Consider the following 57,671-nt stretch of genomic DNA (forward strand, 5'->3'; position numbering starts at 1 on the left):
GCTTCTCCATCAACGAATCCTTCGAAATCAAGAACAACTGTATCGCCGTTTTCGATTGCGCCTTCTTCTTTGACAACAAGCTCAGCTTGACGGTTTTGCATGCCTTTAAGCTCTTCTTGTACATCTTCATCAGTAACAGCTGTGTCGTCTTTTTCTACGTTAAGACCTTTGTAGTCACCAAGTTTCACTTCAGGCTTCACTGTTACTTTTGCAGTGAAGATTAAGCTTTCGCCTTTTTCGATTTTCTCAACATCGATTTCAGGGCGGTCAACTGGTTCGATACCAGCTTCGTCGATTGCTTTTGGATATTCAACTGGAAGAAGAATATCTAATGCATCTTGATAAAGAGATTCTACACCAAAACGCTGCTCGAAAAGACCACGTGGTACTTTCCCTTTACGGAATCCAGGGATTGATACTTGCTTAACCACTTTCTTAAATGCATCATCAAGTGCTTTGTTAAATGTTTCAGCGTCAACTTCTACAGTTAGAACGCCTTCGTTACCTTCTTGTTTTTCCCATTTTACTGACATGTGTGTTTCCCTCCAAAAATCTATTCAGATTGTGCGTTGCTCCATTCTAAAGCATCATAAAGACTTCGTCCAATCAAAAACCACGCACTCCGCTAAGAAGCTTGCATTATGTATACAACATTTGACTTGATTATACATATCGTCTTTCAACCGTTGGAATCTGACAACTGCACTATATATGCACAAATACAACCATTATATTATAACATAACAAGTCCGTCTTTCAACTAAATCGACAAATTACAAATAAGAAATTTCTTCAATATCTTTCAGCATTGTGCAAGCTTCTCTCAGCTCTCGTTCGTTAAATTCATACAATAGATGCAATTCTTCGAGTTCAATCTCGATCCCATGCATTTCATAGCCGACTTTATGAAGTGCCGCTGCCCAAAGACTCGGATCTGTGTACTTAGGAAGAAATGGATACAGCACAAATAAGTGCCGGCGCCATAGCTCTTCCACGCCTTGGTAAAGGGTTGGGTTCTCATTGCCGAGCGTGTCATCGAGCATACGAAGGACTTGCTGAAGAAGCGGCATCTGCTCTGGCTTTACAGCCTCAGAAGGAATAAGTGTTAAAGAATCACCGAATTTTGTCACATGAACCGGCTTTGCCACATCATGATCTGCCAGAAGCTGCAGGATCATTGATTTGACCAAAGGGTTCCCATCGGGATTTTGTAAGATTGTATTTAATAGACCCATGTGCGGTGTAATATTCCGGTCTTTCAATGAATGGATGAACTGGACCTGTTCTTCCGGCCGCTTCAGCATGTCATCTATATTGACCTCACTTCCGGCTTCCTCATCTTCATCTAAAATCTCTTCAGGTGATTCAATCATTTTTCTGCTAAATTCGAGCAGCTTGTAAAAATGCTCCGCGCTTTCTGCCGGAAGATGGTTTTCCTCGAGCACAGCCTCAATCGTCTGTTTGACTTCTTCATATTCTTTCAGCTGAATTAAGATCGTCATATACACTTGGAGCACAGTGAAATAGTGGCCATATCCTTCATGCAGCATTTTTTCACAAACACGCTTTGCATCCTGCAGCTCACCCAGCTCCAGAAAACAAATTGCCATTCCGAGGTGAATATCGGATTCTTCATCGTCATCATACGATTTTGCTTCTGAAAACAAGTGAAGCGCCTCTTGATACTGTTTATCTTTTAATGCTGCCATTCCTTTTTCAATCAGTCTTTCTTTCAGACCAGGAAACAAAATGACATTATCTTTCTTCTTGTCATGCTTCATGCTTACGTTCCTTTCGGGCGCATATTTTTTATCAGTTTACCAACGAAGATTAGTAAACACAAGTAACGAGAGGTTTTCATGCAAAAAAGAAGCCGTCACACCTCGGGCGGACAGCTTCTCGTTGCTTAAGCGCGCAGCCAGTTGCTACGCTTTTCTTCAAATGCTTGAATGTCATCTTCTAGTAGTAATGTTAATGAAATCTCATCATAACCATTTAGGAGCATTTCTCTCCAGTGAGGGTCGACTTGAAAAGGGGTGATATTCCCTTCGTGATCTTCTATCTGCTGTTTTTCAAGATCAACCGTCATCTCATACCCTTTGTTCTCATATGATGCTGCGAAGGTTTTCCACACATCATAATCAAGGCGAATCGGAAGCATCCCATTTTTAAAGCAGTTTTGATGAAATATATCTGCGAATGATGGTGCGATGACAATTTTAAAGCCATAATCATCAAGCGCCCAAGGAGCATGTTCCCTAGATGATCCGCAGCCAAAGTTTTCTCCTGCGATCAAAATCGATGCTCCTTCATAGATCGGCTGATTCAGTTCGAAATCTGGATTTGGGCTGCCATCGGCTAAATAACGCCAGTCGAAAAAGGCAAAGCGGCCATATCCTGTTCGTTCGATTCTTTTTAAAAATTGCTTCGGAATAATTTGATCTGTATCTACATTGATACGGTTAAGCACAGCGGCTTTCCCTTTATGAGTGACTAAAGGCTCCATCTATGACAACTCCTTACACGACTGTTTTCTCTTGATTAAACTTCCTGACATCGACAAATCGGCCATGTATCGCAGCCATTGCAGCCATTGCCGGGCTGACAAGATGCGTTCTCGCACCCTTCCCTTGACGCCCTTCAAAGTTACGGTTTGATGTGGACGCGCAGCGTTCGCCCTCCGGTACCACATCGTTATTCATACTAAGGCACATACTGCAGCCTGATTCTCTCCATTCAAATCCTGCTTCAAGGAAGATTTCATGAAGACCTTCTTTTTCTGCTTGCAATTTGACACTTTGAGAGCCAGGCACCACAATCGCTCTGACATGATCTGCTACTTTTTGTCCTTCAATCATAGAAGCGGCTTGGCGTAAATCAGTCATTCTTGAGTTCGTACATGAGCCGATAAAGACATGCTCAATCGTAATATCTTCTATACGCTGATGCGGATGGACTCCCATGTATTCGTAAGCACGAATCGCTTCTTTTTGATCATCTTCTTGTGCAAAGTCCTCAGGTCCTGGAATTGATGCATCCACAGGCAGTACCATTCCTGGGTTAATTCCCCACGTAACCATTGGTGAAATCTTATTTCCATCTAACACAATGGTTTTATCGTAGGTTGCACCTGGATCTGTTCTAAGTTCTTCCCATTCTTTAATAGCTGCTTCGAAATCCTCGCCCTGCGGTGCATATTTGCGGCCGCGGCAATATTCGAAGGTGACTTCATCAGGTGCAATCAATCCTGCTCTCGCACCTGCTTCAATCGACATATTACAAACAGTCATCCGCTCATCCATCGTCATGTTTCTGAATACTTCCCCAGTGTATTCAATGACATAACCTGAACCGAACTTCACGCCGTGTGCACCAATGACGGCTAAAATGACATCTTTGGCGGTTACCCCTTTTTGAAGCTTTCCGTCTACTCTAATTTCTAGCGTTTTCGGACGCTGCTGCCAAAGTGTTTGTGTAGAAAGTACATGTTCAACCTCACTTGTACCGATCCCAAAGGCAAGTGCGCCAAACGCGCCGTGAGTTGATGTATGACTATCTCCACAAACGATTGTTTTCCCCGGAAGTGTCAATCCAAGCTCCGGTCCAACGACATGGACGATTCCCTGGTCAACACTGTGGAGATCAGCAAGACGAACGCCAAATTCCGCACAGTTGCGCTCTAAGGCACTCACTTGCTTTTTAGCAATCTCATCTTTAATCACAAATCGATTCACAGTTGGGATGTTGTGATCCATCGTCGCAAACGTGTTTTGAGGTCTTCTCACCTTACGCCCTTTTTGTCTTAATCCTTCAAATGCTTGAGGTGATGTCACTTCATGCACCAAGTGCAGATCAATATATAAAAGGTCTGGTTTCCCCTCGCCGCTTTTGACTATATGCTGATCCCATATTTTTTCGATGATTGTTCGAGGCATAACCCTTTTCCTCCCTCTATCTAATTCCACAAGATTCTATTTATACAATGGTTTGCACGCGCTGCTTGAGTGCGTCTACAACCGCATTAGTGATTTCTTCAGTCGTTTGATATGTTCCCTCTTTTGCTGCTAAATCTTTTGTTCGTTTGCCAGAGGCAAGAACAGCTTCCACAGCGTCTTCTATTGCAGCCGCTTCTTCTTCTAATGCAAAGGATGTTCTAAGCAAGCTTGCTGCTGATAAAATGGTTGCCAGAGGGTTTGCAACGTTTTGCCCCGCAATATCGGGTGCTGAACCATGAATTGGCTCATATAAATGAAGGCCTGTGCTTGATAAACTAGCAGATGGCAGCATGCCGAGTGATCCAGTAATCATCGAAGCTTCGTCACTTAAAATGTCGCCGAACATATTCTCAGTCACAATGACATCAAATTGAGCGGGCTTGTAAATCAGCTGCATGGCTGCATTGTCGACTAGCATATGCTCAAATTCAACTTCTGGATATTGAGAAGCAACTTCCTCTACTGCTTCACGCCATAGTTTACTAGAAGCAAGAACATTCGCTTTATCCACAGACGTCACTTTTTTCCGTCTCGTTAAGGCCATATCGAACGCTTCTTTTAATACGCGGACAATTTCTTCCTTTGTATAAAGGAGCGTATCAACGGCAGCTTCTTTTCCTTCATCATCTGTATAGCGTTCGCTTGGTTCACCAAAATAGAGGCCGCCTGTTAATTCACGAACGATGACGAAATCGACTCCGTTAATGTGATCCTGTTTTAACGGAGATGCCTCGCTTAAGCTATCGAACACCTTTACAGGGCGGATGTTAGCAAATAAGTCCAGCTGTTTACGAATGGCGAGCAAGCCTTTTTCCGGACGAAGCTCTGGCGGGTTTTGATCCCACTTTGGTCCGCCGACTGCTCCTAATAAAATCGCATCAGCGCTTTTGCATACATCTACTGTTTCCTTTGGAAGCGGGTTGTTTTTTTCATCTATTGCGATACCGCCAATGAGCGCAGTTTCAAATTCGAATTCGTGCTGAAATTGAGCCGCTGTCTCTTGAAGGACAGCGACTGCAGATGTCACGACTTCCGGTCCGATTCCATCGCCGGGCAAAAGTGCAATTTTCTTTTTCATGAGAACCTTCCTCCTTTCCTATGAGATTGCGTGATGTTTCTCAATTTCAATTAGATTTGATTTGAAGATTAAATGTCTGTTCACTGCATTGACGTAAGCTTTCGCCGATGCTTCAAGCACATCTTGCGCTACACCACGTCCTGCTGTTTCTTTTCCTTCTATTGAAACAGTGACATATACTTCTGCTAGTGCATCTCTGCCTTTTCCATTTGATTGAATGCGGTAGTCCAGCAAATGAATTCTTTCTTCCATACAGCGCTCAAGCGTGTTGTACACAGCTTCTACACTGCCTGCACCTGTAGCTGCTTCTTGAATGACTGCCTGTGTTTCTTGGTTTTTCAGAGAAACTGTTGCTGTTGGCATTTGTTCTGTTCCATAATGCACTTGCAGACTTTCAAATTCGTAGCCAATTTTTCGATCTGCTACTTTTTCTTCTAATATAATAGAGATCAAATCATCATCTGTAATTTCTTTCTTCTTCTCTGTCAAGTTCTTGAAAGTCTCAAAGAATTTATTGATTTCGTCTTCCGTTAGTTTAAAGCCTAGTGTTTTCATGCGGTCTTTAAACGCGTGTCTTCCGGAGTGTTTTCCAAGGACAAGCACATCTGTTGTCACACCGACAAGCTCTGGAGAAATAATTTCATAGGTTGTTTTTTCTTTGAGGAAACCATCTTGGTGAATACCTGATTCATGTGCAAAAGCGTTGTTTCCAACGACTGCTTTATTACGCGGCACAATCATTCCTGAGTATTTGCTCACTACATCACTTGTACGCTTAATTTCATTCAATTGAATCGTTGATTCGACCTGGTAAAAGTCTTTTCGAATATGAAGAGCTACTGCAATTTCTTCTAACGCGGCATTTCCAGCGCGCTCGCCAATTCCGTTGACAGCCGTTTCAATTTGATCTGCTCCATTTTCAATGGCAGCAAGTGAGTTTGCCACAGCCATTCCTAGATCATCGTGACAGTGAGCGGACAAGTTAACGCGGTCGATATTCGGAACGTGTTCCTTCATATATTTAAAGATATTCCCGTACTCTTTTGGCGCTAGGTATCCAACTGTATCTGGCAAGTTAATGACACTCGCCCCAGCGTCAATGACCTTTTCTACAATTTCTGCCAAGAAAGCAAGATCTGTACGGCACGCATCTTCTGCTGACCATTGGACAACTGGAAAACGTTCTTTCGCATATTTCACCATTGCGACAGCCTGTTCTACGACTTCTTCACGTGTTTTCTTTAGTTTATGCTTCAGGTGAATGTCAGAAGTAGCAATAAAGACATGAAGCCTTGGCTCCACTCCATCTTTTAATGCTTCCCATGCAGCATCAATGTCACCTTTCACACATCGTGCAAGACCAGCAACAGAACAGTTTTTAATCGTTCTTGCTATTTCTTGTACGCCTAAGAAATCCCCTCGGGATGAAGCGGGAAAACCCGCTTCAATGATATTAACCCCAAGGCGCTCAAGCTGCTTTGCAATAATTAGCTTTTCTTGTGCATTTAAGTTCACTCCTGGTGATTGCTCTCCATCTCGAAGTGTTGTGTCAAAAAAATTAATTTTCCGCACCGACGCTCACCGCTTCCTTTTTCTTTCCTTGTTTAACGAAAGGCATCATTTCACGAAGCTTTCTACCAACGATTTCAATTTGGTGCTCATTTTCATTTGCATTGATTGCATTGAAACGTGGACGATTCACTTGGTTTTCAACGATCCATTCTTTTGCAAAAGTTCCGTTTTGGATATCAGTCAAAACAGCTTTCATCGATTCTTTTACTTTTGCATCCACAACGCGTGGTCCTGATACGAAGTCACCCCATTGTGCTGTATCAGAGATTGAATATCTCATGCCTTCTAATCCTTCTTCATACATAAGGTCAACGATTAATTTCAGTTCATGCAGACACTCGAAGTATGCAAGCTCTGGCTGATAACCAGCTTCTGTTAACGTTTCGAAACCTGCTTTCACTAGTGAAGTAAGACCTCCACAAAGAACTGCCTGCTCACCGAAAAGATCCGTTTCTGTTTCTTCTTTAAATGTTGTTTCAAGAACGCCCGCTCTTGCTCCGCCAATCGCTTTTGCATAAGCAAGTGCTTTGTCTTTCGCTTGACCAGATACATCTTGATAGATAGCAAATAGGGCAGGTACACCAGCGCCTTGCTCATACGTTCTTCTCACAAGATGTCCTGGACCTTTTGGAGCTACAAGATACACATCTACGTCACTTGGAGGAACAATTTGATGGAAGTGAACGTTAAATCCGTGTGCGAATACAAGTGAGTTTCCAGCTTCTAATTGATCTTTGATTTCTTCATCATATACTTTCTTTTGCTGCTCATCTGGAAGTAGTACCATGACGACGTCTGCTTGTGCTGCTGCTTCTTTTACTGTGAATACTTGATGACCGTCTTCTTGTGCTTTTGTATAAGATCCGCCTTTTCTCACGCCGACGATGACATCTACGCCGCTTTCTTTTAAGTTCAATGCATGTGCATGACCTTGTGATCCGTAACCAATGATAGCTACCTTTTGACCATTTAATACGTTTTCTTGAATATCACCGTTATAATATACTTTTACCATTTGACTCTCTCCTTTTGTTTAGACAATTGAAATTGTTTTATTTGTTTGCGGCTTTTGCTGATTATCTCTCGCAAAGGCCGTGGTGCCAGTTCTGGCGACTTCTTTAATGCCGTATGGCTTAAGTAATTCAATGAGTGCTTCAATTTTTGAAGACTCACCTGTCACCTGAATGACGACACTCTCTCTGCTCACATCTACAATAGAAGCTCTAAAAGGTTCAATGACCCCCGTGATCTCCATTCTAGATGCTGGTGCAGATACGACTTTTATCAAAGCCAGCTCTCGCTGAACGATTGATTGGTTTGTAATGTCTGTTACTTTCAGAACATCGATTTGTTTGTTCAACTGTTTTGTCAGCTGTTCGATGTCTTTCTCTTGGTCTACATGGACGACGAACGTGATGCGTGATACATCTTGAATCTCAGAATGGCCGACCGTAATGCTTTCAATGTTGTAGTGTCTTTTAGTAAAGAGGCCTGTGATTCTGTTCAGTACGCCTGATCGATTTAATACAGTCAACACAATAATTCTTTTCAAGGTTTCACCCCCACCATCTCATGAAGTCCTTTCCCCGGTGCTACCATCGGGAATACTTTTTCATCTCTCGCTACATTGACATCGATGAAAACAGGCTCTCTAGAGGTTAAGGCTTCTTCGAGTTTTTCTTTCGCCTCTTCGTCTGATGAGATTCTGATCCCTTTAATGCCATAAGCTTCAGATAATTTTACGAAGTCTGGCTGCTCTGAAAATTTAGAATGTGAGTAGCGTTCTTCGTAGAAAATTTCTTGCCATTGTCTTACCATTCCAAGGCTGTGATTATTGAGTACAATCACTTTGACTGGAAGGTTCAGCTCACGGATAACGGCAAGTTCTTGCAGGGTCATTTGGAAACCTCCGTCTCCTAAAATTGCTACAACGGTTGCCTCTTGATCAGCTAGCTGAGCGCCAATGGCTGCTGGTAATCCGAAGCCCATTGTGCCAAGTCCTCCAGATGTGACCCACTTATCTGCATTTTCAAATGGATAGAACTGTGCCGCCCACATTTGATGCTGTCCGACATCAGTTGCGACAATGGCTTCACCTTTTGTGAATTGATGAATGTATTCAATCAGCTTTTGAGGTTTAAAACCTTCAGCTTCGTTTTCAACGTACCAGAGTGGATATTCTTCCTTCCACTGATCTAATTGATTTTTCCATTCGTCTGATTCCCCTTGCTTCCCGTCTTGCTTGATCAGCTCTTCAAGAACGAGCTTACTGTCTCCAACAACCGGGATATGGGTATGAATGTTCTTGCCAATTTCCGCTGGGTCGATGTCAATATGAGCGACCTTCGCATGTTTTGCAAAATGATTGAGGTTGCCTGTTACCCTGTCATCAAATCTTGCTCCGATTGAAATGAGCAGGTCACATTGATGAAGAGCCATGTTCGCTGCATATGTGCCATGCATACCTGCCATCCCTAGGAAAAGAGGGTGCTTTGCCGGGAATCCGCCAAGTCCAAGCAATGTATGAGCGACTGGGATTTGCTGCTGCTCTACATACTGTCTTAATTCTTCAGATGCTTTGCCATGAAGAACGCCGGCTCCTGCTAGAATGACTGGTTTTTTCGCTCTGCTGACAGCTTCTACTAATTTGCGAATTTGCAAATAGTTCGGCTCTACTTTTGGCTGATAACCAGGTAAATCAATTGGCTGGTCATATTCAAAGGTTCCTTCAATGCCTGCGACATCTTTTGGAATATCAATCAAGACTGGGCCAGGTCTGCCTGTTGTTGCGATATGGAATGCCTCTTTAATAACACCAGGTAACTCCTCTGGATTTCTTACCTGGTAGCTGTGCTTTGTAATTGGCATTGTGATGCCGAGCACATCTGCTTCTTGGAAAGCATCCGATCCAATGACTGACGTTGCCACCTGCCCTGTGAATACAACTAAGGGAAGTGAATCAATCATCGCATCTGCAATTCCTGTCACAAGATTTGTCGCTCCAGGCCCTGATGTTGCAATGACAACACCTGGTTTACCAGATACTCTTGCGTATCCTTCTGCTGCGTGAATCGCTCCCTGCTCATGTCTTGGCAGGACATGAAATAAACCAGAATCGTAAATTTTATCGTAGATTGGCAAAACTGCTCCGCCTGGATAGCCGAAAATGACTTCTACTTTTTCTCTTTTGAGTGCTTCAATTAACATGAGTGCACCGTTCATCGTTTGTGGCGCTTTTGATTTTTCCGTCTCCATTTGTACATTTGTCCCCATTTGATTTCCTCCTCTTTGTCTTGCTTCAGTCAAGTCCTTTCACCCTTTTCCATTCAAGATAGAGATATGAGACCATATAAAAAAGCCTTCTCACCCCACAATGACACTACTTTTCACTAGGTCAAAGGGGCGAAAAAGCTTTGTTTTTCGCGGTACCACCCTTGTTCACGGCAAACCTTGCTGCCGTCTCATGGACATCTTTCGTCCATTTTGGTAACGAGTGAGCAATGTCACTCGGCCTGCCCTACTATCATTTCAAGCAGACACTCAGAGGTGAGTTCACTTTAGAAAGTAACACCGGTTTCCAGCTAGCACCGGCTCTCTGTAGATACTGACTCTAAAGCTACTAGTCCTCTTCAACGTTTATCGATATCTATTTAACTTGCATGAATGTTTTCATCTGTAAAAACAACTTTTTCTCCTTCTTCAACTACCCGCTTACGGAATTGTTCAAGAAGTTTGTTTGTGTGGAACCCAGGTTTCCCTTCACCGATTGTACGGCCGTCAACTTTGACAACGGCGATGACTTCGGCTGCGGTTCCTGTTAGAAATACTTCTTCTGCTGTATACACATCATGTCTTGTGAAAGGTTCTTCTTTCACTTCGTAGCCTAAGTCTTCCGCAATTTCCATGATGGCATTTCTTGTGATGCCTTCAAGTGCGCCGATATAACCTGGCGGTGTATAAAGCTTGCCTTTTTTATAAATAAACACGTTGTCTGCAGAACCTTCCGCCACGTACCCTTGATCGTTCAGCATCAGCGCTTCACTCACACCGGCCATATGGGCTTCGATTCGGACAAGAATGTTATTCAAATAATTTAATGATTTCACTTTTGGGCTAAGGACATCTGGACGATTTCGTCTTGTTGGAACCGTCACAATGTCAATACCCGTTTCATATAGGTGCTTTGGAAAAATGGCCAGCGGCTCTACAATGATCACTGTGTTGGCTCTCCCGCAGTTGTTAGGATCTAATCCAAGATCACCCGCTCCTCTTGAGACGACAAGGCGGATATAGGCATCCTTTAGGCCGTTCCTTTCAACTGTATGAATCATTTTTTCCGTGAGTTCCTCAAGTGAATATGGAATGTTCAGCATAATGGATCTGGCGGAATCATACAGGCGGTCTAAATGTTCTTTCATTCGAAAGATATTTCCGTTATACACGCGAATCCCTTCGAAAACACCGTCGCCATATAAAAAGCCATGATCGTAAACTGAAATTTTCGCATCCTCTTTTTTCACGAGTTCATCGTTTAAAAAGATCCATTGTTCCTTTTGGTCTTCCATTTTCAGTGAGCACCCTCTCTTTCAAACAAAAAGTAGTTGAATTTTCAGACACTTTATTTTGAAGTGTCAATCGCTTGCACTGCGTGTTTGTTTAGCTTTTGTTGAACCCATCTTACGCCGCTTTCCATACAGTGTCAACAGCATTTTTAAAATTATTAGACAATTTAGACTAATCAAAATTAAATGTATACGCTTACACCTTTGCTAGACAAGGAATGAAAAAACTTAAAATTTTTTGTATTTTTTCTTCAATTTATTTACTTTACATGAACGCTTTTCTTTTGAGAAAACTTTTGTGATATTTTTTCACATAATTTTTGATGAATATTGTGAGATTTCAATGACTTTGTTTTTTCTTTTGGTATGCCTTTCTAAAGCGTTTTCCTATGAATTTATGATAGAATGAGAGCATCTAATAGAAGGAGGGCAATACATGGCTAACATCAGAGGTTATATCGGTACGTATACAAAGGGAGACAGTAAAGGCGTTTATACGTTTACATTAAATACGGACAAGCAGCAGATTGAGCAAGTAGAAGTCGCTGCTGAGCTTGAAAATCCTACATATTTAACCGTGTCAGAGGATCAAAAGTTTGTTTATGCTGTTGTGAAAAAAGGATCACAGGGCGGCCTTGCTGCGTATCAAATTGATTCAACAACAGGCAGACTTCACTTCATCAACCAAGAGCTTGCCGATGGAGCTTCTCCTTGTCACGTCAGCGTGGACAGTCAAACGAAAACGGCGTATACAGCAAACTATCATAAAGGGACAGCAGAGATGTATGAGATCGATGCTGAAAATGGCTCAGTGATCCGCACGCTCTCACAGGCGCAGCATGAAGGAACTGGCCCTAACGAAGATCGTCAGGAAAAGCCACACACCCACTTTATGGGTCTCACGCCAGATGAACAATTTGCTGTGGCTGTTGACCTTGGAACAGATGGAATTTATACGTATAAGAAAGAAGACGGCAAACTTGAGCTTGCTCATACATTTGAAACAAAGCCAGGCAGCGGACCTCGTCATATCACATTCCACCCAACGAAACCTGTGGCATATGTTATGACAGAGCTAAGCTCAGAGGTCATTGTGCTTCGTTACTTTGAAGATGGTCATTTTGAAGAGATTCAAACAATCGCGACCATTCCAAGCGATTTTACAGAGAACAATCAAGGCAGTGCTATTCATGTCTCTTCAGACGGCCAATTTGTTTATGCAGGAAATCGCGGTCATGACAGCATTGCGATTTTTAAAGCAGACGCTGACGGCAAATTAAGCCTTGTCGAGATTGCTTCTTCTGAAGGAAACTGGCCTAGAGATTTTGTACTTGATCCAACAGAAGAATTCCTCGTCGGTTCAAACCAAGAATCTAGCAATCTCGTGTTATACAAACGCGACAAAGAAACAGGACGACTCACTGTATTACAATCAGACATTACCGTCCCTCATCCAGTTTGCGTGAAATTTTTAGGATAAAAGAAAAAAGCCTCCAATAACGGAGGCTTCAGATTGTTGACAAAGGGCTAAAATGAAAATCATTTTAGCCCTTTGTCTTCTTTTCAGCGTGATAGAAAACCTTTGCAGTCTAGGAAGGACGAGCACCGGAGCGGAGCGAATTGAAACATTCGTGAGCACTGGAGCGCAGACCTGACAACGAATGCGAGGGTTTGTCTACACGCTAAAGCCTCTAATAACGGAGGCTTTTCTTTATGCAGACGGCATACCGCCATCCTCAAGCTTTTGATCAATCAAAGACGTATCGGTTTTTTCGCCGAACCATTTTGACAGCCTGTCTTTTGCTTTCCCTTTCACATCATCATCAATGTACATCGCTACTTGAAGCAGAGCAAATGTAATGGCGCCTAAATCATCTGTATAGCCGACACCAATCAATGTATCAGGAATGAGGTCAAGTGGAAGGATAAAGTAGCCGAGTGCTCCAATAATCAAGGTCTTTGCTTTGACCGGCACTTCGGGTTTTTGCAATGTATAGTAAAGTAATAGCACAGCATAGACAAGAGAGACACCAGCTTTTTGTGCCGTCTTTTTTAGCTTTTCCCAAAAGGCATGATCATTAAAATGCTTCTTCGAACGCTTTAATAGTTCTTTTTTCTCAGAACGATTCATCATATCGCCTCCATCTACAGCATAGCCCTTTTCCCTCAGTTATACAAGATATCCGCTGATTCGACAAACAAAAAGCAGCAGAAAGCTGCTGCATTCTACTGCTCTTTGTAAAACTTTTCAATTGCTTTATCGATGTACACCCACCCTTTATAAGACACATGAATCGTATCTTTAAAGAAATATGGATCGTACTCATGCTTAGTCAAATCTGCGACTTCATACCCATTATCTCGAATTTGACGATTGATTTTTTCATAATAACCTGTACGGCCTTCTTTCGGAAAACCAGTGTAATCATACCACTTTCCGTTGACAGGAATCGTTACAAACAAAGGCTTTGCCCCTGCCTGTTTTAAAATATCCAGCATGATTTGAAAATCTTTATATTCTGGTGATTCGGCATAAGAATGACCTTCACGGGAATCCTTCATCTTCTTCATGATCGGTTTCAGTTTGCGGTCAAACAATTTTTGATTAATATAAAACGGATTGTCCCCTGCTCTTTCCGCACCAAAAATGCTCGCTTCTTTTTCAAGCTCAGCCCATGTTTTTCCTTTGACTGAAGGAGACGGTTGAAGCTTGCGCTCATGCCCCGATCCAATCGTATAGTACATGTCTTTCTTTTGAAGCATGCCATAATACATTTTCGCAATAGGAGAAATCGCGCCATAAGCGAACTTGTTTCCAGATAGCTCTGCTTTAAAAAGCTCTGTAATCACCATGTCGTTTTTGACTGCTTTAAACTTCATGATTCTTTTAATCAGCTCTTTTTTCACAGTTGGATCAATTTCTTTATTATAGGCGAGATTCAGCGCTTGAAGCGCTGAATAGTTAGGGGCAAAGTGATTCTCGTCAGATCCCCATTTCACAAACCACTGCGGGGACACGATAAATACAAGCTTCTTCCCTTTTAATTCATCCATATGCGCTGCAAAGTTCATCGCATGAATTAATGATTGCGATCCACCTTTTCCAATAAGATAAGGTGTAAACCCTTGAGGATTCTCATGAAAGAAATTCGAAGGGTGATATGGATCAAAACGTGAGAGTTCAGAAGATCCATAGATCGGCAAATAAGTTGGATCTTTTAGCATTTCATCTTGTAAATAAAGCCCTTGAAACATCCCTGGATCTAATTCTGTGGCTGACTTTTGTAATTTGTCTTTTGGGATCAGGTGTGAGAGCCATGCATTTGGTACAAGAAGAACACCAATGAATAGAACAGCCGCTAAAATAAGCGGCCCAAAAAAACGCTTTTTCATTACTTCATCTCTGCCAGCTGCTCAGCAATATGATTCGGCGTATCCCACACATCACGATCGAATTCTGTAATCGGAACAGTGATTCCGAGTTGACTTTCAATTGCCATAAGCAGTTCTACTGTACCAAATGAATCAAGAAGACCTTCTTCAAAAATCGCGATTTCTGGATTTTCTTTCACAACGTCATCCTGACAAACCTCTGCAATAATACCGTATACTTGATTTTTAAATTCCATAATTTTCTACTCCCTTAATCATTAATGATGAAATGGTTTTCCTGAAAAAATATAAAATCCGAAACAAATCACATGGAATGTAATAATGATAGACACAACCATTGTGACCTTATTATCCGGCCACCACTTGTGCTTTTTATTCCATTTCTCAAATAAATTGTAACCGGACATAACAACTGCATGATATAGTCCGTAAATAATATATTGAAGGGCAAGACCATGCCAAGCACCCATCAATAGAAAGAGGACAAAGTACCCGATATTTGATACAGCCATACGGTTCTTGATCCACTTCTTTTTGGTCATAAAGAACACAAATCTCATAAACACGTAGTCTCTGAACCAGAAGGATAGGGACATGTGCCAGCGATTCCAGAAGTCTTTAATATTGCGGCTGATAAACGGTTTATTAAAGTTCTCTGGCGATTTAATGCCCATAATATAACTCACACCTACAGCAAATGCTGTATATCCAGCAAAGTCAAAGAACAAATACATGCTGTAAGCATACATATACGTTAACTGCTGAACAAAGTGACTGCTGCTAATATGATGAATATTCATCAGAATATATGTGTGAATCAGATAACCAATAATGAACTTATATAAGAAGCCAATGAAAATTTTATGAATGCCGGAATACAGAAGATCACTGTATGCTTCCTTTTCAGGCGGTGTATCCATATCTTTCTCAAATCGGCGGTAACGGTCAATCGGACCTGATGAAATCGTCGGGAAAAAGACAATGAAATAGACCAAACGATGAATCGGAATTTTCTTCTTAATCAAGCCGTCTCTTGTCTCGATAATTAACTGAACACCTTTAAATGTTAAGTACGAGATCCCCAAAAAGCTCAGCCAGTTAATTGGCGCCGGTTGGTGCGGGTGATGAGTTAAAAAGAACGGTAATACCTTTGACAGCACAAGCGGCAAAATTGATGCCACCACTGCTGCATAGAAAACGGATGCCTGATTCGCCTTTAACCGGTATGCAAGGTACAGGCGAATGATTAAGACTTGCCACACCGTGAACAAGAAGAGCAGCAGTGCGCCATGTGCATCTTTTGAGAAAATAAGCGCGAGTGCCACAACCGTTGCAAACATGTTGTAGCCCTGGATTCTTTTACCGCGAAGACCAAGAATGATTGTCGGCAAAAGAAGAATACCAATTAGAATGAAGAAAAAGAATGAACTAAACGGAATCATAGAAGAACCTCTTTCGCAATTCTCTTACGGTCAACCTTCCCGTTTGGTGTCATGTACAGCTGCTCCAGATAGACAAACTTTCTTGGAATCATGTACGCTGGCAGTGAATCCGCCATTTCTTTCTTAATCGCACTTGTCAGCTGATACTCTTTTTCAAATGAATGAGCTGCTGGAACAATCGCTGCAATCAAGTACTCGACATGACCGTTTGGCTGGAATGGCACAATCACACAAGCATTGACATAGGTTGTCTCGCTTACATGATATTCAATTTCTTCAAGCTCCATCCGGTATCCATGAAGCTTAATTTGATAGTCGAGACGACCGTGGCACGTAATTAATCCATCCTGCGCCACACCTGCGTCACCTGTGCGGTAAGCAGGGCGTCCTTCGTATTCAAAGAACACTTTATCCGTTAAGGCTTGTTCACCTAAGTAGCCTCTCGTGACGCTTGGCCCCACGATGACAATTTCGCCTTTCTCACCATCAGAAAGTGTCTTGCCTTCTTCATCTAAAATGACGATATCTGTATCAGGTTTGGCATAGCCGACTGGTAAAGAATCGTGCTGATCAAGAATCTCCTGCGTGACTTCAATCGATGTGATCGCAACAGTTGCTTCAGTTGGACCATACGTATTAAAGACCTGCGCCTTTGGAAAACGCTCCAGAAGTGCACTTGCTACAGCTACAGGAAGCGCCTCACCGCAGAACAAGAAAACTTTCAGCTCTGGTAAAAGCTCTCCTGTAAAGGAAGGGTCCATTAAGCACATTTGCACAAAGGATGGTGTTGATGTCCACACTTCAACGTCAGATTGACCAAGTGCTGCAAACATATCCTTTGGCTTATTGACAAAATCTTTTACTAAACAGTAAAGCGTGCCGCCTGATTGAAGCGCTGGATAGAGATCCATCACTGATAAGTCAAAAGAAAATGGTGCTTGATTTAAGAATGTGCGTCCCTCACCAATTGGGAAGTCGCGGCACATCCACTCTGTAAAGCTTTCTAAATTATTGGCTGTTACCTGAACGCCTTTCGGTTTTCCGGTACTGCCAGACGTATAAATAATGTAGAAAACATCATCTTGTTGAACCCACTGCGTGGATGGCGGTGCTTCTTTTTCAAGTGCTAAAAGCGATGCCGCACTCTTCACTTCAATGTGCTCTTCTACATCTAATACATTCTGCTCATTTGCACATATCAATAGACTGGCTTTTGAGCTTTCAATGATTGAGACGATGCGCTCGACAGGAATCGAGATGTCGACCGGAATATAAGGTCTGCCTGATTTTACACTGCCTAAGAAAGAAATCAGCATCTCTGGCTCCATATGACCGTAGACAATGACAGGTTCACTGCCAGCTGCGACTGAATCGATCGCACCAGCCATTTGGTCTGATAAATGCCAAAGCTCATCATATGTGATCGACGCCTGTTGAGAAACAAATGCTGGCTGTGTTGGTTTCGTTTGCTGGTATTCATGAATCGTGTGTAATAGTTTCATAGTTTAATCTCCAATTAAAAATCGTTGTAAATGAATGATCCCGTATTTGCTGTGTGGAATCCGTAAATAAAGAACAATAATAGCAAAATAAGTAAGTAAAAGCTTGTATATCCTATCCATTTTACAGACTTATTTTCTGATAGCTTTTTGAATAGCATATTGATAACCTCTTTTCTTTTGACACTTATAGAGACGCATGGATCATCAAAAGAGTTTCATATCAAACCATAAAATTTTTAAGAATTGCTAAAAAAATGTCGAACCTTGGAATGTCTCTTTTGAGCAAAGCTGTCTTATTGTAACAAAGATTTAATACATTTGAAATGAAATCCGAGCTTAAATTTGCCTTAAAATTGCTGAAAGCTGTTGATAAGCAGCATATTCTTCTTTAGATTTATTCATTAACTGCTAAACAATGAAATAGAGTTCCTTATTCATCTGAATTAAGTTACATTAAATCATATAATAATTAATCTTCTAAATGGAGGGCTCATCTATTGTCAAAAGGACTTATCCATCATATTGAACTAAATGTTTCGAATTTAAAGAATTCGATTATTTTTTGGGGGTGGTTTTTAGAGGAGTTAGGTTACGAGCCGTATCAAACCTGGGAAAGCGGTCGAAGTTGGAAATTGGGAGAAACTTATATCGTTTTCGTACAAACGGAGGAACGATTTATGGACATACCCTATCATAGACGCAGGGCAGGTCTAAACCACCTGGCTTTTCATGCCAGTTCCCGGCAGCAAGTAGTTGATATGACTGAAAAGTTAAAAAGCATGGGGGTTACAATTCTTTATACCGATACACACCCCTTCGCAGGCGGCGATAAACATTACGCAGTTTATTTCGAAGATCCTGATAGAATGAAAGTTGAATTGGTGGCACCTTGATTTTAGTTTGACTAGAGAAATAAAAGAACCCATGATTTCATGGGTTTCTCGTCATTGCATGATAAGAAAATCCATCACAAGTCAAGCGGGTTCTCCGTTTTGATCTTATACACCTTACTTTTTTTAGTTGGAGAAAGAATATTCTCTCTTTTTTATATTTACCGCTTTACAATGCCTTTTTCATTAGGGAGGTTAATTTAAAAATGCCCTTCCAATGGAGGGCGGTGCTATTAACTATTTTCTTTTGAGTATTTCTTAATCAATGCTTCGCTAATTCTGCTTACAATATAGATCGCAACCGCTAAAATCAGCATCAACGGAAACATGCGTAAACGATTATCTGCAACATATACAATGATCCCCACTATGATAGCCACTACGATTGCCGTTAAAAGATGCTTCACCGCCATCTCACCCCTTTGTATAAATCATATACATTTTATTACACAAAAGGTTTAATTGAAATGATTTCCGTAAAATCAGTAAGTTTCATTTGTCTGCTCTTAAAGTAGATTGCTATCCCCCTTATGTTGTTCGCACAATACCCATATGTTAAAATCAACTAAAATATCTATTTAATGGATCAACCAGGAGGTCATTAAGTGTCACAGCAAAGCACGCCATCCAAAATGTTATTAATTACTTTACCCGCCTCTATTATTGCCCTTGTGATGATCTTAGGGAAAATTGATACACCTGTAACAAATGTTTTATTTTATTTTGTGGCTTTCAGTGTGATGGGTTTAGTTGTTTCAAGCTTAGTAAAAGACTACAGAAAAAAGAAAAATTAACTCCTCATCTTGGGAGCTGTCGTTTATGCAGCTCCCTTTCTTTATGTGGACGCTTAATTGCTTAGAGTACTAACAGAAAGTAAAGGAGAACGGAATGAAAACCCTTGATGTCTTTGAGTTGAAGAATGAAATTGACCAAACGCTGAACAAGTTGAAGCAGCAATCACATAATGTGAAGTCCCTAGAAAAACAAATCAATCAAATCATCTCCTTAGATGGCGAATTAAAGGGAGAAGCTGGACAAGCGATAAAAGATTTTTATACGGAGTGTCACATTCCCTTTTTGCAATTCTTTCAGATCGTCATTGAAGAATACAGCGGTGCGCTAAAAAAGACAAAACAAGCACTTCATGCTTTTGAATCAAACCCGAATGGTTTTATCTCTCAATCATTCATTGAACAAGAGCTTGACCAAGGGTTAAAAAAAGCCGAACGAACCATTTCTGATATTGTATCCGATGTGAATCAAGCGCTCAGCAGGGTCAGCCATATTGCGCATTTGCCTCATGTAGATGAATCTGCTTTTCAACAAAGCTATCAAAAAGCCTGGCTTGAGACGTCCAAAACCATCGGACTACTTCATGCATTTGACAGAGAACAAACAAGTGCTCTAAATGAAACAAAAAGTTCCCTTCACACAATGAAACAATATTTGGACACCTTAAGCACGATGTTCACTAGCCCGAAAATTGAAATTACCAGTTATCAAAAGGGCTCTATTTTCAAAGATGGAAAAGAAGAAAAAATCAGCAGCAACATCAGCGAATTGAATGAAAAAATAGACAACCCTAAAGAAAACCCAATGATGATCATGCTGAACAAGCTGAATGATAAAGAGCAATCGAATGTGGATACTCTTCTGAAGAAGAAACCGTCTAATAAAATCAATCAAAACGCCGTGTTCGTAAATGGAAAAGTATATAATACAAATGAAAAGATTGACTTCGCAAATGCCAAAACAGTTGAAGTTATTCGAGATGGAATGCTATATCGGTTACGAATATCGGATCAAAACAAAGTAAATATTGAAAGCATCACAAAGATTTCTGATGTGAAAACGGGTGAACAAACCTCAAACATCTTAAATACAGCGGTTGAATTTACAGGAATAAATGATGCCATTCGAGTCATCACAGGGAGAGACCCTGTAACAGGAGACAAAGTCGCTGACATGGACCGTCTAGTATCAAGCTTGTACATGATACCCGGAGCTAAAATCACTAAAGTTGGAAAATACGTATTTAAAATAATGAAAGGAGAGAAAGTAGCCAAGAAGATTGTCAAAACACCTTCCTTCGGCAAACACTCCGTACCAAAAGGTCCATATCGTGAAGTAAATGGTTTCCCGGCAAAAATAAAACCAGGAGCTCAAGAGAAACATATTCCTGATGCACCTAACTATAAACAGGAGATAGCTAATGGTAAAACAAAGAGTATCTTCTTTGGAGATAATAAAAAAGCACAAAAATTGCTAGATAAACATGCAGGTACTGGTGATATGTTAAAAACAAAAAATAAAGAAAGAGTGGATTTTGGTCAAGTCATAGGAAAGCATTACAATACAGAGACCAATAAGTATGAAGAGACTACAAGAGGTATTATACATTATAGTAAAAACGGCGCTCACATCGTGCCTTCACAACCATCCTAAATATGAGAAAAGAGGATTGACATGGAACCTGATTCTTTATTTAAAACATTATCAAAATACAAAAATAGAGACCTTACATTGGAATATGAAAATGGATTAAGGCTAATCGGTAGAACTGATACATTTTTTGAAACTGATAACGGTCTAGAAGATGATGACATCAATTATAAAGAATATTACGCTACAGTATTTCAAGTAAATAAGATTTTATCTCCTCCCCTTAATAATGAAAAAGACAGTTTATATACTTGGTTAATTGAGGGAAACACTTTGTTTGAGATTTCTCTTTATGAAGATACACCACGTGCAGTTTATATGGCAGACGGTCAAAAAATATGGGAATTGGCCAGTGATGAATAACTAAGAAAAGCCCCTCCATGTCGGAAGGGCTTTTCTTTTACTTCTGCTTTATTTCAACATATTTTAGTAGGATGTGTACTCAGCTTTACACCCTGGACATACAAGAAGATGTCGTTTAATGCCACGTCCGATTTTCATAATCCTAGAACAGAACTTGATTATAAAGATAGTTCCACATTGATCACATGTGCATTTTTTATAATCCATTTCCAAATCCTCCATCTTCTTTAGCTGTCTTCCTACCGTAACAGGATACACATAGCAGCTGCCAGTTAGAAGAATCCCAGAATAATTTTTTATCTCCCTTATGTGGTTTGAAGTGATCCACTACTGTATCAGCAATCCGTTTGCCTTGTAACATACAAGACTGACACAAAGGATGCTTTGCTAGATCACCTTCACGCGCTTTACGCCATCGGCTGTTATACCCACGGCGTGACGATGATTCACGGAACAGATCATATAAAGGCTTTGATGTCCTATGCTGCTGGCAATATCCTTCGCACGTTAGTTGAGGACATCCAAGTTCATTACACGGCTTTAATGATTTTTTCATTCATGTTCTTTATCCCCTATATAAAATAAAAAGCCTCTCTTAAAAGAGAGGCTAAAGATAAACGTTTTATAGCATAATAATATATCTAACTTAATTTGAATTTAAATCTTTTGCCTTTTTAGTATATATCGCTTTAACTTCCTTATCTGACAAAACTTTTCCATCTTGTATTTCTTGCTTAGTTCGACTCCATTCTGATTTTAGGATTACTTGCTGAAACATTATTATTTCTTTTTGATGTTTCATTGCAACATCTTTATCAAATTCGTCATTTTTTAATAATAACAAGAGAACATAATTGAATTCATTAATAAGTTTTTTCGCATATTCCTCTGTTGGATTGACCAGTAAACTGATATTAATTTGTAATCTCCTTATTGTTGCGATACTCTCACCGAAGTTGAAATCATCCTTCCATTCTTTCTCTTCTTGTGAATGTCTCAATAACGAATCCCATTTGACAATATGTAGAAATATCAAGTCATTAATTTCCACAAAATTATCTCTCATTTTATTAACCCATTCAATTCTTTGACTACTTATAGTGTCCACAATAGACGTCCTTCTTGCATTTTTTACTTGAATCACAATTGTTATAATACCAGTAACAACAGAAACAATACCTGCAATAATTGCAGCGGTTATAACTTCATTCATTAAATCTCCCCCTTTTATTTTTACCGGTGAATTTCGAAATTTGTCAAACGAAAAACGACCTCTACAATGGAAGCCGCTCTCAATTTATCACCTAATACCATCATAACCGCACTCAGACAAAATGCTTTGCCAAAAGTGTGCCATTTTATTAAAACTTATATAATTGGCTTGAAACCATTACCTGTCCCTGTATATTCAACTTTCTTTATCGCTTCTAAGTCAACATATTCACCTTCTTCTTGTGTATCGTAATATGTAAAGTGTTTATATTTGATGAACACAGTAATTACTTGAGAATCTCGAGAAGAAAAGTTTCGATTGATTTCATTTAAAAAACTGATAATGTCTATTTTTTCCTGATTTTCGTATTTTTTTCTAACCCAGTATTTAAAATCATTAATTATTACTTTTTCTGGGATAATTCTAATGGATTCACCTTTAGCAATTTTTGTGTCTAAATCTGAAGTTTTCTTATTAAGTTTAATTAATAATTCGTCTAATTCTTCTCTGCTTATAGATTGCTCTTCCTTTTTAAATAATCCTTGTATTAATTCCTCGGTGCCATTTCTGTAATCTGAAACAGATTTTAATAATTCTTGTCTAAAATCAATTAATTCTTCTAATGTTTCTTTTAATTTCTGTATAGTATCTTGAGAAACTGATTGTGACTCAGCTAATTTCTCAGCAGTCTCTCTAATATCAACGATAGACTGCCTTTGACCAGCTACGTCTACTAAAGTCATTAAAATAGCTATAACCGCTAGTATTATAGAAATTCCTGTAGCCATAACATTAACTTGATTTCCGGCATCTTTATCGCTACCAAAAGCTAATACTAATGTAAATGTAATGATTAAGAGTGCAATAATAATATTGTATACAAAATGACCAATGCCTATTTTTTTATTTATCACCATAAATCCCCATTCTCTTTTTAAAGACATTATATAACTAGAATAGTTATTAATCCACACAATCCACCAATTAACCATATCTATTATTGTGTCTAACTCAGGGAATCGCTGAATCCTTTGCCCTTCTTGCTGTTCAGCCATTTTATTTAAAATGAGCTGGACATTTTCTCGTTATGGTGAGTTGATGAAAATAATCTCAAAAAAAGCCCACGTTTAATACCGAGGACTTTCAACTAACTCTATACACCTATTTCAATTTGATATAGTGCTTAGAATCCCATTCTCAAAATATAAATACTTATTCCCTTTATAAATCCACTGCTCCATAGTATGATCTGCTGTTTGAGTTTTGTTTATCTTTTCAGGCTTCCCCCATCCTTCAATTAATACTTCTTCTTTAGACATACCAACAGAAACACTTTGAGGACTATTAGTTCTCTCTTCTATCACAGTTGCTCTTTCTCTTATAGCAGAATACTTTTCTGCTTCTTCTACTTACTTAATATTTTCTTGAATTTGGTCATCTTTATCATTTTGCAAAGCATCTATGTGTTTTTTATTATTTTCTTGGGTTTGAAGAAAATCTAAATCTGCATGACTGTTTTTGTATTTTACTTTATCTAACATTGCATCAACATAAGTATAATCATCATAATTATCTAAACTCACTTTAGCACCTTTTAACTGTTCTAACTTTTTGTATGCGGAAGCTATAAAATAATAATCTTTTTTAAATTCATTTTCTAAATCCCTTGTCTTTTTAATAACATGATCATATTCTTTATTTTTAATAAAATTAATAATTTTTTTGTCTTCTTTAGTGAGGTCATGTTTCTTTTGAGTTATTTTTTCTTCTCTTGATGATTCTTTAAGTTTATCTCCATTGAACTTAGTAAGATTTTGATTAGAGCATCCGAATAAAGCAACTAAAAGTACGAATAAAACAAGAAGAAAATTTTTCATTGGAAACCTCCAACATATTATTTAAGTTCAAGTGACTAAATAACCCGATTTTTAGCATATCGTTAGAAAAAGCACCCCTGAGGATGCTTTATTTACTAAAAATAAGTCGATAAATCATTTCTTCATTGCGAATATCTTCTTTAAATTTTGACCTATCCAAAGAGTAAAGATACCATTTTTCATGACTATTAGAGGAATTAGCTAACTCCACTTTTATGATATCGGGAAAACTGTATGTATACTCTTCACCATTTTCTGGATTCTCCAAATGAATCAATAAAAGTACTCCTGTTCTAGTTACAAATAAATCATGACCAAGTATTTTATGCCATATACTCTCATCAAATCCTGGAATATCAGGTTCATAACTAATTTGAATCCTTTTAAAAATATTAAAACAACTAATCAAATTTTTATCAAATTTCATTTATATCCTCCTATTTTTTAAAAGAGCTCATTATAGACATAACGACTAAAACTATCAATATCCACTATAAGGCCCGACACATCATTTATTAATTTAATTTCAATATCGTTCATTAGAATTTCTAATATAATTTCAGTATATGGTCTACCAAATTTCTTTTTAAGTAGATTGAATAACTCATCGAAGTAAAGAGGTTTTTCATTAAAATAGTGCAGCTTATTTACTATGAATTTGCAAAATTTAATCATTAATTCACTCTTATCTTCTTCACTTAATTCATTCATTTTAAATGAAAAAGGGATTTTAAATTTTTCACCTTTCATATTATAAAAAATAGCATCTTCGTATTTCTCTTCAAACAACTTGGTTTTAAACGCTTCACTTACTTCTTTAACCTCTGAAACAGCTGATTGATCTAAACCACCCTTTATTTCTATAAATCCAATAGAGCTAAACATATAAAAATCTTTCTCTGATTTATTAGAGAATTCATTTAACAATTCTACTCTAGGACCAATAATTCTTCCTTTAGCTTCATACCACCAATCTTCTTTTTTTTCATCAGTTATGAAAATTATATTTGTGTTATTTTCGACAGCATAATCCAATACCTGTTTCCAAAGAATGAAGTCACCATACTTATTTTGTATCTGTACCCCATTATAATATTTAATACCTTTTTTATTTTTAACATCCTTATATCCAGGTGGTATTTCGTTATTAAATCTATTGTCAGCTTCTTTCATAATATCTATTAATTCTTCTTCAGAATAGGGGTCACCGACTCTATTACTATACAAATCAGTGATTTTTGATTTTATCGAATCACTTTGTAAAAGATCATCTTCTTCACTAATCTTTTTTAAATTATGTACCTTTACCTCAATTACTTTTTTAATCTCGTAAACTAAAGAATCTAAGTCATCTTTATGTCTTTTTTTAAAATTTGACAGATCTTTATTGAGTATGTCTCTAATTTTGTCAGGTATCTGTTGAAAAGCTGAACATACTTTTTCATTCGATCCTCTCTGTTCTAAAATAACTGATTTTCTATTGTAATGATATTCTAATCCTACGTGATGTGGCATCCATAAATTTTCTTTATATTTATCTAATAGTTCGAGAATTTGATCTGAAGTTTCCTTAGTGTATCTATATAAATTTAATAAAACGTTGGTATCAATAACAATTATTGACTCTTCCCAAATATTTTTATCTTCTTTATCAAAATAAAATTCGCGAAATTTCTCTTTCAATCTAATTCCTCCTATACAGATTTCATAATGATTATCGAACATAATTGCCTAATTTGAAGTAAATGCAAATTTTGTCGAACGAAACACCCTCTGCGATAAAAAAGTCTTTAAATTTATGACCTATTACAACAAGCCTATTCTCTTGGAATATGGGGTTTCCTGATAAAAAGTCGAATTTCATTTTTAAACTAATTACTGAAACATTTAAACATCCACCTGTCATGAGTACATGTGGGACTATAAACCGAAATTGTCCTTTGTCTTATCCGTTGTATCTTGTATAATCCCGATATATCGTAATCTAACGTCTGGTGTTGAATGATTGAATATTTCTTGCAACAAGGCAACGCCTTTGAATTTCTTATAGTGCCAATAACCAAATGTCTTTCTCAAAGTAAAGGTCGGAAACTTCAAAAGTTTCTTTACCAATAAGAGAAAGGGAAACCAATTCTGCGGCAATTAGCTTTACATATTTAAAGAGTGAAGTCTGACCACCTACTTTGAAAATCTCATGAACAAAATTGGGATACCTAATAAGACCTGTAAAATACTCTCCTTCTCCTTCATACATTTTTCAACTTCCGATAAATTTGTCTGCAACTTTTATTACTTCCCAACCTTGATTGCTGACACATGTACAAATACATGGAAATTCCAACCTACTCATAAAAGCTTACTAAAACCCTTCAAATAACTCCTTCACAAGTTTATTCATTATTAATACTTGGATTAGCAGTAAACAACATAGATATTAAAAGGGAATAAGTACATTTGGAGGGAATTCAATGACACAAGAATCTGATGAGCGTAAGTTGCAACAAATAAAACAAATGCAACAGATGTTTTTAGAGAAAATGAAAACTCAACCTTATCCCATGTACCCTAATTACGGAAAAATCACACGCTATGAAGAAATCCCAATTAATTTACCTGAACAACGTCAACTTCGTCATCCTGGTGTAGAAGGTTTAATGGTACCACTTCCAATTATTGAAAATACAAATTACAAAGGGAGTGGTAAGTTAGCGGGAAAAGTTGCTCTTATTACAGGAGGGGATAGTGGTATTGGTGCAGCCGTAGCCATTGCCTTCGCAAAGGAAAGTGCTGACGTTGCGATTGCATACTTAGATGAACACGAAGATGCTAATAGAACAAAAGCAAGAATCGAAGAACTCGGGCAACGTTGTTTATTGATGCCAGGAGACTTGCGAGATAAAAGGCAATGTATCACCATTGTAGAGAAAACAGTAAAAACCTTTGGGCGTCTAGACGTTCTATGTAACCACGTTGGTATCCAATTTCAACAACCCAGCCTTCTTGACATTACAGACGAACAATTCGATGACACCTTTAAAGTCAACATATACTCACATTTTTACACAACCAGAGCAGCGCTTCCTTACTTAAAACCAGGCAGTTCTATTATCGGCACTTCTTCAGTCGTAACGTATGTAGGTGAGCAACAAATGATTGATTATACAGCCACAAAAGGTGCAATTGTTGGTTGGACACGTGCTTTGGCTAAAAATGTTGTAAAACAAGGAATTCGTGTAAACGCCGTTGCTCCAGGTCGAATCTGGACGCCACTCATTGCAGCAAGCTTCTCGTCAGACCAAGTGGCTGTATATGGAGCATTTAATCCAATGGAACGAGTTGCCCATCCATTTGAACTCGCACCAACATTTGTTTATCTAGCTTCTGATGATTCACGTTTTGTTACAGGTCAAGTGCTGCATGTTGACGGTGGGGAATCCACACATTCCTAATATAAGGAGGTCATTAGATTGAGATATGAATTTAATCCAGAAGTAGAGTTATTACTTGTGAATCATTCAATGAAAAAAGTTACTATGGTTTATATGGAAGATTCATGGCTAATGCCTAAAATTGGACGTAGACCGCCTTATTATTGCTACCCAAATTATGAACTGAACTATCCAATCATTTAAATAAATCACACTTATTCTGGAACGGTTATGGCATACAAAAATGGATACAACTATGTCAATTTACGCCCATGTCATCGAAGAAGCTGATCAGAAATCAGCCACCCATTTTGATAGCTTCTTTGATACAAAAACAGGGCAGGGAAATACTTAAAAATAAATCCGCTCCAAAACTCTATTTTGAAGCGAGTTACGAATTTATGTTCCAAAGAACAAAAAAAGCCTGAAATCCTTTATAGTAAAGGGTTTCAGGCTTTTTTCTTGTTACGTCCCAGGAGAGATTCGAACTCCCGACCGACGGCTTAGAAGGCCGTTGCTCTATCCTGCTGAGCTACTGGGACGTAATACTGTTCCTTATCAGCCAAACAACAGGCATATCAAAGGTTAACACAGATTATATTTTCACTGTCAGTCTACAATGTATTAATAGTAGGGATTAGTACAGTTCCCTAACAAAGTTCTATTACCTTATATAAACAGAGTAGCTTAACTGAGGTCATAATATCAAGTGTTTTTTTGTTACCATAAATAGTCCTGTTGTTATAAAGATTAAAAGCTATATTTTTATACTTTGTCATTCTACCATTAAATTCATGATTTAATTAACAGGTTTTTTTTATAATACTCCCTTAAGCAATAACCTACATATTCCCTCAAATTAATAAGTGGTACACCAATTACATCTTTACAACCACTTTTACTGTTAACATCTAACTGGGGTACTACATACCCACCAAACTCCTCATCCTCAATTAACAGTCCTGTATGAAGATATTTAGATCTCAAATTATAATAGTAATTTAAGTCACTTGCTAAATGTTCACCTAGATGCTCTTTTACTAAATCTCTTACTCTTCTTGCAATCTGATACTTTGGCTGTCCACATGCACTACAAATTTCCTTCTCAGCTCCAATTAATGTTACTACTTCAAGAGCTGACATATACAAAGTTGTTGCTAGCTCAACATGAGACTCTCCCATTTTTGATGCTATTTTTAAGTTATTTTTTCTCTTTTCAATTTCATCAGGGTAGCTATCACCATCAATTAAAAGTGCATTAGAAAACTCTTGTTCATCATATTTTCTTGCCGAATGAAAATGGTGACAAGCTTTCAAGAAGATTTCAATATCTTTACTATCCTGGATATCAGGATTAATTATTTGATTAAGAAATTCTTTTCCCTCTTTTGATAAAACAATACACTCTTCCTTAATAGGCATACCATCAATAAACTCATCATCTTGGTAAATCTCATTTTTAAGAATTGTTTTCTCTTGATCCACTGTTGAGGATTCACCTCTCCAATACACACCATTTGTCTCTAATGAGAGAAAATCCATTATTTGCTTTATTTTCTTAGATGAAGTTCCCTTTACTTGTTTCTCATCATATGCCTTTGTAAGAAAGCTTAGATGTGTACTCTCCTTAGATATAATTTCTGTTTTAAAAAATTCAGTTTCATAAGAAGCTATTGGATAGTAGGATTCAATTGGTATTGAACATCTAAAATAATTAAAATCCCCTTGATTAGACTTTGCCAACCTTACAACATTCTTTAACCTGTTCCAAAGTTCTGATTTTTTTGGTATTTCATTTCTGTCTTTCCCTAATTCAAAGTAAAGGTTATTAATTGTGCCCTTTTGTTTATATGAAATGCTTACACTTAATTCTCCCATATCACCTATTCTCATATACCCAAAAAAGATTCTATTATTCTGTTTCACTGGTGTGTAATACCAACCACATTTTCCAAACTCTTTTTCCATTTCAGCCCAAAGTGACTTTAAAAAATCATTAGACTCATCAATATTAGAGATTCCAATATTTATTTCCATAATCAAACTCCATTTTTGTTTATTTAAAATAAGAAATAACAATAAAACCTGCAGCTATAATTGTTGCAATTCCAACAACAGCCTTTCCCATCCTATTGAATAAATAGTAATATCTTTAGTTGATTCAGGGATATCATCATAAAATAGAGATTCCATTGAAAAGTTTGTAATTGTTCTACCTTGCAAATTAATGGTTACTTTAAAGTCCTCTTTTCTATCCCCAATGCCAGTTGAATTTCTAATCAATACCTCCAATTCAATTCTAACAAATCATCCTTATATAAATTTAATGGTTTAATCTTAAATTGTGATTAATACATCTTTTTCTCCATGAAACTTTGTTAATTATTGTATATTCATTATAACATCTACATTTTTAATTAAAGAGAAAAATAGGGAAAAAGCTCAAATTTTATTAGTTTCAAAGATGAGCTAAATCCCTTTTTAAAATTACATTGATATCACCAATTTATTTTTTGGGTTTAAATTAACCCTTGACTCTTTAAGTCTCTTATAAAAGGCATTATGTCTTGCCTTAAATGCTCTAGCTTGTTAATTTCTAATCCCATCTGACTTAAATGAACTCTCTTTCCTGATGGAGTATTAAAGAACCTATCTGCTGTAGAAACTAATTTCCTATCAGTCATGATACTCTTTACCATTGCAAAAGAACCATTGATACTCATCATAATTTCTTTTAACTCTGCTATGTCTGCCTCTATTGATTTAGGGCTTGTCTCAGCAATGAAAACATATTTTATATTATTAAATATCTGCCTAGCCTGAACATACTTATCAAAGAAAGTTTCTACTAGTTTACTCAGTTCCTGATTAGACTTGTTAGCCATTGCTACAGAAGATGCCTCCTCTAATGTAATCTCTTGAGTTAGCTCTGTAATTGTAATGATTGCTTTTTTGACAGTTTCTTTATCAGTGGTAGTTGTTTTTGCCTCCTCAGCCTCAGTCAATCTATCTTTTAATGAATTTATATATTCATTATCCTTCTTCTTCTGATCCTCTAGCTCCTCTAAATATGTCTCTATTGCCTGCCTTGAAGTTTTTAGCTCATCAAGTTTAGCAGCCATATTCTTTTTTACAATTTGTTTATTAATCTCTGTTCTCATTTTAAATTCCCCCAAATAATTTATTAGTCAATTTCAATTGCATCTAATTCCTGATACTCCCTAGTAAGCTCATCTTCTCCTGAGTACACCTCATAATCCAAATAACAGTTGATTGGATGATAAAGATAAAATTCCTGACCATCTTTTTTCCTTAGCTTTATAGCCTCCAAGAGCTTTTTATTTAGATAAACATTGCTTAACAAAAACTTATGAACTACAACACCTACTTGCTGTCTTGAAAGCCCTACTAGAATTCCAATGCTCTCCTGTGAAATCCAAGCATAACCATCCTTATCAGTATGAGATGCAATAACAAGTAATACTTTTAATGCTGATGGGTGAAGTTTAGACAGTCCTCCTTGAGCAATAAAATCTTTATCTAATGACAGATAAACTTTTTTATCAATTTCATCAGTAGCAAAATTGTAAGATTCTTTTACTGACAGATGAACAAAAGGCTCTTGTTCTATATCAGTATTAGAAAGCCTTTCACTCAGCAGAGTCTTTCCTTGCTGAATGGTATCTCTAGAAATATGTTTTGAGTTTTTTTCATTCACTGCATTCATTTACTTACCTCCTATTAATATTGTTGTTATTCATATTGATACAAAGTTGTATGGAATAGTTGTACTATCCATCCTTTACAACCTTTTAAATCTTTCTCTGCTTTCATGTCTTTCAGTTCTTTAGTGTTAAGTAGACATTCCCCCCTTAAAATGTTAGACAGTTAGAATTGATTGACTGCCCATAACTATAATTAGATGAGAAATGGAAACTGTGACATAAGATACTCCTTTCCCTCCAAACTTTATTTAGATGATTAAATTTTGCTGTGACAGGCTATACAATTTCTTACTAAACAACCTGCTCACAAAACTATCATTAGAAATCCAATGCAGAACTGTGACAGAGTGATAAATATGGGGAATCCCTTTTCATTTATGGAGTAGGTAAACAAGAGGAATGTTAGGGGAATGCCTTACCTAGAGAGAAAATTGAAATTATTGACTATGGCAATTTACAGGAGTGAATAAGCTGGTCTTGGATTTTATATAAAGTAGGAATGTTGTTATATCAATGTTTCTAACCATGCAACATCCAAGAAATGCAGAGTATCTCAATTCATAAAAATATTTAAAGTTTGTATTTTCCACAGATCAGGGAGAAAGACCACTTAAAAAAAGAAAAAAAATAAGAGCAATCACATTGGATGCCCTTAAATAATTCCCTTCTCTTTTGCTATATTGTATAGGGATGCTCTACTAATTTTAGTTATCTCACATATTTCTTTTACAGTCTTTCCATTTGTTGCTCTGTTTGCAAAAAGCTCTAAAGCATGGACTAGAGCAGGATTTTTATCTGTGTATTTCTTAGGCTTACCCTTGTACTTACCTTGAGTCTTAGCTACTGCAATGCCTTCTCTTTGTCTCTCAAGTATCATTTCTCTCTCCCACTCAGCTACAGAGAGCAGTAAATTCCTCAGGAGCTTTGAGGTAGCTGTACCATCAAACAATCCCATATTTAGTACATTGAGCTTTATTCCCTTTTCTGCTAATTCATCTATAAGCTGTATGCCTTCCTTAACATTCCTAGCTATCCTATCTAACTTTGTTATTACAAGGATATCTCCAACATCTAGAATACTCAGGAGAGATTGTAAGCCATCCCTTTTAGTATTTATACCTGTAGCTTTATCTTTGAAAATCTCAGATACTCCAGCCTCTTTTAAAGCCTGTATCTGTGCCTCAAGACTTTGCTCTGCTGTTGAAACTCTTGCATAGCCATACTGTTTAGCCATATATGTATCCTCCTGATGTATGCAGATAATTAAATAGAAATTTAAAATAGACACTAGAAACTCAGTATAATCCAGAGTAGTCATTTTGTCTAATTAAGGTAGAGTCTAAATAGACACTAGTTTTCAAAAGGGGGGTACAGGGGGGACTAGGGGGTAGTGGAGAGGGAGAGAAGGCTCTCAAAAATCCCTATAATAAAAAAAGGAGCTGATTACTCAGACTCCTTATAGTAGCTACCTTCTTGGTTCTGACATTTCTAACCTGTATTTCTGAGTTGTTAATTCCATATCTATATATTTGCAAGTAAGATCTATTAGCATTTTTAAATCTTGAACATCTTTTTCATGCCATTTTCTCTCATAGTGTGTCTCATCATTACCTAGCCATGCAGCTCTTTCTGTAAGAAAGACAATATTGGGGGAAGGAATATATTCCTTAATGCATGGCACCAGAAATTTCTTCTTGATATCCTCTTCATTTGATGGATTTAACTTTATGGCATAGTCCTTTACTAAGAATTCAATTGCTTTCCTGTAACCTACTCCACAAATTAAATCTAAGCCTTCCTTTTCTGCATGCTTAGCCTGATTATAAATTGTAACAAAATTAGGTGACAACTCTGCTATAGTTTCTGCAAAATTTTCATCAAATTTAGCTGATGGGTACAATTTTATAAGTTCATAATATGGCCTATCACCTTGATAGCCAAGATGTTCATATTCTGCAAAAAATAATGAATTACACTCTGGTCTTGGGCAACCACATAAAACTTCTTCCAATTTTTCATGATCACTAATCCATTTTTCATGCACTAAGATGAAATGAGGGGAAATGTGAAAATTGCATACAGGGCAAAGGTTAGGATAAGGTTCCATACCTCTCATAAATTTTTTAATATCTTCTGCTGATTGAATGAAATATAATTTTTCATCAAAATTAATTGGCATAAGTCACCTCTGCTAAAGTTGTTTATTTAAATTATATTACATATATTAGTAATTGAAAAAATCTTTTTAAAATAATATTGAGATTACTAGCATTACTATCCAGACATGTAAGCAAAATAAAGAGGCAGAGTATCCAGCTCTGTCTTTTCTGTATGATAACAAAGAAATCCCCCTGCTAAAACAGCAGGAGGAAATGCCTTTTATAAAAAATCCCTCAGATTATCAGCAACCTCCTCAACATCTAAATCTAGATACTGAGTGGTAACTGCTAAATTAGAATGCCCTAGAGCCTTAGAGATTAATGCAAGATTAGCCCCTTTATCCAATAAGCTCTTTGCATATCCCCTTCTAAGAGCATGAGGATTAATGTTATTCAACCCATACCTTTTAGAATATTTATGGAGCTGCTTAGATATGGCATTATTAGTTGACTTTGTATCTAATGATGTCCCTTTGTAGCTTATAAACAGATAAGAGTTTTTCTGTCCATAATACTCTCTTATCTTGTTATTCTGCATAATTAGAATTTTCATCAGATGCAATAGCTCATCATCAAGAGGTAACTTTAATAACTTGTGGTTTTTTAGTATTGTGCCATCCATACATAATAGCTTTTTTTCAAAATCAATATGCTTTTCTTGGAGCTGTCCTAATGTATTTATCCTAACTCCTGTTCTATACAGAGTCAAAACTGCCACAGCATCCCTCAAGCCTATAAAGGTACTTAAGTCTAACAAAGAGAGTAAAACCATTACATCATCTTTCTTAGCACCTTTCTTGACCTGTTTATCAACTTTAATATTAATGCCATGCCAAAACTTTGATTGTACCCATCCATTATTAAAACACTTGCCTAGAATAGCCTTGAGACATTTAAGCCTAGTCAGTTTAGTCTGATTGGATACATCCATTGAATTAAGCCATGAATATATAGCATCTGTTGTTACTTCCTCAAGGTATTTTACATTTGTGGCTTTCCTAAACTGTGCCATATAGTTTAAATAGTCAGTAATAGTTCTTTCTCTGTAACCACTAACTTTCATTTGCTGAGTAATGATTTCAATAACACTGTCTAAATCTCTGCCTTCTTCCTTTACAGCTACTGTTGTATTAGCTAAGGATATGCCTGAGGACTTAGACTTCCCAGAAAGCTTAGTCTCTGCTCCTTATCCAATGCCCTGCTTAAACAGGTTAATATCTGCTCCTACATCAAAAATACCTTTTTTCTTTGTCATGCTAACTCCTCCAGTAAAATAAACTTGGAGGCAATAGAAAATTGCAGGAATATTGTAGGGATAAAAAAAGAGATGCTCCCACAGTGTTCTAATCTGTGTTAGCATCCCTTATCTGCCCAAAACCTGTCATATCAAGGCTTGAGACTGTAAAACTGTAGCGTCCCAGGAGAGATTCGAACTCCCGACCGACGGCTTAGAAGGCCGTTGCTCTATCCTGCTGAGCTACTGGGACATGTTGTTATGTAGTGTGCTGTGGTGTATTACCTCAGCGACAAGATTTATTATATTACTATTGTTCTTTAAAGTCAACGGTTTTTCGAAAGTTTTTTCATAAGGGGCAAATGCTGCACCCTTATGAAATACCTTCCAATGTGACAGTGTTTTCGAGGTCTTGTATGACCTGACCTTCGTCTGTGAAAAACTGTACGTTTGCTTCGCTTCCTTCTAGTGTCAGTATAGCATAGCTGCGCTCTTTTCGCACTCTTGGCAGGTGCACGCTGCCTGGGTTAATGAGGAGTTTTCCTCTTAGCAGTTCACTGCCCGGGATGTGCGAGTGGCCAAAGCAGATAATGTCTGCGCCTAGCTCTTCTGCACGGTAGTAGACTTGAAGTAAGGATTGTTTGATGCCATGCAGATGTCCGTGAGTGAGAAATAGTTTTCCGCCTCCATCGAGTGGGAGCAGGAGCTCTTCTTCAAAATCGCCCATAAAGTCACAATTTCCTTTGACGACTTTGTATCCTTCGAGTGCTGGGTGGTTCGTTTCGAGTTCTGAATCTCCGCAGTGGATCATCATGTCGACTTCAGCCGCATGCCGTTTGGCAATGGTTTGAAGTTCGTCTGTGAGTCCATGACTGTCACTAATGATGAGTATCTTCATGGCTTCATTCCCCCTTATTCATTTGCGTCTAGCAGTGATGAAAGCTTTTGAAGCGCGACCGCTCGATGGCTGATCTTGTTTTTCTCCTCTGGTGATAACTCGGCCATCGTCTGGTCTTTGTCTTTAACGATGAAAATCGGGTCGTATCCGAAGCCATTTTCGCCGATTGGCTTTTCTGCGATGAAGCCTTCTACTGATCCTTCTACCGTCTTTGTTTCTTTTCCCGGTATGCTGACAGCAAGGGCACATCTGAATCTAGCTGTGCGGTCTTCTTTTTCAATGCCTTGAAGTTCGCTCAGCACTTTTTCCACATTCTCCGCATCATCTTTATGCTCACCTGCGTATCTCGCTGAATACACGCCAGGTTTCCCGCCTAGATAATCAATGGACAGACCTGAATCGTCTGCAATGACCATTTCACCTGCTTTGGCTTGAATGGCCTCCGCTTTGATGATGGCATTTTCTTCGAAGGTTTGTCCTGTTTCTTCAATCTCTTCAGTAAAGCCAATGTCTGCTAGTGTTTTGACCGTGAATCCTTTTGGCTCAAGAATGGCTTTGAATTCTTTCGCTTTGCCCGCATTGTGCGTTGCAATGATGGCTGTTTTCATCCTGATCAAACCCTTCTCTTTATTCGCTGACTTCTCCTGTTACAGCTTTTTGCTTTTCGATTAATTCTTTGATGCCCTTTTCGGCTAAATCAAGCAGTCCGTTTAGCTGTTCTCTTGAGAATGTCGCTTCTTCACCTGTTCCTTGAAGTTCAACAAAGCGGCCAGCGCCTGTCATGATCACATTCATATCTACTTCAGCAGAAGAATCTTCTTCATAGTTTAAATCTAACAGAAGACCTTGCTGAGAATCAATTCCGACGGATATTGCCGCTAAATAATCAGTAATCGGGTTTTCTTTGATGACTCCTTCAGCTCGCAGTTTTTGAATCGCGAGTGTCATGGCAACAAAAGCACCTGTGATGGATGCTGTGCGTGTACCGCCGTCTGCTTGAATGACATCACAATCAATCCAAATGGTGCGTTCTCCAAGCTTTTCTAAATCAACGACTGCACGGAGTGCTCGTCCAATTAAACGCTGAATCTCCATCGTACGTCCTGTGACTTTTCCTTTAGATGATTCTCTTATCGTTCTTTGTGCGGTTGCTCTTGGAAGCATGCTATATTCTGCTGTAATCCAGCCTTTTCCTTCTCCTCTTAAAAAAGGAGGTACGCGGTCTTCGATCGATGCGTTACAAATCACCTTCGTATTTCCCGCTGAGATTAAGACAGAGCCTTCTGGGTGCGTGATGTAGCCTGCCTCTATTTCAATTTTTCTCAATTCGTCATATTGTCTTTCATCTAATCTCATGTTTTACCTCCGTTACGATATACATTCCGCGCGTATGCCAGCGGGGTTCTCCTACTAACTTTGACAACCTCGGCTTGTTCTAACCGCTCGGAATAAAAAAGAGGCAGCGAATATGCATGCCTCTTTTTCTCTATTATATCAATGTGTGACGTTAAAAACTACCTGTATTCACTTGTTCTGGTCGTGAAACTGGCTTTGTGAGCACTGCTCCTTTTTCGTTCACAAGCTCAGCCTTGCCGTTCACCTTAACAGATACGCTTTTGACGTCCGGCAGCTCGGTTAATGTGAGCACAATGCTATTAAGAACTTTTTGTGAAATCACCTTTTTCTTTTCATTCGCACTGCCAAAAATAGATTCGTTGAAATCAAGTGTCACATGTCCATCTTTTACTTTTGGAACATCATTCAGCTTCACATCTTGGTCAAAGTCTGTAAGCAGATGGCTTTTTTTGCTTGGCCCAGAAACGAGCTCATCAATCGCTGCTGTAATCGGATCATTCTCGTCTTTTGGTGCTCTTGTGGTGACCGGAACGTAGTAGGTCTGTTCATCAGATTCAGCTAAATAGTAGACAGTTACAGGCTTTGTTGAAGTCATATCAGCGGCAGCCTCGTGCTGGATATTAATCCCGTCTTCTCTGCTTAAATCATCTGAGATAGGTGTACCGTTCACAGGCATTTCTTTTAGTTCATGTCCATTCATCTTCAATTTGACTTTGGCTATGGAATCAAACTGTGTTAACGTCCAAGTAACAGATTGCAGGATTCGCTGTTCGTCTTCTTTTTTATAGTTTTTAAATTCATTTGAAAAATCCACTATCGCCGTTCCATCTTTAATATCGACAGATACGCTCGTGTCCGCAGGTAACACTGCTCTGAATCCGTTCGGCATTAAGTTAGAAATAGGTCCCCCGTCCACGAGATATTCAAGGGTTTGTTTGGCACTTCCTTCATTTTTCGGCAGCGGAATGGATTGAGATACGACATACCCGTTTTTATCAATTAAATATAATTCTCTCATGACTGTATCAGCCTGCTTCTCTTCTTTTCCTTCTTTGGCTGTTTGTTTGTCTTCTTTATTTTCTTTCACATATGTGACGTTTTGTGGTGGATCAATCTCTGTTTTCGCTTGGTCTGTTTGAAACAATCCGCATCCTGACAAAAGCATGGCTGACGCGATACACGTAACAGCTGCTGTAGATCCTTTTTTCAGCATACTTCACCCTCCTCTAGTAGTTTGTACTACTATGTATACGAGCTCCCTCGGAGGATTAGACCCTTTTCATAAAAAAATAACCCGCTTCAAATAGAAGCGGGTTATTGCTGGTAGATGTGTTCAAGTGACACGGTTTCGACCTTTCCTGGCAGGTAGCCAAACCAGTCACGAGCGATGTTTTGGAAATTTTGCTGCTGTCCTGTTGTGTAAAATGTATGGACAGGTGCTTCTTTAGAGGTATTTAACAGCCCTTTATATGAAAGAATCGTACTCGCTTCTCTCGCTGTCTCATCCCCTGATGAAATGATGTTTACTTCACTGCCCATAAAGCGCTGAATCGGCTCTTTTAAAATCGGATAGTGTGTGCAGCCCAGAATAAGTGTATCAATCCCTGTTTCTTTCATTGGTTCAAGGGAGTCTTTCACCACTGCCTCTGCTGTCTGATCTAAAAACGTACCGCTTTCCACAAATGGGACAAGGAGCGGACACGCCAGGCTTTGAACCGTTAGACCTGCTTTTAGTGACAGCAGCGCTTCTTTGTATGCCTCGCTTTTGATCGTATTGACTGTGCCAATAACGCCAATGTGCTGATTGTTTGTCACCTTGATCGCTGTACGGGCGCCGGGCTGAATGACACCAATGACCGGAATATCAAGCGTTGCTTTGATTTCGTCCAGTGCAATCGCCGTTGCTGTGTTGCACGCAATGACGAGCATTTTAATATGGTGATGTTTTAATAAGTAGTGCGCCATTTCCCATGTATATTGAAGAACCTCTTCTTCTTTACGAGGGCCATATGGACATCGTTTTGTATCGCCTACATAAATGATGTTTTCTTTTGGCAGTTGTCTCATGATTTCCTTTGCAACGGTTAAACCGCCGACGCCGGAATCAATGACGCCGATTGGTTGATCCAACAAAATCGCCTCATTTTCTTTTCATTTGCTGCTGTAGTTTCGTTAAGGATTGGTTGAAAACGATGGCTTCTTCTTCTGAGAAAGCCCCTAGAAGTTCACTGACGTATTCTTGGCGTTTAGCAATCACTTCTTGAATGATCCTCTCGCCTTCAGGCAATAAATGAATGCGAACCACGCGGCGGTCAGATGGATCTTTCACCCGTTCGACAAGTTCACTTTTTTCCATTCTATCAATTAAATCAGTGGTTGTGCTGCAAGCCAAATACATCTTTTGTGACAGCTCACCTATTGTCATATCTCCGAATTCATAGAGCCACTGAAGCCCGATGAATTGTGGAGGTGTAATTGTATATTGATTCAGGATTTCTCTGCCTTTTTGCTTAATAATTGCAGCAATGTGGCGCAATGATTTTTCAATCTCTGCAACATGGCCAGACTCATTCGTTTCCATTTTATTGATACCTCACTATAGCATCTCACTTTGATTAAAACGTACATGTCTATTTTCCTCGTTTTTCAAAGAAAATGCAAGAAGAGACTCATGGAAACCATATAGAAATAACCGGTTCCTTCCCGATATGGAAGGAAAACCGGCTGACTTTAGAGCTCTAGCTCACCCATACGCAGAAGCTCGACTACGGCCTGTGAACGGCCTTTGACTCCTAGCTTTTGCATGGCATTCGAAATATGATTTCGAACAGTCTTTTCGCTAATAAAAAGCTCGCTTGCAATTTCTTTTGTTGTTTTATCTTGGACGAGCAATTCGAATACTTCTCTTTCTCTTTTGGTTAATAGCGGCTTGGATTGAAACTCTTTCTCCTTCAAGTATTGTAACCCTCCTTGCTAAGGTGAGAGCTCTAGTCTCTATAGAATGGGATTCTGTATAGTCGAGATATCATATGCCGGGTGCCTGAGGTAGGTGACGTTAAAATCAAGAAATCCCGCATATCAGCGTCCAATTTACTGCGCTTTCAGCCACGCAAAAAAGGACGAGTCTCCTCACCGAGACATCGTCCTTTTTTACGTGGTATTTAAAAGATTGTAATGGCGCCTGTTAACAATGCAATAAGTGTTGTAAAAAGGGCAGTTAACACGGTCCATAGGAGTGCGTATTTTTGCAAATCACCAATATCTTTGTTCAGCATACCAACAAGCAGCAGCGTTGAAGCCACAAGTGGGCTCAGTAAGTGGACAGGCTGTCCTATGATAGAAGCACGTGCAATCTCCACCGGATCAATCCCGTAAGCTGCGCCGGCTTCAGCCAAGATCGGCAGCACCCCAAAATAGTAAGCATCATTTGAAAGAATAAATGTAAATGGCATACTCGTCAAAGCAACAATCAGCGGGAAAAATGAGCTGTAGGAATCTGGAATCATGTAAATGACCAAATTGGCAATGGCCTCAACCATCTTTGTTCCTGAAAAGATCCCTGTGAAAATTCCTGCTGCAAATACAAGTGTGATAACCGTTAATGCATTTCCTGCATGCGATAAAATTCGCTCGCGCTGATCTTCAACCTTTGGATAGTTAATCATAAGGGCAATGACAAATCCAATTAAGAAAAGTACAGGAATTGGGATGATATCCAGGACTAGTGTGACCATGACAGCAATTGTAAGGAAGAAGTTAATCCAAATCAGATTCGGCCTTTTGATATCGGCTACTCCATCCTCAATTGACGCAGCCAATTCAGGAGAAATGGACGGCTCTTCTTTGTACTGAATCTCTGCAATCCCAATCCGTTTTCTTTCTTTTTTCCCAAGAATATAAGCAGTAAAAAGTATAAAAAGACCGCCTCCAACCATCGTTGGGAGTAATGGAATGAAAAATTCGCCTGCATCTAATCCAAGCGCCGCGATGGCACGAGTAGCTGGGCCGCCCCATGGCGTCATTCCGCTCATAATTCCTAATGATAATAATGAAATTGTTCCTAAGATTAATGGGTTCATCCCAATTCTTAAGAAAAGTGGCAGCATAGCTGATACGGTAATCATATACGTTGTTGTTCCGTCACCATCTAATGCAACAAGCATAGACAAAATTGCTACCCCAAAAGCAATTTTGACAGGATCACCTTTTACAATACGTAGAATGAGTTTAATCAGAGGATCAAACAATCCAGCATCCAGCATGACACCGAAGAATAAAATCGCAAATAACAATAAAGCAGCTGATGGTGCAACAGTTTTCAGTCCATCAAGCATCATGTCCCCTAATCCTTTGTTAAAGCCACCGATCAATGCAAATATGATAGGTACAACGGTTAGAGCCACCACCGGATGCATACGTTTAGTCATAATGAGAAATGTAAATGTCAAGACCATCAAGATCCCTAAAATAGCTAGCACTTTATATCCCTCCATCCTCTTCTTTACATGATCTGCAAGCGCCCCCTTGCACTTGCGATCTATATGTTAGCGCTTTCTATTTCAAGGATATAATAGCTTTTTTTATAATGAAAATATCGATTTTTTCGTATATTCAATAAATTCCTTTTATAATCAACCTTGCTGATTTCTTAAAAACTCAATGAACGCTTTCACAACAGACAAATGAAGTGAGTCTGGCTGGTACATGAGCCATGTATCTCTTAAAACAGGCTGTCCATCTTTATACGAAAGACCTTTTACAAATAACTCATCACTTGGTCTGAGGCAAATTTCTGGGACAATGGCATAGCCTAAACCATGCTTCACCATCTCTTTTGATGTATCCTGACGGTCTGTCTCCATCGTGACAAGCGGAGGCATTGTGAAAGTTTCCTGCCACCATCTGTTAATCAGCCGTTTCAATGAACTGTCTGTATGATAGTCAATGAGCGGCAGATTCGGGAGATCCCTTAGCTGGATTTCTGATTTTGAAATGATGCAAAGACGCTCTTTATCGAGCAAAAAGCGCTCTCCATTCCAGTCATAATCGCCCCTTAAAATCCCTAAATGCACACTTGATGTTCCTAATAAATCCATTACCTTTGTGCTCCAGCCTGTGTTGACCATAAATTGAACATGTGGATACTGCTTAGAAAATTCTTTTAATATTTCTGGCAGTTTATACTGGGCAAAGTTACTTGAGACCCCTAACCGGATCGTTCCTTTGACCTTTTTTTGCATATTGAGCATGCCATCTTTTGTTTGCTGCAACTGTTTGAGCATGTCATTTGCATATTTAGCCAAGTATTCGCCCTCTGATGTAAATTCAATTCCTCGTTTTCTTTTAAAGAAAAGCTTCATATCAAACTCCTCTTCAAGCTGTTTCAATCGATAGCTTAAGGCAGGCTGAGAAACAAATAATTTTTCTGCCGCTTTTGTGATGTTCTTTTCTTCATAAAGTACCTTTAAAAACCGCCAATCTTTTTCATCCATTGTTTGCCCTCCTTTTTTACTAATTATAAAATAATTTTATTGATTTATCTTAAAATAATGTATTTAACTTATTTCTTATTATACTTTACCATTTTGGTTAGATAAACAGTTTATTAAAAATTGAGGGTGAGAGTAATGAGAAAAGTTCCAATCACAATCATGCGAGGCGGTACAAGCAAAGGGGTATTCATTCACGCGAACAATGCACCATATGAACACGATGAGCTCGAAGCATTTCTATTAGACATTATGGGCAGCCCTGACCGGCTGCAGGTCGATGGAATCGGCGGCGGTAATTCTTTAACAAGCAAAGTGGCGATCATCGATAAAGCCACACGCCCGGATGTGGATGTGAACTATACATTTGCACAAGTCAGCATTAATGAGAGATATGTCGACTTTAAAGGAAACTGCGGGAACATCTCATCAGCCGTTGGGCCGTATGCGATCATTAAAGGACTTGTTCAAGCGGTTGAGCCCATTACGACTGTACGTATCCTCAATACCAATACAAATAAAGTCATTACGGCAGAGGTCGAGGTCGAAAATGGAGAAGTAAAATTTGAAGGACAGGCAGAAATTCCAGGCGTAAAAGGAACTGGTTCTCCCATTTATTTATCCTTTGAGAAACCTGAAGGCGCTGTCACAGGTAAAACCTTTCCAACTGGAAACAAAATTGATACGATTCAAACAAAGTTTGGGGAGATTTCAATCTCGATCGTTGACATTGCAAATCCAATTGCCTTTATTCGCGCGAAAGATATTCAATTAAAAGGAACTGAATTGCCTGAAGAGTTTACAGACGAATTACTGGATGATTTAGAAGAAATTCGTTCCCTTGCTGCTGAAATGTGTCATTTTGCACCAAAAGAAATGGCCACATTACAGTCTCCAGCTGTTCCTAAGCTTGCGCTCATCAGCGAGCCTACTGATTATGTAGATACAAATGGAATCTTGAGACGAGCAGAAGATATGGACATTATCGTTCGTATGCTATCGATGCAACGACCGCACCAAGCACTTGCCATTACCGGCTCTGTCTGCGTGACAGCCAGCTGTTTCTTAGATGAAACGCTTCCTTCTCAGCTGTTTCAAGGAAAAGATGACACCCTTCGTATTGGGCATCCTGCTGGTATTATGCAAACTGAAATTGACATCTCTGAAAACAGAGTCAAAGTTATTCGAACCGCAAGAGAAATTCTAGACGGAGTTGTCTTCACAAAACAAGACTATGTGATTCAGCCTCAGATTAAAAGAGAAGCTTAAAGCAGACGATGCTCTCGTCTGCTTTTTTTAATGCTGTAGTGGTGCATCTATATCTCCGGCAGAATGAGCTTTTATCTGCCCTTTCTCATCTTTTAGCTGGAGATGACCGTAACGGTTGACCCCGCAGCAAATACCCTCTTCCCATGTTTGTTTTTCACGGTCTAACGAAATCCGCAGCGGTTTATGAAGACGATATAACCGTTTGTTGTAGAGGGCAGTGAGTCCTTCAAACCCTTCATTCTTCCAGCGTGTATGATATTTTTCAAAAGCGGCTGCAAGTTCCTTCACAAGCTGATCAGCATTCACCTCTGTAAGCTCTGATAGGCAAATGGTTTTGTACGGAACATGCTCCGGCTTTGTCTTCACATTGATGCCAACCCCGATATAAATGGCGTTACGGTCCGCTTCAATCAATGTGCCTGATATTTTTGCCTCATTAATAAGAATATCATTTGGCCATTTGATCGCCAGCTGATCCTCAGCCCTGATGAGAGGTTTGAGTACATCGTAGATCGCTAGTGCCGTCAGCGGAGCAATCGTTGACTGGGTGGAGAGTTCTTCTGGCGGCAAAACCGTCATGGTCAAAGCGACATTCCCTGCAGGCGTTTCCCACGGTCTGCCTAGCCTGCCTCTACCAGATGTTTGTTTTTTGGAAAAGACCGCAAATGGAGTTGTCGTACCTTTCTGGATGAGTCTTTTTGCTTCATTGTTTGTACTATCAATGGTTTCATATCGAAAAATATCCATGTGTTCTCCTTTAAATCTATGTTCTGTGTCATTATTATAGCATGAAGATACTTTCTCCCTAGTTTTTGCAGCGTATTTGTTATGCGTACCTTTTGCAAATCATTATACCGGCAGAAGATCATTTCTATAATAGATGTTCATCTGTTTCCATCTTGCATCACAATTTCATTACTGCGATGGAATATGAAGAAGCACAGTAACACCCCGCCTATCGGAAAACTCTACTTTGTCCCAAGTTGTAAGAACGCTGGTACTATCCCTCGAGATAAAATGATAAAATAATGATAACTGCTTTAAATGCGTGAAATAATGTTGATTAAAAATTTTAAGGAGGATTTATGGAAATATTACAGGCTTCACAGGCAGATTTAAATCAAGTATCTCAATACACTGAGCTAGCACTTAAAGAAGGATCATTAGGAAAATATACTGTTGGAAATGAAAAAACAAATAACATGATGGGAAAAGTATTGGATAATAACGGCAAACTTCTAGTAGCAAAAGAATTAGATCAAATTATAGGATGGGTTCTTTTTGGCTCCCAAAAAGATAGTATCACTGATAAGTACCTAGGATTTATTTATGAGATATACATACTTGAAGATTACAGAAAAAAAGGATACGCAAAAAAACTGCTAGAAGAATGTACTAAAGATATAAAAAATCAGGGGTTACACGAAGTTAGCCTTGTTGTTTATAGTGGAAATAAAGCAATTGAACTTTATAAACAACTTGGATTTACTGAATATAAAATTGTTATGAATAAAAAACTCTAATTTACTAACGAGGCTAATGCTATAAATTCCCCACAAATTCCTTGTTATTTCAATTGGGTACAACCGGATTTATTGTCTAATTTAAATAAAAATAAAACCGGTAATAAATACTTTACGAGTACCGATTTTATTTTTATTAATAAGTTATCGGAAATAATTTATTATTGAGCATTGCTATACGTTGTACCATATTGATTAGTGATAAAGAAATTTCTTAATGGATATTCTTATTGTTTATTTACGGTTATTTTTTCTTCAATTGATAAGTTAGTCACCCTGAAAGAAATGAATATCACAACGATTACCGAAATGGAAATTATTCCCATCCCGACTATCATCGGTTTTAACCCGAAAATATCCAGTAGCAATCCGATTAATAATATAGATGATTGTAATATGATTCTTTCAAACATACTTTTTAGAGAAAAAAACCGTCCGTGAAAATCCTTTGATATATGCTTTTGAAAAACTGTATTCGAAAGTGGAAGAAATGTTCCAAGTGCTAAGCCAAATAAAGCAAATGCAATAAGAGTAACCCATCTATTATCTGCAAAGTATAGAGAAATTTGAGTAAAACCGATTAAAAAACAGCCCCCTATTAGAATCTTCATAATATCTATACTTGTTAATTTTTTTCTTATAAAAAATCCAGCAAGTATAACCGCTATACCCTCTACTGTATAAATTAGTCCTTTTATTAAAGGATCATGCTGTATTTTACTTATTTCTATTATTATTAAATTAAAACTTGCAATTAAAGTGGTGGGAATTAACATTAAAATAAAAAGGGCTTTAATCATCGCATTTTTCCGTATTTCAGGAATAACCGCCCAAAAGTTTATTGATTTTTTATTATTCTTGTTGCTTTTAGTTATCTTGGACATTTTATACTCATCTAAACTCAAAAAGAAAATTAAAATGAACAGGATTGAATATGCTATAAAAGCTATCAAATAAAGGGAAAAAAGACTCGTTGAAATAAGTAGTACACCACCCAACATAGTACCAAAAATCCTTGCAAAAGTTGTAATGTTGAAATTTAAAACATTTACTTTGGTCAATTCCTTTTCGTGAACTACCAATGGTATTACTGATTGTATTGTAGGAGTGTATAAAGACGCAGCACTTCCAATGCAAATACTATACGCTAACATCCACCAAACTGAGCCTGTAAATAGTGCAATGAACATAAAAGTAACTGCAAGGATTCTACCTAAGCTAGCTACAATCAGTAATTTTTTCTTTTTTATAATATCAATCATTTTTCCAGCGTAAGGACCAACTAAAACACCTACTATTCCCCCAACTACTAATAATATTGCCTGTAAAAAGTGCGATGATACGTTTCTTTGTAGAAATTCAAGATTTCCAATCAATCCAAACCATATTCCCAGTTCTGAAACCAGTTGGCCACACAACAATATCAAAATATTTTTATTTTTCCACATAGAAATCTCTCTTTTTCTCTTTTAATTCCTGTAGTTCTCCCAAAAACCTTTGGTTTCTTCCTAAATATCGCACTTCTTCCGAAATAGCTCCAAGCCCAGAAACTCCTAAAACAATTTCTTTATTTTTATCTAAATTCAACTCTTTTTCAATCAATTCATCCTTTAAATGCCCTGTAAAAAAAGCACCTAAACCTAACCAGTTAGCAACGAGGTAAAATGTTTGACTTAAATGTCCTAAATCCATCATAATAACACGATATGTACGAGGACTTTCGTATTTCCATAAGGAACGCTCGATACAAGCGGTGTAGAAAAAAGTAACCGAGGGGTTTCCGACGTAGTCTTGTCCTGCAGCCATTTCTACAGCCAATTCTCTAAAATCTCCTTTTTTTAATAATTCTAACTCATGATTTAATGTAGAATAATGGTAAATTCCCGATTCTACACCTTCTACATTAAAGATACAAGGATATACTTCAATTGGATGTCTCGCACCACCCGATGGACTTGTTTTAAATAATGCTTTTCCAATACCGACATCGAGCTTGCATGAAGTTACTCCCCATACATAATAAAGAATAGTAGAGAGTTCGTCTATCGAAATTTGATGCTTTTCTTTAAACGAACGGACAGTCTGTCTATCTAGTAATGTATCTATAAATGAATTTTCTTTTTTATAGATTGGTTGTGGCAACTTTAATTTTTCTGTCTTTGAATATAATTTATATATATCTGGGGGATTACAATTTTTATCCTTTTTTTCTTTTAATCGTTTAAAATCTTGATCTTCTAATAAATATTTATCCTTAGAAAGTAAACGAGTATTATAATGAAAGTATTTAGACGATTTTCCCCAATCATCCCAAATTTCTAAGTTTAATTCATTATTATATTCATTAGAATCCTCAGTAATTATTATTTTTGTTTCAATAAGTTGTTCAATTGCTGAATTTAACATATCCTCAGTAAACTCAGAAAACACTTTAACAAAGTCTGAAATGGAGCTTTTTTCCTTCCATACAGAAAACCAATGTAATAAAGGTATTAGTTTCGGATTAATACTTTTCTGTTCGTGTAATAGATAATTATCGCAAACAAAATGTCCATCTTTCCAAAAAAACAAAAGATTATCTGAAAGTTTTATCTTCTTGTTCATTGATGCCACTCCTAACTTTTTATTCTATAAAAAATAATTGACTGACACCACCGCGTCAGCCAACTAAAAATAACTTACTTATTCGGAGATGTTTCTCCATACCATGCATTCAAACGGTTTTCATATTCACTCTTGTAATCTTCGAATACTAACATCGTAACACCTCCTATGTATTTTGTAATTATATTTTACCAAAAAATAATATATTTGTAAACTATTACAATTTAATTTTCTGTTAATTATATATATTTAAGCTTTTTTAGTAAATACCTAGTTCCTTATCGTGCAGAAAATAGGTGTTTTATGTATGGTACCCTCTATCAAAGACGGTCTTACTGAACATCTCCAATTAATTTTACATAACTCTTTCTGTCAAAGTGAATGTTATTACACGTTTTTGTTTTATCTCCCAATCCTCATCAGTTTTCTCTATTAATTGATAATTAATACTGAGTGCTTCTTTGACTTCTTCATGTGTCAAAACGTGCTTTTTAACTTCAAGTATTAAGTAAGCAAAACATTGTGCATCTACTGTTTATTTCCTTTATAGTTTTCATTATTTCACTTCACCATTTTAGCCTTAACAATAATATTAGAAGACTTATCCCGCTTATCACTCCCATAAATATAACCATAATCAATGAACTTAAAGAGGGCAGTTATTATGGAAAATGGAATGCGAACGAAAACTTTTCCTCTATTAAATCGAATTCCTTCTTTGTTATTCATCTAGATGCAATTCAATTATTTTTAAGGCTTATTCTAACATTTTTTTATTTTTATTACTCATCTACTTCACTTGAAAGTCTTTCTTATATTTGGTTTTTCCAGTCTTCTTTTGAATTGGCCGCTTATGAACTTTTAACAAATGAGATTTCTTCGTATGTACATAGATTGTTTAATTTTTTTGCGTATATTTTCTATAGAAACCAGGACAATGGAAACTCTGGTTTTTGTAGTTTCTGTTAAATGTTTAGCGCCCTAGAAAACCCTATATATCCTATTCTGGCACCTTATGATTTTTGATTATTAGCCAAATAATCTTTAATTGCATTTTATGTTTTTCTAATGTTAATGATGAAAAATAAACTTCATAAGCAGATAAATCAAATTATTAAAGTAACTTCGAAGTGTAATTTTGATAAAAAAGCTGCAAACATTGTTTAATATAATAGGAAAAACCCACTTACAAAGATTGATTAAAATGCATGGAGTTGAGTTTTTGAGTTATTCAACTTCCAAAATTGTTTAATCAGTTACTATTTATTTAGGATTATAGTGAAATTTGAAGGGCTGTTGTTTGTATATCACCTATAATACCCTTATTCCGTTTGATTTCTCCTATTATCTAACTAGAATAATCTCCTCACAAATTAAAACCAAAATTTTCTTTTAACTTACTTTAATAAAAACTCGGAGATTCTCCCATACTTTCAATATCGGTTTTAACTTATTTATCAGTTTTTATATATGATATCAGAAAACTCCCTTATTAATGCTTCTACCTAATGTCTTTGCTTGAGTAATGTTTCTTTTTCTTCCTCTGTAAATGGAACAGGAGCACCTGTTTCTTTATTAATTTGGACCATGGTGACTGAGCCTGTAAAGCATGGTTCCTGCTGCTCGTTTTCTCCTAAATAATGAAGAATAAGTGAGCTTGACCCGACTTTTTCCGGCTTTACATACACACGAAGCCGCTCCCCTATCTCCACCTGTTTGATGTAATCACATTGCAGGTTTGCCACGACTGTAATCGTCTCTTTCACACGTTTCATTCGTTTATCCACAATTCCTGTTTTTTGAAAAAAGGCAATACGTGCTTCTTCAAAATACACAAATGGGGTGACATTGTTCATATGGCCGAACATATCCGTTTCTGAGAAACGGACAGTCGTTTCGACATAAAATCGAAAGGATGCCCTCCACTCTTCAAACGGTTCTTCAATATATGACGGAAGTCTCACTTTATCATCTCCTTATTCATCAATAAACGCCTCTCCCATATTGGAAGAGGCGTTTTTTTTGTGTTCCACCCAGCCTCTTGTAAACACTCATCATGATTGGCAAAGAGGACTGAATGTGATGTTATTCTGCGTGATCGCTTCCGAAGAAGTTACGGAAAGCTTGTAATGTTGTATCTCGGTTAAGTGCTGCAATTGACGTTGTCAGCGGGATTCCTTTCGGACAAGCCTGCACACAGTTTTGAGAGTTCCCGCAGTTCGCAAGACCGCCGTCACCCATAATTTCTTCTAGACGGTCAGACTTATTCATCGCACCTGTCGGGTGTGCGTTAAATAGACGTACTTGTGAAAGCGGTGCAGGGCCCATAAAGGAAGACTTATCATTCACGTTTGGACAAGCTTCAAGGCAGACACCACATGTCATGCATTTTGAAAGCTCATACGCCCATTGACGTTTTTTCTCAGGCATTCTTGGTCCAGGTCCAAGATCATATGTGCCATCGATCGGCACCCATGCTTTTACTTTTTTCAAGGAGTTGAACATACGGCTTCTATCAACCTGCAAGTCTCTCACGACTGGGAATGTCTTCATCGGCTGAAGACGGATCGGCTGATCCAACTGATCAATTAGTGCTGTACATGACTGGCGCGGTTTTCCATTAATGACCATAGAGCAAGCTCCGCACACCTCTTCAAGACAGTTCATATCCCAGTTGATCGCCGTTGTTTTTTCACCTTGTTTATTAACCGGGTTACGTCTAATTTCCATGAGTGCAGAAATGACGTTCATATTTGGGCGGTAAGGGATTTCGAATTCTTCATCATAAGGCTTTCCATCTGCTGTATCTTGACGCGTGATAATGAATTGAATTGTGTTTTTTTCACTCATCTTATTTCTCCACCTTTTTCTTCGAGTAATCTCGTTTACGAGGTGCAATTAACGATACATCGACGTCCTCATAGTGGAATGCAGGCTTTTGATTTTTCCCTTTGAACGTAGCCATCGTTGTTTTAAGGAATTCTTCATCGTTTCTTTCTGGGAATTCCGGTTTATAGTGTGCGCCTCGGCTTTCATTCCGGTTATATGCCCCGATCGTAATGACTCTTGCCAGCTGAAGCATGTTGTCAAGCTGACGCGTGAAGGCAGCGCCTTGGTTGCTCCATGATGCGGTATCGTTGATGTTGATCTTCTTGTAGCGCTCCATTAGTTCTTCGATCTTCTGATCTGTTTTTAAGAGTTTGTCATTGTAACGAACCACTGTAACGTTATCCGTCATCCATTCTCCAAGCTCTTTATGAAGCACGTATGCATTTTCTGTTCCGTCCATGCTGAGGATGTTGTCCCATTTCTCCTGCTCTTTCTTCACAGCGCTGTCAAATGTTGCAGAAGATAGGTCTTCCGCAGATTTCTCAAGACCGCTAATGTACTTCACTGCATTTGGTCCAGCGACCATTCCGCCGTAAATCGCAGAAAGAAGTGAGTTTGCACCAAGTCTGTTTCCGCCGTGCATCGAGTAATCACATTCTCCGGCAGCGAACAGACCTTTGATATTCGTCATTTGATCATAATCGACCCATAATCCGCCCATTGAGTAATGAACAGCTGGGAAGATTTTCATCGGAAGCTTACGCGGGTCATCACCCATGAATTTTTCATAGATTTCAATGATTCCGCCAAGCTTAATATCAAGCTCTTTAGGATCTTTATGAGAAAGATCGAGATATACCATGTTCTCTCCGTTGATGCCAAGCTTTTGCTCGACACATACGTCAAAGATTTCACGCGTTGCGATGTCACGCGGTACAAGGTTCCCGTATGCTGGGTATTTTTCTTCAAGGAAGTACCAAGGCTTCCCGTCTTTATATGTCCAAACACGTCCGCCCTCACCACGAGCTGATTCACTCATGAGACGAAGCTTGTCATCTCCTGGAATCGCTGTTGGGTGAATTTGAATGAATTCTCCATTTGCATAATGCGCACCTTGCTGATAAACGATAGATGCAGCAGACCCAGTGTTAATCATGGAGTTTGTTGATTTACCGAACACGATTCCAGGGCCGCCTGTTGCCATGATGACCGCATCTGAACGGAAGGATTGGATTTCCATTGTCGTTAAGTTCTGCGCGACAATCCCGCGGCATACTTCCTCGTCATCTAAAACAGCGCCAAGGAATTCCCAGCCTTCATATTTTGTGACAAGTCCTGCTACTTCATAGCGGCGAACCTGCTCATCCAGTGCGTATAATAGCTGCTGGCCTGTTGTAGCTCCAGCAAACGCTGTACGGTGGTGCTGTGTTCCCCCGAAGCGGCGGAAGTCCAATAATCCCTCTGGTGTTCTATTAAACATAACACCCATACGATCAAGTAAGTGGATAATGGACGGCGCTGCTTCACACATTGCCTTTACTGGCGGCTGGTTGGCTAAGAAATCTCCGCCGTATACCGTGTCATCAAAATGCTCATAAGGTGAATCCCCTTCACCTTTTGTATTGACCGCTCCGTTGATTCCGCCCTGTGCACATACAGAATGCGAACGTTTCACAGGTACGATTGAAAATAGTTGAACAGCTGTTCCCGCTTCTGCTGCTTTAATAGTTGCCATGAGACCAGCTAAGCCGCCTCCGACAACGATGATGCTAGAATTACTCATTGTAGCCCCTCTCCCTCTTCTACTAATCTATTTCCTCTTAAACAAAAGCGAAAATTGCTCTTAGCCCTACATATGAAAGCGCTATAAATATACCTAATGTCACAAATGTGGAGATTCTTTGTGAGCGTGGTGAAACCGTAATTCCCCAGCTGACAGCAAATGACCACAAGCCATTAGCAAAGTGGAAAATAGTAGATAAAACGCCGACAATATAGAAGCCTAGCATAAATGGAGAGCTTAAAATATTCGCCATCATGTCGTAGTTGACTTCAGCTCCAAGTTGAGCTTGAATGCGTGTTTCCCATACGTGCCAAGTGATAAAAATCAATGTGATGATACCTGAAACCCTTTGCAGTCTGAACAGCCAGTTTCTTAAGTAACTGAAGCGAGACGTGTTGTTTTGTGCCGTAAAGGCTATGTACACCCCATAAACAGCATGATAGATCAGTGGTAAGAAAATCACGAACAGCTCAAGTGCGTACCTGAATGGCAGCTGTTCCATAAAGTGTGCAGCTTTGTTAAACGCCTCTGGTCCATCCGTCGCAAAGTGGTTAATCACTAAGTGCTGTACTAAAAATAGACCGACCGGAATGACGCCAAGCAAAGAATGCAATCTCCGATAAAAAAATTCTTTGTTCCCCGACATTACTTTACCCCCTAGTAAAAAAAGTGCAATTGCTTGAAAATTGTCTTACCCCCGCTTCTTTCAATTGTAAGCACTTTATTCAAATTTATTGACAATTTCATTTTACTCCTATGTCAAAAAAGCGTCAAGAAACCGCGTACATAAATTAAAATTTTCCGAAATTTAAAAGTTTTAAATCAAAATTCGTTTTACTACAATAAGAATTTCTTAGACTTCAGGGAAAAACTCTGTCATCATATGCCCACATAAGCTATAATAAATTGTTGAAAGAGGGGAGCCGTACAATGAATAAATTCGAATCTAACTTAGAACAGCTAAAAGAAATTGAAGTCAATGGATTTGCCTACGAGCTGATACGCGAAGTTCTGCTGCCTGATATTCTTGGTCAGGACCATTCATCTATGATGTATTTTGCGGGTAAACTGCTTGCTCGTAAATTTCCTCAAGAGTCATGGGAAAAGATCCCCGAATTTTTCCATGATGCCGGATGGGGGACTCTCACAATGGTCCATTCGAAAAAACAGGAAATTGAGTTTGAGCTCGAAGGTCCACTAGTATCCAATCGACTCACCTATCAAAAGGAGCCATGCTTTCAGATGGAAGCGGGTTTTATTGCTGAACAAATTCAGCTTCTAAATGAGCACGTGGCTGAATCCTATGAACAAGTGAAAAAGCGTGCTGAGAAAGTCATTTTAACCGTTAAATGGGATTTAAGAGACCCTAGCTAATCCTCTTGATAAAAGGGCGCGGACTTCAGGTCACGCCTTTTTTATATGTCTACATCTATCATAGCATACTTAATGAATGGGTTTACGTCCGTTTCAGCCGATTCCATATAGAAAAAAGAGGCGATCCTCTTTCATGAGGTCACCTCTTTACCTTTTTAAGAGTGAGCAGCTGCGCTCACCTTTGATAAATCAAACGCATCATGCAGCGCTTCTACCGCTTTGACCATATCATCACGGCCGACCACCGTTGAGACTTTGATTTCAGACGTACTGACCATTTTCACTTGAATATCTTTTTGCGCTAACACAGCGAACATTTCAGCAGCTACGCCTGGATTTGAGACCATTCCAGATCCCACAATGGATACTTTCGCTAATTTGCTTTCTGTCTCAATCTGCTCGTAGCCAAGCGCCCCTTTATATTCTTCTAATACTTCAACTGTTTTGGACAAATCATCCGTTTTCACAGAGAAAGAGATCGACGTCTGGTTGGTGCTTGTGACAGACTGAATGATGATATCAACATTGATATTCTGTTTCGCAAGCGTTGTAAAAATGGTCGATAATGTTGTGAGACCGCTTGAAAGCCCGCATACTGTCACACGTGTAATCTGATCTTCAAACGCAATGCCTCTGACGACTAAATTTTGTTCCATGGATGATTCCTCCTCAATTAACGTACCCGATTCGTTTTCAATACTAGAACGGACTTCTAGCGGGACTTGATAATTTTTTGCAAATTCAACAGCTCTTGGATGAAGGACCCCAGCTCCTAAATTAGCCAGCTCAAGCATCTCATCGTATGCAATACCTGCAAGTTTCCGCGCGGATGGTACATAACGCGGATCTGTCGTAAACACACCTGGTACATCTGTGTAAATATCACATTTATCAGCTTTTAGGGCGGCAGCCAGTGCCACAGCAGTCGTATCTGATCCTCCGCGTCCAAGTGTTGTGATATGTAAGTCATCTGCAATTCCTTGGAAGCCTGCCACAACAACGACTTTCCCCGCACTTAATTCCTCTTTTATTCTTGCTTCATCAATGTCCACGATTCTTGCATTTCCGTGTACATGCTCTGTTTTCATACCAGCCTGCCAGCCTGTAAAGGAAATGGCATCATAGCCTCTTGCTTGGAGCGCCATCGTTAATAATGAAATAGTCACCTGTTCACCAGTTGCGAGCAGCATATCCATTTCTCTTTTGCTTGGATCGTCTGTAAGTTCTTTCGCTAGGTCTACTAGAACATCTGTTGATTTACCCATCGCTGATACAACCACAACCACATCATGTCCTGCCTCGCGTTCAGCGATCACTCTCTCTGCGGCATTGCGAATTTTTTCTGTTGACCCAACGGAAGTTCCGCCAAATTTTTGTACAATTAGTCCCATGTCTACCACCCTTTTTCAAAAGTTCACGTGTGAGAGAAGAGGTTGCTTTGGAGACTGTCCGCTCACTGCAAATAAAAAAGCAATGAGAGAACAAATCTCCCATTGCTTTAAAATCATCATTAAACGATGCAAACAATGAGATAGCCCTCCAAGAAATGAATTCTTGACAGCCCTACATTTCTTCAATGTACAGCCAGCGAATAAAATGAGTGGATTTTATTCACTTCGGCGACGCTCCCCTTTCAGCCCTCTTCTTAGATCCCATCGATCTCCGAAGGCTTACTCTTGAAGTTCGCACCTCTATCTTCAACAAACAACACGTTCATTTATTAAATTAGTCACATCTTAACAGACTTTTGGAAAAAGTACAATCTATTTTTTTAATGCTTCCATTAAAAGTTCAGCCGTCTGTTTTGGAATGCCCGCCTCCTGAAAGTCTTGGATAGAGGCTTCTTTCATCTTTTTCACAGAGCCAAAATGTTTGAGGAGCTGCTTTTTACGCTTCTCTCCGATACCTGGTACATCGTCTAAAATAGACTGGAATGCATTTTTTCCGCGCAGCTGCCGGTGAAAGCTAATGGCGAACCGGTGCACTTCATCTTGAATGCGCTGCAACAAGTAAAAGGCCTGGCTATTTCGCTCCAGCGCAACAATTTCAAGTGTATCTCCCATCATGAGATTTGAAGTCCGGTGTTTTTCATCTTTTACAAGACCTGCGACTGGGACAGACAGATTCAATTCATTTTCAAGCACATCGATGGCTGCGTTGATCTGTCCTTTTCCTCCGTCAATTAAAATTAAATCTGGCAGCGGCAGTTCATCCTTTAACACGCGGGTATATCGTCTTCTAATGACTTCACGCATGGATGCATAATCATCTGGTCCTGAGACGGTTTTAATTTTGTATTTTCGGTATTCCTTTTTATATGGCTTCCCGTCCTGAAAGACAACCATGGCAGAAACCGGGTCTGCTCCTTGAATATTGGAGTTATCAAACGCCTCAATTCTGTACGGCATATAAATATTAAGCGCATCCCCAAGCTGCTTCACCGCACCAATTGTCCGCTCTTCATCACGCTCAATGAGCGAAAACTTTTCTTTTAAGGCGATTTTGGCATTTTGATGGGCAAGTAAAAGTAAATCCTTTTTCTTTCCTTTTTTCGGCTGGTGAACGTTTGTCTCAAGTAATTGCTCAATCATCTCTTGATCGACACTGTCCGGTACCAAAATTTCCTTCGGCAGAAAATGGTTGTTCTTTTCATAAAATTGCCCCATAAACGTAAGGAACTCTTCCTCAGGGTCCTGATACATAGGGAACAGGCTGACATCACGTTCAATCAATTTCCCCTGTCTGATAAAGAAAACTTGGACACACATCCAGCCTTTATCATAGGCATAGGCGAAGACATCTCGATCTGATAAATCACTCATCGTCATTTTCTGTTTTTCCATCGTTGAGTCGATATAAGCGATTTGGTCTCTCAGTTCTTTTGCCCGTTCAAACTCTAAATTTTCAGCAGCTTCCTGCATCTTTTCGGTCAGTTCTTTTTTGATTTGCTGATGTCCTCCGTTTAGAAACCTTGTGATTTCGTCCACGAGCTGCTTATTCGTTTCCTCGGAAATGTCATACACACATGGTGCAAGACATTGCCCAAGATGATAATAAAGGCAGACACGGTCAGGAAGAGTGGCGCATTTTCTCAGTGGATATAAGCGGTCGAGCAGCTTTTTCGTTTCTCGTGCTGCTTGTACGTTTGGGTATGGACCGAAATATTTCCCTTTGTCCTTTTTTACATTGCGGGTGACGATCAGCTTAGGGTGGCGTTCATTCGTAATTTTTATAAATGGATACGTCTTGTCATCCTTGAGCATGACATTGTATTTTGGGTCATATTTTTTGATTAAATTCAGCTCTAAAATGAGCGCCTCGATATTAGAAGAGGTGACAATGTATTCAAAGTCTTCAATTTCACTGACAAGCCGCTGCGTTTTGGCGTCATGTGATCCAGTGAAATAAGAGCGCACCCTGTTTTTTAAAACCTTTGCCTTTCCCACGTAAATGATCGTATTTTGTCTATCTTTCATTAAGTAACAGCCTGGTTGATCCGGCAGGACTGACAGTTTTTCTTTGATTAGTTTGTTCATATTTTCATCCGTCCTTGTTTTCCTCTTTCACTCCTTCTAGTGTATCACGAACATTTGTTTTATACCATGTTGAAAGAAAAGCGGCTCTCGTCTTTACGAGAACCGCTTCAATATGATTATGCCGCTTGGACATAG

Annotated in this window: 58 protein-coding genes, 2 tRNA genes, 1 riboswitch and 1 other annotated feature (1 of these 62 cut by a window edge); of the genes, 9 read left to right on the top strand and 51 right to left on the bottom strand. The window is 38.6% G+C overall.

All coding sequences use genetic code 11. The features are described from left to right. The 10 genes from tig to ilvE form a co-directional block, all read right to left on the bottom strand. Positions 1–533 carry the 5' end (the start) of a trigger factor gene (gene tig / locus NST59_RS12720; protein ID WP_034279803.1) on the bottom strand. 742 nt of this gene lie to the left of the window's left edge, so 533 of the gene's 1,275 nt are visible here — the first part of the coding sequence; its start codon is at positions 531–533; its stop codon lies off the left edge, out of view. Positions 534–773: 240 nt separating this feature from the next. Further along, entirely contained in the window at positions 774–1,781 is a 1,008-nt protein-coding gene (gene ddcA, locus NST59_RS12725; protein WP_047202463.1) for a DNA damage checkpoint antagonist DdcA, read from the bottom strand. 125 nt (positions 1,782–1,906) lie between these two features. After that, complete coding sequence (gene leuD / locus NST59_RS12730; protein ID WP_047202464.1) at positions 1,907–2,506, bottom strand: 3-isopropylmalate dehydratase small subunit; 600 nt, start codon at positions 2,504–2,506, stop codon at positions 1,907–1,909. A gap of 13 nt (positions 2,507–2,519) precedes the next feature. Further along, positions 2,520–3,935, bottom strand: a complete 1,416-nt coding sequence (gene leuC, locus NST59_RS12735; RefSeq protein WP_039180431.1) for a 3-isopropylmalate dehydratase large subunit — start codon at positions 3,933–3,935, stop codon at positions 2,520–2,522. Positions 3,936–3,975: 40 nt separating this feature from the next. Continuing rightward, entirely contained in the window at positions 3,976–5,073 is a 1,098-nt protein-coding gene (leuB, locus tag NST59_RS12740; RefSeq protein WP_064497856.1) for a 3-isopropylmalate dehydrogenase, read from the bottom strand. Positions 5,074–5,091: 18 nt separating this feature from the next. Then, complete coding sequence (locus tag NST59_RS12745) at positions 5,092–6,645, bottom strand: 2-isopropylmalate synthase (RefSeq protein WP_039180437.1); 1,554 nt, start codon at positions 6,643–6,645, stop codon at positions 5,092–5,094. Continuing rightward, positions 6,632–7,660, bottom strand: coding sequence for a ketol-acid reductoisomerase (gene ilvC / locus NST59_RS12750; RefSeq protein ID WP_024423187.1), 1,029 nt, complete (start codon positions 7,658–7,660; stop codon positions 6,632–6,634). Before ilvC ends, NST59_RS12745 begins: the two co-directional genes overlap by 14 nt. 18 nt (positions 7,661–7,678) lie before the next feature. Beyond that, positions 7,679–8,197 (bottom strand): acetolactate synthase small subunit, encoded by a 519-nt coding sequence (ilvN, locus tag NST59_RS12755; RefSeq protein ID WP_007501584.1) that lies wholly within the window; start codon positions 8,195–8,197, stop codon positions 7,679–7,681. Further along, positions 8,194–9,918, bottom strand: coding sequence for an acetolactate synthase large subunit (gene ilvB / locus NST59_RS12760; protein ID WP_025092480.1), 1,725 nt, complete (start codon positions 9,916–9,918; stop codon positions 8,194–8,196). The genes ilvN and ilvB overlap by 4 nt, the downstream gene beginning before the upstream one ends. Before the next feature lie 122 nt (positions 9,919–10,040). Further along, positions 10,041–10,287 (bottom strand) — a binding site (T-box leader). Between the two features lie 8 nt (positions 10,288–10,295). Continuing rightward, on the bottom strand, positions 10,296–11,210 hold the full coding sequence (ilvE, locus tag NST59_RS12765) for a branched-chain-amino-acid transaminase (RefSeq protein WP_039180440.1): 915 nt from the start codon (positions 11,208–11,210) through the stop codon (positions 10,296–10,298). A 433-nt stretch (positions 11,211–11,643) separates the two neighbouring features. On the opposite strand from ilvE, the gene NST59_RS12770 reads away from it, so the two are divergent. Then, entirely contained in the window at positions 11,644–12,687 is a 1,044-nt protein-coding gene (locus NST59_RS12770) for a lactonase family protein (protein WP_122631799.1), read from the top strand. A 231-nt stretch (positions 12,688–12,918) separates the two neighbouring features. Here the strand turns inward: NST59_RS12770 and NST59_RS12775 are convergent, their stop codons facing one another. From NST59_RS12775 to NST59_RS12800, 6 genes are all read right to left on the bottom strand, one after another. Continuing rightward, entirely contained in the window at positions 12,919–13,338 is a 420-nt protein-coding gene (locus NST59_RS12775; protein WP_034279788.1) for a YkvA family protein, read from the bottom strand. A 95-nt stretch (positions 13,339–13,433) separates the two neighbouring features. Next, on the bottom strand, positions 13,434–14,600 hold the full coding sequence (gene dltD / locus NST59_RS12780) for a D-alanyl-lipoteichoic acid biosynthesis protein DltD (protein WP_039180447.1): 1,167 nt from the start codon (positions 14,598–14,600) through the stop codon (positions 13,434–13,436). Further along, positions 14,600–14,836, bottom strand: a complete 237-nt coding sequence (gene dltC / locus NST59_RS12785) for a D-alanine--poly(phosphoribitol) ligase subunit 2 (RefSeq protein WP_024423191.1) — start codon at positions 14,834–14,836, stop codon at positions 14,600–14,602. The genes dltD and dltC overlap by 1 nt, the downstream gene beginning before the upstream one ends. A gap of 21 nt (positions 14,837–14,857) precedes the next feature. Further along, positions 14,858–16,042, bottom strand: a complete 1,185-nt coding sequence (dltB, locus tag NST59_RS12790) for a D-alanyl-lipoteichoic acid biosynthesis protein DltB (RefSeq protein WP_064497854.1) — start codon at positions 16,040–16,042, stop codon at positions 14,858–14,860. Continuing rightward, on the bottom strand, positions 16,039–17,544 hold the full coding sequence (gene dltA / locus NST59_RS12795) for a D-alanine--poly(phosphoribitol) ligase subunit DltA (RefSeq protein ID WP_151284511.1): 1,506 nt from the start codon (positions 17,542–17,544) through the stop codon (positions 16,039–16,041). The genes dltB and dltA overlap by 4 nt, the downstream gene beginning before the upstream one ends. 14 nt (positions 17,545–17,558) lie before the next feature. Then, positions 17,559–17,708 carry a teichoic acid D-Ala incorporation-associated protein DltX gene (locus NST59_RS12800; RefSeq protein ID WP_024427820.1) on the bottom strand — a complete coding sequence of 50 codons (150 nt, stop codon included), beginning with the start codon at positions 17,706–17,708 and terminating at the stop codon, positions 17,559–17,561. A gap of 333 nt (positions 17,709–18,041) precedes the next feature. Between NST59_RS12800 and NST59_RS12805 the strand changes: the two genes are divergently transcribed. Beyond that, positions 18,042–18,437: a VOC family protein gene (locus NST59_RS12805; protein ID WP_064497852.1), complete on the top strand. Its 396-nt coding sequence runs from the start codon at positions 18,042–18,044 to the stop codon at positions 18,435–18,437. 230 nt (positions 18,438–18,667) lie between these two features. On the opposite strand, the gene NST59_RS12810 is transcribed toward NST59_RS12805, so the two are convergent. Beyond that, complete coding sequence (locus NST59_RS12810) at positions 18,668–18,847, bottom strand: hypothetical protein (RefSeq protein WP_151284512.1); 180 nt, start codon at positions 18,845–18,847, stop codon at positions 18,668–18,670. 192 nt (positions 18,848–19,039) lie between these two features. Between NST59_RS12810 and NST59_RS12815 the strand changes: the two genes are divergently transcribed. The 3 genes from NST59_RS12815 to NST59_RS12825 all read left to right on the top strand — a co-directional run bounded on the left by NST59_RS12815 (position 19,040) and on the right by NST59_RS12825 (position 21,239). Next, positions 19,040–19,228 (top strand): hypothetical protein, encoded by a 189-nt coding sequence (locus NST59_RS12815; RefSeq protein ID WP_151284515.1) that lies wholly within the window; start codon positions 19,040–19,042, stop codon positions 19,226–19,228. 94 nt (positions 19,229–19,322) lie between these two features. Next, the gene (locus tag NST59_RS12820; RefSeq protein WP_341040709.1) at positions 19,323–20,879 is read left to right on the top strand and encodes a T7SS effector LXG polymorphic toxin; all 1,557 of its coding nucleotides are present in this window, start codon (positions 19,323–19,325) and stop codon (positions 20,877–20,879) included. A gap of 21 nt (positions 20,880–20,900) precedes the next feature. Further along, the gene (locus NST59_RS12825; protein WP_341040711.1) at positions 20,901–21,239 is read left to right on the top strand and encodes a hypothetical protein; all 339 of its coding nucleotides are present in this window, start codon (positions 20,901–20,903) and stop codon (positions 21,237–21,239) included. Between the two features lie 196 nt (positions 21,240–21,435). Here the strand turns inward: NST59_RS12825 and NST59_RS12830 are convergent, their stop codons facing one another. The 8 genes from NST59_RS12830 to NST59_RS19170 form a co-directional block, all read right to left on the bottom strand. Then, a complete protein-coding gene (locus tag NST59_RS12830; RefSeq protein WP_341040713.1) occupies positions 21,436–21,795 on the bottom strand; it encodes an HNH endonuclease in 360 nt (119 codons plus the stop codon). Positions 21,796–21,885: 90 nt separating this feature from the next. Beyond that, entirely contained in the window at positions 21,886–22,452 is a 567-nt protein-coding gene (locus NST59_RS12835; protein ID WP_125587593.1) for a hypothetical protein, read from the bottom strand. Positions 22,453–22,607: 155 nt separating this feature from the next. Then, complete coding sequence (locus tag NST59_RS12840; RefSeq protein WP_341040716.1) at positions 22,608–23,507, bottom strand: hypothetical protein; 900 nt, start codon at positions 23,505–23,507, stop codon at positions 22,608–22,610. 111 nt (positions 23,508–23,618) lie between these two features. Further along, entirely contained in the window at positions 23,619–23,816 is a 198-nt protein-coding gene (locus NST59_RS12845) for a hypothetical protein (protein ID WP_341040718.1), read from the bottom strand. A gap of 45 nt (positions 23,817–23,861) precedes the next feature. After that, a complete protein-coding gene (locus NST59_RS12850) occupies positions 23,862–24,329 on the bottom strand; it encodes a hypothetical protein (protein ID WP_341040720.1) in 468 nt (155 codons plus the stop codon). 88 nt (positions 24,330–24,417) lie between these two features. Then, entirely contained in the window at positions 24,418–24,756 is a 339-nt protein-coding gene (locus NST59_RS12855) for a hypothetical protein (RefSeq protein ID WP_125587590.1), read from the bottom strand. A 17-nt stretch (positions 24,757–24,773) separates the two neighbouring features. Further along, positions 24,774–26,012, bottom strand: coding sequence for a PIN-like domain-containing protein (locus NST59_RS12860; RefSeq protein ID WP_125587589.1), 1,239 nt, complete (start codon positions 26,010–26,012; stop codon positions 24,774–24,776). A gap of 361 nt (positions 26,013–26,373) precedes the next feature. Beyond that, on the bottom strand, positions 26,374–26,583 hold the full coding sequence (locus tag NST59_RS19170) for a hypothetical protein (RefSeq protein WP_445285726.1): 210 nt from the start codon (positions 26,581–26,583) through the stop codon (positions 26,374–26,376). Positions 26,584–26,797: 214 nt separating this feature from the next. On the opposite strand from NST59_RS19170, the gene NST59_RS12870 reads away from it, so the two are divergent. After that, positions 26,798–27,778, top strand: coding sequence for an SDR family oxidoreductase (locus NST59_RS12870; protein ID WP_058838314.1), 981 nt, complete (start codon positions 26,798–26,800; stop codon positions 27,776–27,778). 447 nt (positions 27,779–28,225) lie between these two features. Here the strand turns inward: NST59_RS12870 and NST59_RS12875 are convergent. The 17 genes from NST59_RS12875 to NST59_RS12955 all read right to left on the bottom strand — a co-directional run bounded on the left by NST59_RS12875 (position 28,226) and on the right by NST59_RS12955 (position 42,621). Next, positions 28,226–28,299 (bottom strand) — tRNA-Arg (locus tag NST59_RS12875). A 250-nt stretch (positions 28,300–28,549) separates the two neighbouring features. Then, the gene (locus NST59_RS12880) at positions 28,550–29,794 is read right to left on the bottom strand and encodes a hypothetical protein (protein ID WP_047202623.1); all 1,245 of its coding nucleotides are present in this window, start codon (positions 29,792–29,794) and stop codon (positions 28,550–28,552) included. A 482-nt stretch (positions 29,795–30,276) separates the two neighbouring features. Then, positions 30,277–30,918, bottom strand: a complete 642-nt coding sequence (locus NST59_RS12885; RefSeq protein WP_047202625.1) for a hypothetical protein — start codon at positions 30,916–30,918, stop codon at positions 30,277–30,279. A 23-nt stretch (positions 30,919–30,941) separates the two neighbouring features. Continuing rightward, a complete protein-coding gene (locus NST59_RS12890; RefSeq protein WP_047202626.1) occupies positions 30,942–31,484 on the bottom strand; it encodes a helix-turn-helix domain-containing protein in 543 nt (180 codons plus the stop codon). Positions 31,485–32,134: 650 nt separating this feature from the next. Then, complete coding sequence (locus tag NST59_RS12895; RefSeq protein ID WP_047202627.1) at positions 32,135–32,716, bottom strand: recombinase family protein; 582 nt, start codon at positions 32,714–32,716, stop codon at positions 32,135–32,137. Between the two features lie 231 nt (positions 32,717–32,947). Continuing rightward, positions 32,948–33,661 carry a DUF4145 domain-containing protein gene (locus NST59_RS12900; RefSeq protein WP_047202628.1) on the bottom strand — a complete coding sequence of 238 codons (714 nt, stop codon included), beginning with the start codon at positions 33,659–33,661 and terminating at the stop codon, positions 32,948–32,950. 200 nt (positions 33,662–33,861) lie between these two features. Beyond that, positions 33,862–34,704, bottom strand: a complete 843-nt coding sequence (locus NST59_RS12905; protein ID WP_341040728.1) for a tyrosine-type recombinase/integrase — start codon at positions 34,702–34,704, stop codon at positions 33,862–33,864. A gap of 350 nt (positions 34,705–35,054) precedes the next feature. Then, positions 35,055–35,128 (bottom strand) — tRNA-Arg (locus NST59_RS12910). A gap of 120 nt (positions 35,129–35,248) precedes the next feature. Continuing rightward, positions 35,249–35,773 carry a metallophosphoesterase gene (locus NST59_RS12915; RefSeq protein WP_330545366.1) on the bottom strand — a complete coding sequence of 175 codons (525 nt, stop codon included), beginning with the start codon at positions 35,771–35,773 and terminating at the stop codon, positions 35,249–35,251. Positions 35,774–35,787: 14 nt separating this feature from the next. Then, the gene (locus NST59_RS12920) at positions 35,788–36,390 is read right to left on the bottom strand and encodes an XTP/dITP diphosphatase (RefSeq protein WP_162860205.1); all 603 of its coding nucleotides are present in this window, start codon (positions 36,388–36,390) and stop codon (positions 35,788–35,790) included. A 10-nt stretch (positions 36,391–36,400) separates the two neighbouring features. Beyond that, positions 36,401–37,129 carry a ribonuclease PH gene (gene rph, locus NST59_RS12925; protein WP_126681502.1) on the bottom strand — a complete coding sequence of 243 codons (729 nt, stop codon included), beginning with the start codon at positions 37,127–37,129 and terminating at the stop codon, positions 36,401–36,403. Between the two features lie 151 nt (positions 37,130–37,280). Beyond that, complete coding sequence (locus tag NST59_RS12930) at positions 37,281–38,342, bottom strand: GerMN domain-containing protein (protein WP_341040729.1); 1,062 nt, start codon at positions 38,340–38,342, stop codon at positions 37,281–37,283. A 101-nt stretch (positions 38,343–38,443) separates the two neighbouring features. Then, positions 38,444–39,262, bottom strand: a complete 819-nt coding sequence (gene racE, locus NST59_RS12935) for a glutamate racemase (RefSeq protein WP_099663515.1) — start codon at positions 39,260–39,262, stop codon at positions 38,444–38,446. Between the two features lie 7 nt (positions 39,263–39,269). Further along, the gene (locus tag NST59_RS12940; RefSeq protein ID WP_024423206.1) at positions 39,270–39,710 is read right to left on the bottom strand and encodes a MarR family winged helix-turn-helix transcriptional regulator; all 441 of its coding nucleotides are present in this window, start codon (positions 39,708–39,710) and stop codon (positions 39,270–39,272) included. 149 nt (positions 39,711–39,859) lie between these two features. Next, on the bottom strand, positions 39,860–40,084 hold the full coding sequence (gene gerE / locus NST59_RS12945; RefSeq protein WP_003184172.1) for a spore germination transcription factor GerE: 225 nt from the start codon (positions 40,082–40,084) through the stop codon (positions 39,860–39,862). 206 nt (positions 40,085–40,290) lie between these two features. Then, entirely contained in the window at positions 40,291–41,607 is a 1,317-nt protein-coding gene (locus NST59_RS12950; RefSeq protein WP_268464407.1) for a CitMHS family transporter, read from the bottom strand. 153 nt (positions 41,608–41,760) lie between these two features. After that, positions 41,761–42,621 (bottom strand): LysR family transcriptional regulator, encoded by an 861-nt coding sequence (locus NST59_RS12955; protein ID WP_047202631.1) that lies wholly within the window; start codon positions 42,619–42,621, stop codon positions 41,761–41,763. A 135-nt stretch (positions 42,622–42,756) separates the two neighbouring features. Here NST59_RS12955 and NST59_RS12960 point away from each other — a divergent pair, with 135 nt between their 5' ends. Beyond that, positions 42,757–43,887: a 2-methylaconitate cis-trans isomerase PrpF family protein gene (locus NST59_RS12960; protein ID WP_341040732.1), complete on the top strand. Its 1,131-nt coding sequence runs from the start codon at positions 42,757–42,759 to the stop codon at positions 43,885–43,887. 27 nt (positions 43,888–43,914) lie between these two features. On the opposite strand, the gene NST59_RS12965 is transcribed toward NST59_RS12960, so the two are convergent. After that, complete coding sequence (locus tag NST59_RS12965) at positions 43,915–44,634, bottom strand: biotin--[acetyl-CoA-carboxylase] ligase (RefSeq protein ID WP_341040733.1); 720 nt, start codon at positions 44,632–44,634, stop codon at positions 43,915–43,917. A gap of 338 nt (positions 44,635–44,972) precedes the next feature. On the opposite strand from NST59_RS12965, the gene NST59_RS12970 reads away from it, so the two are divergent. Then, positions 44,973–45,410, top strand: coding sequence for a GNAT family N-acetyltransferase (locus tag NST59_RS12970; RefSeq protein ID WP_338592022.1), 438 nt, complete (start codon positions 44,973–44,975; stop codon positions 45,408–45,410). Between the two features lie 227 nt (positions 45,411–45,637). Here NST59_RS12970 and NST59_RS12975 read toward each other — a convergent pair whose 3' ends face one another. The 6 genes from NST59_RS12975 to NST59_RS13000 form a co-directional block, all read right to left on the bottom strand. After that, on the bottom strand, positions 45,638–46,858 hold the full coding sequence (locus NST59_RS12975; protein ID WP_341040734.1) for an MFS transporter: 1,221 nt from the start codon (positions 46,856–46,858) through the stop codon (positions 45,638–45,640). After that, positions 46,845–48,014: a SagB/ThcOx family dehydrogenase gene (locus NST59_RS12980; RefSeq protein ID WP_341040736.1), complete on the bottom strand. Its 1,170-nt coding sequence runs from the start codon at positions 48,012–48,014 to the stop codon at positions 46,845–46,847. Before NST59_RS12980 ends, NST59_RS12975 begins: the two co-directional genes overlap by 14 nt. A gap of 1,505 nt (positions 48,015–49,519) precedes the next feature. Next, positions 49,520–49,978 (bottom strand): acyl-CoA thioesterase, encoded by a 459-nt coding sequence (locus NST59_RS12985; protein ID WP_341040737.1) that lies wholly within the window; start codon positions 49,976–49,978, stop codon positions 49,520–49,522. 121 nt (positions 49,979–50,099) lie between these two features. Then, positions 50,100–50,864 (bottom strand): succinate dehydrogenase iron-sulfur subunit, encoded by a 765-nt coding sequence (gene sdhB / locus NST59_RS12990; protein WP_046311996.1) that lies wholly within the window; start codon positions 50,862–50,864, stop codon positions 50,100–50,102. A gap of 1 nt (position 50,865) precedes the next feature. Next, positions 50,866–52,626 (bottom strand): succinate dehydrogenase flavoprotein subunit, encoded by a 1,761-nt coding sequence (sdhA, locus tag NST59_RS12995; protein ID WP_039180483.1) that lies wholly within the window; start codon positions 52,624–52,626, stop codon positions 50,866–50,868. 37 nt (positions 52,627–52,663) lie between these two features. Next, entirely contained in the window at positions 52,664–53,272 is a 609-nt protein-coding gene (locus tag NST59_RS13000; protein ID WP_039180486.1) for a succinate dehydrogenase cytochrome b558 subunit, read from the bottom strand. A gap of 284 nt (positions 53,273–53,556) precedes the next feature. Here NST59_RS13000 and NST59_RS13005 point away from each other — a divergent pair, with 284 nt between their 5' ends. Then, positions 53,557–54,000 carry a YslB family protein gene (locus tag NST59_RS13005; protein ID WP_024423214.1) on the top strand — a complete coding sequence of 148 codons (444 nt, stop codon included), beginning with the start codon at positions 53,557–53,559 and terminating at the stop codon, positions 53,998–54,000. 155 nt (positions 54,001–54,155) lie between these two features. Here the strand turns inward: NST59_RS13005 and NST59_RS13010 are convergent, their stop codons facing one another. Both NST59_RS13010 and uvrC read right to left on the bottom strand, forming a co-directional pair. Then, a complete protein-coding gene (locus NST59_RS13010; RefSeq protein WP_144491335.1) occupies positions 54,156–55,391 on the bottom strand; it encodes an aspartate kinase in 1,236 nt (411 codons plus the stop codon). A 133-nt stretch (positions 55,392–55,524) separates the two neighbouring features. Next, positions 55,525–55,702: riboswitch (Lysine riboswitch) on the bottom strand. A gap of 61 nt (positions 55,703–55,763) precedes the next feature. Further along, complete coding sequence (gene uvrC, locus NST59_RS13015) at positions 55,764–57,536, bottom strand: excinuclease ABC subunit UvrC (protein WP_024423216.1); 1,773 nt, start codon at positions 57,534–57,536, stop codon at positions 55,764–55,766. Between the last annotated feature and the right edge of the window lie 135 nt (positions 57,537–57,671).

Source organism: Bacillus sp. FSL R5-0439 (assembly GCF_038008805.1).
Lineage (GTDB): Bacteria > Bacillota > Bacilli > Bacillales > Bacillaceae > Bacillus > Bacillus safensis.

What these genes read in the sequence shown, in the direction of transcription:
- ddcA (WP_047202463.1), bottom strand. Translation starts at nt 1,781, where the DNA reads ATGAAGCATGACAAGAAGAAAGATAATGTCATTTTGTTTCCTGGTCTG.
- leuD (WP_047202464.1), bottom strand. Translation starts at nt 2,506, where the DNA reads ATGGAGCCTTTAGTCACTCATAAAGGGAAAGCCGCTGTGCTTAACCGT.
- leuC (WP_039180431.1), bottom strand. Translation starts at nt 3,935, where the DNA reads ATGCCTCGAACAATCATCGAAAAAATATGGGATCAGCATATAGTCAAA.
- leuB (WP_064497856.1), bottom strand. Translation starts at nt 5,073, where the DNA reads ATGAAAAAGAAAATTGCACTTTTGCCCGGCGATGGAATCGGACCGGAA.
- ilvC (WP_024423187.1), bottom strand. Translation starts at nt 7,660, where the DNA reads ATGGTAAAAGTATATTATAACGGTGATATTCAAGAAAACGTATTAAAT.
- ilvB (WP_025092480.1), bottom strand. Translation starts at nt 9,918, where the DNA reads ATGGGGACAAATGTACAAATGGAGACGGAAAAATCAAAAGCGCCACAA.
- ilvE (WP_039180440.1), bottom strand. Translation starts at nt 11,210, where the DNA reads ATGGAAGACCAAAAGGAACAATGGATCTTTTTAAACGATGAACTCGTG.
- NST59_RS12770 (WP_122631799.1), top strand. Translation starts at nt 11,644, where the DNA reads ATGGCTAACATCAGAGGTTATATCGGTACGTATACAAAGGGAGACAGT.
- NST59_RS12775 (WP_034279788.1), bottom strand. Translation starts at nt 13,338, where the DNA reads ATGAATCGTTCTGAGAAAAAAGAACTATTAAAGCGTTCGAAGAAGCAT.
- dltD (WP_039180447.1), bottom strand. Translation starts at nt 14,600, where the DNA reads ATGAAAAAGCGTTTTTTTGGGCCGCTTATTTTAGCGGCTGTTCTATTC.
- dltC (WP_024423191.1), bottom strand. Translation starts at nt 14,836, where the DNA reads ATGGAATTTAAAAATCAAGTATACGGTATTATTGCAGAGGTTTGTCAG.
- dltB (WP_064497854.1), bottom strand. Translation starts at nt 16,042, where the DNA reads ATGATTCCGTTTAGTTCATTCTTTTTCTTCATTCTAATTGGTATTCTT.
- dltA (WP_151284511.1), bottom strand. Translation starts at nt 17,544, where the DNA reads ATGAAACTATTACACACGATTCATGAATACCAGCAAACGAAACCAACA.
- NST59_RS12810 (WP_151284512.1), bottom strand. Translation starts at nt 18,847, where the DNA reads ATGGCGGTGAAGCATCTTTTAACGGCAATCGTAGTGGCTATCATAGTG.
- NST59_RS12820 (WP_341040709.1), top strand. Translation starts at nt 19,323, where the DNA reads ATGAAAACCCTTGATGTCTTTGAGTTGAAGAATGAAATTGACCAAACG.
- NST59_RS12825 (WP_341040711.1), top strand. Translation starts at nt 20,901, where the DNA reads ATGGAACCTGATTCTTTATTTAAAACATTATCAAAATACAAAAATAGA.
- NST59_RS12830 (WP_341040713.1), bottom strand. Translation starts at nt 21,795, where the DNA reads ATGAAAAAATCATTAAAGCCGTGTAATGAACTTGGATGTCCTCAACTA.
- NST59_RS12835 (WP_125587593.1), bottom strand. Translation starts at nt 22,452, where the DNA reads ATGAATGAAGTTATAACCGCTGCAATTATTGCAGGTATTGTTTCTGTT.
- NST59_RS12840 (WP_341040716.1), bottom strand. Translation starts at nt 23,507, where the DNA reads ATGGCTGAACAGCAAGAAGGGCAAAGGATTCAGCGATTCCCTGAGTTA.
- NST59_RS12850 (WP_341040720.1), bottom strand. Translation starts at nt 24,329, where the DNA reads ATGAAAAATTTTCTTCTTGTTTTATTCGTACTTTTAGTTGCTTTATTC.
- NST59_RS12855 (WP_125587590.1), bottom strand. Translation starts at nt 24,756, where the DNA reads ATGAAATTTGATAAAAATTTGATTAGTTGTTTTAATATTTTTAAAAGG.
- NST59_RS19170 (WP_445285726.1), bottom strand. Translation starts at nt 26,583, where the DNA reads ATGTATGAAGGAGAAGGAGAGTATTTTACAGGTCTTATTAGGTATCCC.
- NST59_RS12870 (WP_058838314.1), top strand. Translation starts at nt 26,798, where the DNA reads ATGACACAAGAATCTGATGAGCGTAAGTTGCAACAAATAAAACAAATG.
- NST59_RS12880 (WP_047202623.1), bottom strand. Translation starts at nt 29,794, where the DNA reads ATGGAAATAAATATTGGAATCTCTAATATTGATGAGTCTAATGATTTT.
- NST59_RS12885 (WP_047202625.1), bottom strand. Translation starts at nt 30,918, where the DNA reads ATGAGAACAGAGATTAATAAACAAATTGTAAAAAAGAATATGGCTGCT.
- NST59_RS12890 (WP_047202626.1), bottom strand. Translation starts at nt 31,484, where the DNA reads ATGAATGCAGTGAATGAAAAAAACTCAAAACATATTTCTAGAGATACC.
- NST59_RS12895 (WP_047202627.1), bottom strand. Translation starts at nt 32,716, where the DNA reads ATGGCTAAACAGTATGGCTATGCAAGAGTTTCAACAGCAGAGCAAAGT.
- NST59_RS12900 (WP_047202628.1), bottom strand. Translation starts at nt 33,661, where the DNA reads ATGCCAATTAATTTTGATGAAAAATTATATTTCATTCAATCAGCAGAA.
- NST59_RS12905 (WP_341040728.1), bottom strand. Translation starts at nt 34,704, where the DNA reads ATGAAAGTTAGTGGTTACAGAGAAAGAACTATTACTGACTATTTAAAC.
- NST59_RS12915 (WP_330545366.1), bottom strand. Translation starts at nt 35,773, where the DNA reads ATGAAGATACTCATCATTAGTGACAGTCATGGACTCACAGACGAACTT.
- rph (WP_126681502.1), bottom strand. Translation starts at nt 37,129, where the DNA reads ATGAGATTAGATGAAAGACAATATGACGAATTGAGAAAAATTGAAATA.
- NST59_RS12930 (WP_341040729.1), bottom strand. Translation starts at nt 38,342, where the DNA reads ATGCTGAAAAAAGGATCTACAGCAGCTGTTACGTGTATCGCGTCAGCC.
- NST59_RS12940 (WP_024423206.1), bottom strand. Translation starts at nt 39,710, where the DNA reads ATGGAAACGAATGAGTCTGGCCATGTTGCAGAGATTGAAAAATCATTG.
- NST59_RS12955 (WP_047202631.1), bottom strand. Translation starts at nt 42,621, where the DNA reads ATGGATGAAAAAGATTGGCGGTTTTTAAAGGTACTTTATGAAGAAAAG.
- NST59_RS12960 (WP_341040732.1), top strand. Translation starts at nt 42,757, where the DNA reads ATGAGAAAAGTTCCAATCACAATCATGCGAGGCGGTACAAGCAAAGGG.
- NST59_RS12965 (WP_341040733.1), bottom strand. Translation starts at nt 44,634, where the DNA reads ATGGATATTTTTCGATATGAAACCATTGATAGTACAAACAATGAAGCA.
- NST59_RS12970 (WP_338592022.1), top strand. Translation starts at nt 44,973, where the DNA reads ATGGAAATATTACAGGCTTCACAGGCAGATTTAAATCAAGTATCTCAA.
- NST59_RS12975 (WP_341040734.1), bottom strand. Translation starts at nt 46,858, where the DNA reads ATGTGGAAAAATAAAAATATTTTGATATTGTTGTGTGGCCAACTGGTT.
- NST59_RS12980 (WP_341040736.1), bottom strand. Translation starts at nt 48,014, where the DNA reads ATGAACAAGAAGATAAAACTTTCAGATAATCTTTTGTTTTTTTGGAAA.
- sdhB (WP_046311996.1), bottom strand. Translation starts at nt 50,864, where the DNA reads ATGAGTGAAAAAAACACAATTCAATTCATTATCACGCGTCAAGATACA.
- sdhA (WP_039180483.1), bottom strand. Translation starts at nt 52,626, where the DNA reads ATGAGTAATTCTAGCATCATCGTTGTCGGAGGCGGCTTAGCTGGTCTC.
- NST59_RS13000 (WP_039180486.1), bottom strand. Translation starts at nt 53,272, where the DNA reads ATGTCGGGGAACAAAGAATTTTTTTATCGGAGATTGCATTCTTTGCTT.
- NST59_RS13005 (WP_024423214.1), top strand. Translation starts at nt 53,557, where the DNA reads ATGAATAAATTCGAATCTAACTTAGAACAGCTAAAAGAAATTGAAGTC.
- NST59_RS13010 (WP_144491335.1), bottom strand. Translation starts at nt 55,391, where the DNA reads ATGGGACTAATTGTACAAAAATTTGGCGGAACTTCCGTTGGGTCAACA.
- uvrC (WP_024423216.1), bottom strand. Translation starts at nt 57,536, where the DNA reads ATGAACAAACTAATCAAAGAAAAACTGTCAGTCCTGCCGGATCAACCA.